This is a genomic window from Pukyongiella litopenaei (genome assembly GCF_003008555.2).
Classification (GTDB): domain Bacteria; phylum Pseudomonadota; class Alphaproteobacteria; order Rhodobacterales; family Rhodobacteraceae; genus Pukyongiella; species Pukyongiella litopenaei.
This window is the reverse complement of sequence record NZ_CP027665.1, coordinates 2,290,357-2,348,027: the sequence shown is the minus strand read 5'-3', so window position 1 is coordinate 2,348,027 and position 57,671 is coordinate 2,290,357. Positions and strand designations below refer to the sequence as shown.

Annotated in this window: 51 protein-coding genes, 4 pseudogenes and 1 other annotated feature (2 of these 56 only partly in view); of the genes and pseudogenes, 18 read left to right on the top strand and 37 right to left on the bottom strand. The window is 62.1% G+C overall.

Going from position 1 to position 57,671, the window contains the following annotated elements; all coding sequences use genetic code 11:
* The 5 genes from C6Y53_RS11685 to C6Y53_RS11665 all read left to right on the top strand — a co-directional run.
* Positions 1–1,255, top strand: partial view of an ABC transporter substrate-binding protein gene (locus C6Y53_RS11685; RefSeq protein WP_106472584.1) — the 3' portion only. 248 nt of this gene lie to the left of the window's left edge; only the last 1,255 of its 1,503 coding nucleotides appear in the window; its start codon lies beyond the left edge, outside the window; it ends in the stop codon at positions 1,253–1,255.
* 104 nt (positions 1,256–1,359) lie between these two features.
* Positions 1,360–2,280 (top strand): ABC transporter permease, encoded by a 921-nt coding sequence (locus C6Y53_RS11680; RefSeq protein WP_244614819.1) that lies wholly within the window; start codon positions 1,360–1,362, stop codon positions 2,278–2,280.
* The gene (locus C6Y53_RS11675) at positions 2,277–3,137 is read left to right on the top strand and encodes an ABC transporter permease (protein WP_106472582.1); all 861 of its coding nucleotides are present in this window, start codon (positions 2,277–2,279) and stop codon (positions 3,135–3,137) included. Before C6Y53_RS11680 ends, C6Y53_RS11675 begins: the two co-directional genes overlap by 4 nt.
* Complete coding sequence (locus C6Y53_RS11670) at positions 3,134–3,943, top strand: ATP-binding cassette domain-containing protein (protein WP_106472581.1); 810 nt, start codon at positions 3,134–3,136, stop codon at positions 3,941–3,943. The genes C6Y53_RS11675 and C6Y53_RS11670 overlap by 4 nt, the downstream gene beginning before the upstream one ends.
* Positions 3,940–4,692 carry an ABC transporter ATP-binding protein gene (locus tag C6Y53_RS11665; protein WP_106472580.1) on the top strand — a complete coding sequence of 251 codons (753 nt, stop codon included), beginning with the start codon at positions 3,940–3,942 and terminating at the stop codon, positions 4,690–4,692. The genes C6Y53_RS11670 and C6Y53_RS11665 overlap by 4 nt, the downstream gene beginning before the upstream one ends.
* 180 nt (positions 4,693–4,872) lie before the next feature.
* Here C6Y53_RS11665 and C6Y53_RS11660 read toward each other — a convergent pair whose 3' ends face one another.
* From C6Y53_RS11660 to C6Y53_RS11630, 7 genes are all read right to left on the bottom strand, one after another.
* Positions 4,873–5,355, bottom strand: a complete 483-nt coding sequence (locus tag C6Y53_RS11660) for an Lrp/AsnC family transcriptional regulator (RefSeq protein WP_106474066.1) — start codon at positions 5,353–5,355, stop codon at positions 4,873–4,875.
* A gap of 141 nt (positions 5,356–5,496) precedes the next feature.
* Entirely contained in the window at positions 5,497–6,972 is a 1,476-nt protein-coding gene (locus C6Y53_RS11655) for a leucyl aminopeptidase (protein ID WP_106472579.1), read from the bottom strand.
* A gap of 49 nt (positions 6,973–7,021) precedes the next feature.
* Positions 7,022–8,026 carry an ABC transporter ATP-binding protein gene (locus tag C6Y53_RS11650; RefSeq protein ID WP_106472578.1) on the bottom strand — a complete coding sequence of 335 codons (1,005 nt, stop codon included), beginning with the start codon at positions 8,024–8,026 and terminating at the stop codon, positions 7,022–7,024.
* Positions 8,023–9,051 (bottom strand): ABC transporter ATP-binding protein, encoded by a 1,029-nt coding sequence (locus tag C6Y53_RS11645; protein WP_106472577.1) that lies wholly within the window; start codon positions 9,049–9,051, stop codon positions 8,023–8,025. Before C6Y53_RS11645 ends, C6Y53_RS11650 begins: the two co-directional genes overlap by 4 nt.
* Positions 9,048–10,019 (bottom strand): ABC transporter permease, encoded by a 972-nt coding sequence (locus C6Y53_RS11640; protein WP_106472576.1) that lies wholly within the window; start codon positions 10,017–10,019, stop codon positions 9,048–9,050. Before C6Y53_RS11640 ends, C6Y53_RS11645 begins: the two co-directional genes overlap by 4 nt.
* Positions 10,020–10,022: 3 nt before the next feature.
* Positions 10,023–11,075: an ABC transporter permease gene (locus tag C6Y53_RS11635; RefSeq protein WP_106472575.1), complete on the bottom strand. Its 1,053-nt coding sequence runs from the start codon at positions 11,073–11,075 to the stop codon at positions 10,023–10,025.
* A 2-nt stretch (positions 11,076–11,077) separates the two neighbouring features.
* Positions 11,078–12,637 (bottom strand): ABC transporter substrate-binding protein, encoded by a 1,560-nt coding sequence (locus C6Y53_RS11630; protein WP_244614818.1) that lies wholly within the window; start codon positions 12,635–12,637, stop codon positions 11,078–11,080.
* 901 nt (positions 12,638–13,538) lie between these two features.
* Here C6Y53_RS11630 and ggt point away from each other — a divergent pair.
* A complete protein-coding gene (gene ggt, locus C6Y53_RS11625) occupies positions 13,539–15,284 on the top strand; it encodes a gamma-glutamyltransferase (RefSeq protein ID WP_106472573.1) in 1,746 nt (581 codons plus the stop codon).
* Positions 15,285–15,520: 236 nt separating this feature from the next.
* Here the strand turns inward: ggt and C6Y53_RS11620 are convergent, their stop codons facing one another.
* Positions 15,521–16,249, bottom strand: a complete 729-nt coding sequence (locus C6Y53_RS11620; protein WP_106472572.1) for a ZIP family metal transporter — start codon at positions 16,247–16,249, stop codon at positions 15,521–15,523.
* A gap of 427 nt (positions 16,250–16,676) precedes the next feature.
* Here C6Y53_RS11620 and C6Y53_RS11615 point away from each other — a divergent pair, with 427 nt between their 5' ends.
* From C6Y53_RS11615 to C6Y53_RS11600, 4 genes and pseudogenes are all read left to right on the top strand, one after another.
* Positions 16,677–16,991, top strand: a complete 315-nt coding sequence (locus tag C6Y53_RS11615; RefSeq protein WP_106472571.1) for a hypothetical protein — start codon at positions 16,677–16,679, stop codon at positions 16,989–16,991.
* Positions 16,992–17,055: 64 nt separating this feature from the next.
* Positions 17,056–17,619 carry a copper uptake system-associated protein gene (locus tag C6Y53_RS11610; RefSeq protein WP_106472570.1) on the top strand — a complete coding sequence of 188 codons (564 nt, stop codon included), beginning with the start codon at positions 17,056–17,058 and terminating at the stop codon, positions 17,617–17,619.
* A 327-nt stretch (positions 17,620–17,946) separates the two neighbouring features.
* On the top strand, positions 17,947–18,456 hold the full coding sequence (locus C6Y53_RS11605) for a TroA family protein (protein ID WP_106472569.1): 510 nt from the start codon (positions 17,947–17,949) through the stop codon (positions 18,454–18,456).
* Positions 18,453–19,345: pseudogene (locus tag C6Y53_RS11600) on the top strand (FecCD family ABC transporter permease). The gene C6Y53_RS11605 and the pseudogene C6Y53_RS11600 overlap by 4 nt, the downstream one beginning before the upstream one ends.
* A 99-nt stretch (positions 19,346–19,444) precedes the next feature.
* Here C6Y53_RS11600 and C6Y53_RS11595 read toward each other — a convergent pair.
* The 16 genes and pseudogenes from C6Y53_RS11595 to C6Y53_RS11520 all read right to left on the bottom strand — a co-directional run bounded on the left by C6Y53_RS11595 (position 19,445) and on the right by C6Y53_RS11520 (position 35,793).
* Positions 19,445–20,099, bottom strand: a pseudogene (locus C6Y53_RS11595) (integrase core domain-containing protein).
* Positions 19,691–19,809, bottom strand: a sequence feature (AL1L pseudoknot). Its footprint overlaps the pseudogene before it by 119 nt.
* Positions 20,100–20,815: 716 nt before the next feature.
* Positions 20,816–24,058, bottom strand: coding sequence for an efflux RND transporter permease subunit (locus C6Y53_RS11585; protein WP_106472568.1), 3,243 nt, complete (start codon positions 24,056–24,058; stop codon positions 20,816–20,818).
* A 1-nt stretch (position 24,059) separates the two neighbouring features.
* Positions 24,060–25,025: an efflux RND transporter periplasmic adaptor subunit gene (locus tag C6Y53_RS11580; protein WP_106472567.1), complete on the bottom strand. Its 966-nt coding sequence runs from the start codon at positions 25,023–25,025 to the stop codon at positions 24,060–24,062.
* A 26-nt stretch (positions 25,026–25,051) separates the two neighbouring features.
* Positions 25,052–25,252: a YgaP family membrane protein gene (locus C6Y53_RS11575; protein WP_106474065.1), complete on the bottom strand. Its 201-nt coding sequence runs from the start codon at positions 25,250–25,252 to the stop codon at positions 25,052–25,054.
* Between the two features lie 289 nt (positions 25,253–25,541).
* Positions 25,542–25,754: a YgaP family membrane protein gene (locus C6Y53_RS11570; RefSeq protein WP_106472566.1), complete on the bottom strand. Its 213-nt coding sequence runs from the start codon at positions 25,752–25,754 to the stop codon at positions 25,542–25,544.
* An 87-nt stretch (positions 25,755–25,841) separates the two neighbouring features.
* Positions 25,842–26,516: pseudogene (locus C6Y53_RS11565) on the bottom strand (Crp/Fnr family transcriptional regulator).
* Positions 26,517–26,847: 331 nt separating this feature from the next.
* Positions 26,848–27,816: an SLAC1 anion channel family protein gene (locus C6Y53_RS11560; protein WP_106472565.1), complete on the bottom strand. Its 969-nt coding sequence runs from the start codon at positions 27,814–27,816 to the stop codon at positions 26,848–26,850.
* A 12-nt stretch (positions 27,817–27,828) separates the two neighbouring features.
* Positions 27,829–28,026, bottom strand: coding sequence for a ferritin-like domain-containing protein (locus tag C6Y53_RS21370; RefSeq protein WP_280178367.1), 198 nt, complete (start codon positions 28,024–28,026; stop codon positions 27,829–27,831).
* On the bottom strand, positions 27,948–28,316 hold the full coding sequence (locus C6Y53_RS11555; RefSeq protein WP_280178361.1) for a ferritin-like domain-containing protein: 369 nt from the start codon (positions 28,314–28,316) through the stop codon (positions 27,948–27,950). The genes C6Y53_RS21370 and C6Y53_RS11555 overlap by 79 nt, the downstream gene beginning before the upstream one ends.
* Positions 28,317–28,369: 53 nt before the next feature.
* Positions 28,370–28,735, bottom strand: a complete 366-nt coding sequence (locus C6Y53_RS11550; protein ID WP_106472564.1) for a DUF5368 domain-containing protein — start codon at positions 28,733–28,735, stop codon at positions 28,370–28,372.
* Between the two features lie 12 nt (positions 28,736–28,747).
* Positions 28,748–30,049 carry an NAD(P)/FAD-dependent oxidoreductase gene (locus tag C6Y53_RS11545; protein ID WP_106472563.1) on the bottom strand — a complete coding sequence of 434 codons (1,302 nt, stop codon included), beginning with the start codon at positions 30,047–30,049 and terminating at the stop codon, positions 28,748–28,750.
* Positions 30,050–30,393: 344 nt separating this feature from the next.
* A pseudogene (locus C6Y53_RS11540) lies at positions 30,394–30,504 on the bottom strand (IS6 family transposase); the annotation flags it as partial.
* 161 nt (positions 30,505–30,665) lie between these two features.
* Positions 30,666–31,793 carry an ABC transporter permease gene (locus C6Y53_RS11535; protein ID WP_106472562.1) on the bottom strand — a complete coding sequence of 376 codons (1,128 nt, stop codon included), beginning with the start codon at positions 31,791–31,793 and terminating at the stop codon, positions 30,666–30,668.
* A 1-nt stretch (position 31,794) separates the two neighbouring features.
* Complete coding sequence (gene rbbA / locus C6Y53_RS11530) at positions 31,795–34,521, bottom strand: ribosome-associated ATPase/putative transporter RbbA (protein ID WP_106472561.1); 2,727 nt, start codon at positions 34,519–34,521, stop codon at positions 31,795–31,797.
* Positions 34,518–35,501 (bottom strand): HlyD family secretion protein, encoded by a 984-nt coding sequence (locus tag C6Y53_RS11525; RefSeq protein ID WP_106472560.1) that lies wholly within the window; start codon positions 35,499–35,501, stop codon positions 34,518–34,520. Before C6Y53_RS11525 ends, rbbA begins: the two co-directional genes overlap by 4 nt.
* A 31-nt stretch (positions 35,502–35,532) precedes the next feature.
* Complete coding sequence (locus C6Y53_RS11520) at positions 35,533–35,793, bottom strand: hypothetical protein (protein ID WP_149615518.1); 261 nt, start codon at positions 35,791–35,793, stop codon at positions 35,533–35,535.
* Positions 35,794–35,837: 44 nt separating this feature from the next.
* Here C6Y53_RS11520 and C6Y53_RS11515 point away from each other — a divergent pair, with 44 nt between their 5' ends.
* A complete protein-coding gene (locus C6Y53_RS11515) occupies positions 35,838–37,610 on the top strand; it encodes a PHA/PHB synthase family protein (RefSeq protein ID WP_244614817.1) in 1,773 nt (590 codons plus the stop codon).
* A gap of 424 nt (positions 37,611–38,034) precedes the next feature.
* Here C6Y53_RS11515 and C6Y53_RS11510 read toward each other — a convergent pair whose 3' ends face one another.
* The 4 genes from C6Y53_RS11510 to C6Y53_RS11495 all read right to left on the bottom strand — a co-directional run bounded on the left by C6Y53_RS11510 (position 38,035) and on the right by C6Y53_RS11495 (position 43,004).
* On the bottom strand, positions 38,035–40,131 hold the full coding sequence (locus C6Y53_RS11510) for a PQQ-dependent dehydrogenase, methanol/ethanol family (protein ID WP_106474063.1): 2,097 nt from the start codon (positions 40,129–40,131) through the stop codon (positions 38,035–38,037).
* 29 nt (positions 40,132–40,160) lie between these two features.
* A complete protein-coding gene (locus C6Y53_RS11505) occupies positions 40,161–40,472 on the bottom strand; it encodes a hypothetical protein (RefSeq protein WP_149615517.1) in 312 nt (103 codons plus the stop codon).
* Between the two features lie 62 nt (positions 40,473–40,534).
* Positions 40,535–41,941 carry an aldehyde dehydrogenase family protein gene (locus C6Y53_RS11500; RefSeq protein WP_106472559.1) on the bottom strand — a complete coding sequence of 469 codons (1,407 nt, stop codon included), beginning with the start codon at positions 41,939–41,941 and terminating at the stop codon, positions 40,535–40,537.
* A 145-nt stretch (positions 41,942–42,086) separates the two neighbouring features.
* Positions 42,087–43,004 carry a helix-turn-helix domain-containing protein gene (locus C6Y53_RS11495; RefSeq protein ID WP_106472558.1) on the bottom strand — a complete coding sequence of 306 codons (918 nt, stop codon included), beginning with the start codon at positions 43,002–43,004 and terminating at the stop codon, positions 42,087–42,089.
* Positions 43,005–43,504: 500 nt separating this feature from the next.
* Here C6Y53_RS11495 and pqqA point away from each other — a divergent pair, with 500 nt between their 5' ends.
* The 7 genes from pqqA (at position 43,505) to C6Y53_RS11455 (ending at position 48,786) form a co-directional block, all read left to right on the top strand.
* Entirely contained in the window at positions 43,505–43,612 is a 108-nt protein-coding gene (pqqA, locus tag C6Y53_RS11485) for a pyrroloquinoline quinone precursor peptide PqqA (protein ID WP_106472557.1), read from the top strand.
* 23 nt (positions 43,613–43,635) lie between these two features.
* Positions 43,636–44,523 carry a pyrroloquinoline quinone biosynthesis protein PqqB gene (gene pqqB, locus C6Y53_RS11480; protein ID WP_106472556.1) on the top strand — a complete coding sequence of 296 codons (888 nt, stop codon included), beginning with the start codon at positions 43,636–43,638 and terminating at the stop codon, positions 44,521–44,523.
* On the top strand, positions 44,520–45,248 hold the full coding sequence (pqqC, locus tag C6Y53_RS11475; protein WP_106472555.1) for a pyrroloquinoline-quinone synthase PqqC: 729 nt from the start codon (positions 44,520–44,522) through the stop codon (positions 45,246–45,248). The genes pqqB and pqqC overlap by 4 nt, the downstream gene beginning before the upstream one ends.
* Entirely contained in the window at positions 45,245–45,532 is a 288-nt protein-coding gene (gene pqqD, locus C6Y53_RS11470; protein WP_106472554.1) for a pyrroloquinoline quinone biosynthesis peptide chaperone PqqD, read from the top strand. Before pqqC ends, pqqD begins: the two co-directional genes overlap by 4 nt.
* Positions 45,529–46,647 carry a pyrroloquinoline quinone biosynthesis protein PqqE gene (pqqE, locus tag C6Y53_RS11465; protein ID WP_106472553.1) on the top strand — a complete coding sequence of 373 codons (1,119 nt, stop codon included), beginning with the start codon at positions 45,529–45,531 and terminating at the stop codon, positions 46,645–46,647. Before pqqD ends, pqqE begins: the two co-directional genes overlap by 4 nt.
* Before the next feature lie 226 nt (positions 46,648–46,873).
* Positions 46,874–48,358, top strand: coding sequence for an aldehyde dehydrogenase (gene adh / locus C6Y53_RS11460; RefSeq protein ID WP_211299525.1), 1,485 nt, complete (start codon positions 46,874–46,876; stop codon positions 48,356–48,358).
* Positions 48,359–48,438: 80 nt separating this feature from the next.
* The gene (locus C6Y53_RS11455) at positions 48,439–48,786 is read left to right on the top strand and encodes a DUF779 domain-containing protein (RefSeq protein ID WP_211299364.1); all 348 of its coding nucleotides are present in this window, start codon (positions 48,439–48,441) and stop codon (positions 48,784–48,786) included.
* Positions 48,787–48,803: 17 nt separating this feature from the next.
* Here C6Y53_RS11455 and C6Y53_RS11450 read toward each other — a convergent pair whose 3' ends face one another.
* The 9 genes from C6Y53_RS11450 to C6Y53_RS11410 all read right to left on the bottom strand — a co-directional run.
* Positions 48,804–51,023 carry a PAS-domain containing protein gene (locus C6Y53_RS11450; RefSeq protein ID WP_211299363.1) on the bottom strand — a complete coding sequence of 740 codons (2,220 nt, stop codon included), beginning with the start codon at positions 51,021–51,023 and terminating at the stop codon, positions 48,804–48,806.
* Positions 51,016–52,167, bottom strand: a complete 1,152-nt coding sequence (locus tag C6Y53_RS11445) for an FIST N-terminal domain-containing protein (RefSeq protein WP_244614816.1) — start codon at positions 52,165–52,167, stop codon at positions 51,016–51,018. Before C6Y53_RS11445 ends, C6Y53_RS11450 begins: the two co-directional genes overlap by 8 nt.
* Before the next feature lie 72 nt (positions 52,168–52,239).
* Entirely contained in the window at positions 52,240–53,049 is an 810-nt protein-coding gene (locus C6Y53_RS11440; protein ID WP_244614815.1) for a response regulator, read from the bottom strand.
* 33 nt (positions 53,050–53,082) lie between these two features.
* Entirely contained in the window at positions 53,083–54,849 is a 1,767-nt protein-coding gene (locus tag C6Y53_RS11435) for a PQQ-dependent methanol/ethanol family dehydrogenase (protein WP_106472549.1), read from the bottom strand.
* Positions 54,850–54,972: 123 nt separating this feature from the next.
* Positions 54,973–55,500, bottom strand: coding sequence for a tetratricopeptide repeat protein (locus C6Y53_RS11430; RefSeq protein WP_106472548.1), 528 nt, complete (start codon positions 55,498–55,500; stop codon positions 54,973–54,975).
* A 74-nt stretch (positions 55,501–55,574) separates the two neighbouring features.
* Entirely contained in the window at positions 55,575–56,366 is a 792-nt protein-coding gene (locus C6Y53_RS11425) for an ABC transporter permease (protein WP_106472547.1), read from the bottom strand.
* Positions 56,363–57,082 (bottom strand): ABC transporter ATP-binding protein, encoded by a 720-nt coding sequence (locus C6Y53_RS11420; RefSeq protein WP_106472546.1) that lies wholly within the window; start codon positions 57,080–57,082, stop codon positions 56,363–56,365. Before C6Y53_RS11420 ends, C6Y53_RS11425 begins: the two co-directional genes overlap by 4 nt.
* Positions 57,083–57,090: 8 nt before the next feature.
* On the bottom strand, positions 57,091–57,540 hold the full coding sequence (locus tag C6Y53_RS11415) for a hypothetical protein (RefSeq protein ID WP_106472545.1): 450 nt from the start codon (positions 57,538–57,540) through the stop codon (positions 57,091–57,093).
* 25 nt (positions 57,541–57,565) lie between these two features.
* A protein-coding gene (locus C6Y53_RS11410; RefSeq protein ID WP_106472544.1) for a YVTN family beta-propeller repeat protein crosses the window boundary here: on the bottom strand, positions 57,566–57,671 show its 3' end. Its footprint extends 863 nt past the window's final position; the window shows 106 of its 969 coding nt (coding positions 864–969); its start codon lies beyond the right edge, outside the window — the gene reads right to left on this strand; the stop codon is at positions 57,566–57,568.

Genomic DNA, 57,671 nt, shown 5'->3' with positions numbered 1-57,671 from the left:
GCTGGCCACCGGCTACGAGGCCAGCGAGGACGGGCTGACCTATGCGTTCACGCTTCGTGACGGCGTGTCCTTCCATTCCGGCGACCCGCTGACCGCCGCGGACGTGAAGTTCTCGATCGAGCGCGTCGCGTCCGAGGTCTCCAAGAGCGCGCGCAAAAAAAGCCTGTCGAACATCGTGAACATCGAGACGCCGGACGACCTGACCGTGGTCATCACCCTGTCGTCGCCGTCGATCTCCCTGCCTTACAATCTCAGCTACATCTTCGTGCAGAACGACACCCATGAGGACTTTGCCAACAGCGTCGATGGCACCGGCCCCTACGAGCTCGAAAGCTTCCGGCGCGGCGCGTCCGTCGCGTTGACGCGCAACGACGATTACTGGGGCGAAGCGCCGACAAATGGCGGCATCACCTTCAACTATTTCACCGACGCCACCGCGCTGAGCAACGCGCTGCTGACCGGCGCGGTGGATGTCGTGACCGGCGTCGAAAGCCCGGACGCGCTTGCCCAGTTCAAGAACAACCCCGATTTCATCGTGACCGAGGGCGCCTCCACCACCAAGGAAGTGTTCGCGTTCAACGACCGCATCGAGCCGTTCAGCAACGTGACGGTCCGCAAGGCGGTCAGCCGGGCCATCAACAAGAAACGCCTGCTCAATTCGGTCTGGGGCGATTACGGCACGCTCATCGGGTCCTTCGTGCCGCCGACCGACCCGTGGTTCACCGATCTTACCGGGGTGGACGCCTATGACCCGGAAAGCGCGAAGGCGATGCTGGAAGAGGCCGGCTATGCCGACGGGTTCACCATGACCATCGACACGCCCAACGTGGACCCGCACCCGCTCGTGGCGCAGGCGCTGCAGGCGGATCTCTCCGAGGTCGGCATCACCGTGGACATCAATCTGATCACGGCGAACGAATGGTACACGAAAATCTACCAGTCGCATGATTTCGATGCCACGCTCATGGCCCATGTGAACCACCGCGATATCGGGTTCTACGGCATCCCGGATTTCTACTGGGGCTACAACAACCCCGAAGTCGTCGAACTGATCGCGAGCGCCGAAACCGCCGCCTCGGAAGACGAACAGGTGGCCAAGCTGGCCGAAGCCAACAAGATCATGGCGGAAGACGCGGCGTCAGTGTGGCTTTATCTCAATCCAAAGATCATCGTGTCCTCGGCGGATGTCACCGGCTATCCGGTGAACGGGCTGAACTCCCAGTTCTTCGGCTACGACATCCGCAAAGCTGACTGAGATCGGAGGCGGCGGAGGCCGTTCGCGCCCCTCCGCCCCCGTCCCCATCCGCAGGGAGAACTGCCATTCTTCTCTATTTGCTTCGACGCGCGGTGATCCTTTGTGTGTCCCTGCTCGTCGCGTTCATGGTTCTGTTCTTCCTCCTGAGGCTTCTGCCGGGCGATCCGTCCGCATCGCTGCTTTCGGTGGGGGCCAGCCCGGAACAGATCGCCGCCGCGCGGGCGCAGGTCGGATCGGATCTTCCGCTGGGGGAACAATTCGTCAAGTTCCTCACCGACATCTTTCGCCTCGACCTCGGCACGTCCTTCGTCAGCGGCGTGCCGGTCGCGGACGAAGTCGGCGAGCGCCTGTCGGTGACGCTCCCGCTCACGCTGATGGCCTTTGCGCTGGCGATCCTGATTTCTGTGCCGCTGGGCATCTTGTCGGCGGTGAAATCAGAACGCTGGTATGCCCAGGTCCTGTCCGTCGTCTCGCAGCTCGGGATCGCGGTGCCTGCCTTCTGGCTCGGCATCCTGCTGGTGCTCGTCTTTTCGATCAACCTGCGCTGGCTGCCCTCCGGCGGCTTCCCGACGCGCGGATGGGAGGAACCGCTGGACGCCGTCACAAAACTGATCCTGCCCGTCGTCACGGTGGCGCTGATCATGTCGGCCGCGCTCATGCGCTATGTCCGGGCGGCGACCTTCGACGTTCTGGGCAGCGACTATTTGCGCACCGCGCGCGCGATGGGGGACAGCTTTGCCGGCGCCCTACGGCGGCACGGGCTACGCAACGGCGCCATTCCGGTCATTTCCATTCTCGGCATCGAGCTTGGCTCGGCCTTTCTCGGCGCGGTCGTGATCGAACGGGTGTTCACCCTTCCCGGTCTCGGGTCGATGCTGCTCCTCGCCATCGAGCAGCGCGACTATCCGAACATCCAGGGCGTGCTGCTGCTCTCGACCCTGCTGGTTCTGGTCGTCGGGTTCATCGCGGACATCCTGCAACGCCTCGTCGATCCGCGCCTGCGCAGCGAAAGGGCCAGGATATGAGCGAAACCACGACCATCGCGCCCGCACAGCGCAAGCCCGCGAAATCCAGGTCGGCCATCTTCGCGATCGGCCTGATCCTGGTCGGCCTGCATGTCGCGATCGCGCTCACGACAGTTTTCTGGACGCCCTATGGCGCGATGGAAACCGCAGGCATGCGCCTCGAAGCCCCCTCGGCGGCGCATTGGCTGGGCACGGACCGGCTGGGGCGCGATTTCCTGACCCTCGTGATGATCGGTTCGCGCATCGCGCTCATCGTCGGCATCGGCGCCGTCGGCATCGGCGCCGCCATCGGCGTCGTTCTCGGCCTTCTTGCCGCGTTCGCGACGAAGTTCCTGGACGATGTCCTGGCCGCGATGCTCGACATCCTGATCGCCTTTCCGGTGCTGCTGCTGGCGATGCTGGTCGTCGCCGCCAGCAGCGAGGCCAGCCTCTGGACCGCGACGCTTGCGCTGGGCATCGCCATGTCCGCGATCGTCGCCCGGCTGACGCGCATCCTGGTGAAACGGGTTCTTCAGAACGATTTCGTGACCGCCGCCCGCACCTCGGGATCGGCCTGGCCGTCGATCGTGCTGCGGCACATCCTGCCGAATATCTGGCCGACGCTGATCGTGAATTTCGCGCTGCAATTCGGCATCGCGATCATCGCCGAGGCCTCGCTGTCCTATCTGGGTCTCGGCGCCCCGCTGCCGAACGCCTCGTGGGGCCGGTTACTGCAGGAAGCACAGGGAACGGTCTATACGGCGCCCCTTGGCGCCATCGCGCCGGGCATCGCGCTGGTGTCGCTGGTGATCGGGGCCAACCTGCTGGCCGATGGCATGCGCGAACTGCGTGACCCGACGCGGAGTACGCAGCGATGAACGACCTCCTGACCGTCGATCACCTGAGCATCACCCACCGCGGCGAAACCCTCGTCGATGACGTGTCCTTTGCCATCCCGCCGGGCGGCCGCATGGGGCTGATCGGGGAAAGCGGTTCGGGCAAATCCCTGTCGGCGCTGGCGATTACCGGCCTCTTGCCGCCGGCCATGACCTCGACCGGGTCGGTCGTGCTGGCAGGCCGGCAGGTCGTCGGCACGCCCGACCGCAAGCTGGACAGGATGCGCGGGAACGACGTGGCGGTGGTGTTCCAGGAACCGCTGACGGCGCTGGACCCGCTGATGCGCGTGCGCGACCAGATCGCGCTCCCGCTAAAGCGCCGGTTGCGGCGCGAAGGCGCGGCGATGGACCGTGGCAGCATCGACGCGGAAATCCTTGCGCTTCTCGAACAGGTCAGGCTGCCGCATCCGGACGAGCTCATGCATGCCTATCCGCACCAAATGTCGGGCGGTCAGCGCCAGCGGATCGCCATCGCAATGGCGGCGGCCTGCCGCCCGCGCCTGCTGATCGCGGACGAACCGACCACCGCGCTGGACGTGACGACGCAGGCCGAGGTTCTCGGTCTTCTCGACAGCCTGGTGCGCGATCTCGGGATGGCGCTTCTGTTCATCAGCCACGATCTGCCCGTGGTGGCCTCGATCGTCGATGAGGTCACGGTCCTGAGGCTCGGGAAGATCGTCGAACAAGGCAGCGTGCGCTCGGTCTTCTCGTCGCCGGGGCATGACTATACGCAAAGCCTGTTGCAGGCGGCCAAGACCTTCGACGACCATCTGGGGGACAGGGCATGAGCCTGCTTGAGTTGCGGAATGTCGATTTTTCCTACAGCGCGAACCGCCAGATCCTTCACGACATCAACCTGACCGTGACAGCCGGGCGCTCGGTCGGGCTGGTCGGCGAATCCGGTTCCGGCAAATCCACGATCATCAAGCAGGTGCTCGGCCTTGCCCGGCCGACCTCGGGTGACATCCTCTTTGAAGGCGCGCCTCTCGACCTGGGCCGCCGGTCGTTCCTGCGCGGATACAGGCGTTCGGTGCAACCTGTCTACCAGGATCCCTATTCGTCGCTCGATCCGCGCCAGAAGGTCGGTTCGATCATCGCCGAACCCCTGCGCGCGCTCGGCATCCCCGGCGACCGGTCGCAGAAGGTCGCCGAGGCGCTGGCCTCGGTCGGACTGCCCGCGGACGCGGCCGACCGCTATCCGCACGCGTTTTCCGGCGGTCAGAGACAACGGATCGCCATTGCCCGTGCCATCGTGCCGGGCCCGAAACTGCTGCTGGCCGACGAGGCGGTCAGCGCGCTCGACCTGTCCACGCGCGTCCTGATCGTCGATCTGTTCAAGGAGCTTGCCGCAAGCATGACCCTGCTTTTCGTCTCCCACGACATCGGCGTCGTCGCCGCGCTCTGCGACGACATCATGATCCTGGACCGGGGTCGGATCGTGGAATCGGGTCCGACCGCAGGCATCCTGGCCAATCCGCAGCACGGCTATACCCGGAAACTCCTCGGCAGCATTCCCCGCATGCCCGCGTGGATGTGAGAGAGCCCCTCGGAAGCCATCTCCCTCGTCGAATGCCCTGCTGTCGACGCGGCACTCCATGACCAGTGCGGCCTTGGCACCATCTTGCTGTGCATTCGGGAGGACAGACTGTGACCGATGTTCCGCTTACGGATGCACCCCTTCGGGCCATCCGCGAAAGATGGCGTTTCTAGCGCCAACCTATCGCCGGGCGGGGGTATCGTTTGTGGTCGAGATCGGCAGGTTGTTGCCCGTCTTTACCCGATCCATGACCACCAGCGAGGTATAGGCGTCAATGTCTTCACGGCCATAGAAGAACTCGCGCGTGAATTCCTCGTATCCGGCCATGCTGACCGCAGATACCGTCAGCAGAAAGTCGAACGCGCCCGTCACATAATAGCCGGACAATATCTCGGGGCGGGACCTGATCTCGGCCTTGAACCGGTCGACCGTTTCCACGCTGGCCACGGCGAGGGTTACCATGACCAGCACCAGGATAGGTCGACCGACCGCTTCGGGATTGATGATCGCGACATCGGCTTCGATGAAGCCCGCATCGCGCAGCCGCGCCAGGCGCCGCTGACAGGCGGTTGGCGACAGCCCGACCGCGTCCGACAGTTCCTCTGATGTCAATCGGTTGTTTTTCTGAACTGCCAGCAGGAGCTTGGCATCAATCCGATCCATATCCAGGCATTCTTTCGTTTGCGGCCGGGTTTTCGGTTCTGGCCCGCATTCCTGATCGGTCACGGGCGCGCAGTCAAGAGTTTGATCAAATTCCTGCCCGTCGCACCGCCGGTCATGGCTCATGCCTGGATGATGTTTCCGTCACTCCTGCTCGATCCGCCGAACCACGTGGTCGAGCAAACGGACACCCCAGCCGGTCGCCCAGGTCGAGCTGATCGGCCAGTCCGGCCGGTTCTGTGCCGGTCCGAACATGTCCAGATGCGCCCATGAACGGCCATTCACGAAACGCTGGATAAAATTCGCCGCCGTGCAGCCACCGCCCGGTTCCGGGTCGATGTTTCTCACATCGGCGATTTCAGAGTCCATCTGGCGGTCGAAACCGGGGCCGAGGGGCAACCTCCAGACCAGTTCGCCCGTCCGCGTTCCGGCCTGCCCCAAGCGCGCGGCTAGATCATCGTCATTCGTGAACAGCGCCGCATAGTCTCGGCCCAGCCCAGCGATGACAGAGAAGGTCAGGGTTGCCAGGTCGATGATGAACCGCGGCGCGTAGGTGCCTTGCACATGCCAGACCAGATCGGCCAGGACCAGCCGCCCTTCATAGTCGGTATCCACGACCTCGATATGCTGCCCCGACAGGGATTTGACGACATCGCCCGGATGCTGGGCCTTGCCGTCCGGCATGTTCTCGACAAGACCGACGACACCGACCGCATTGAGCCGCGCACCGCGCCGCGCAAGCGTTCGCATCAGGCCGACCACGGCGGCGGCGCCGGCCATGTCGGCCTTCATCTCGTGAAGCCCCTCGGAATCCTTGATCGATATTCCGCCGGAATCAAAGCAGACCCCCTTGCCGACGAAGGCAAGCGGCGCGGCCGCTGGGTCCGGGGCACCGTTCCAGCGCATGATCGCCACATGCGGGTCGCGCGCCGAACCCTGCCCGACCGCCAGCAGGGCGCGAAACCCGAGGCGCTCGAGATCGGCGGCGCGCAGGATCTCGACCTCGAGCCCAGGCCCGCGCAATCCGGCGATGCGGTCGGCGAATGCCTCGGGAAACAGCACGTTGCCGGGTTCGTTCACCAGGTCGCGGGCCAGTTCGACGCCTTCGGCCAATGCCAGTTCGACCTGATGGCTCGCCTCGGCCCCCGGATCATCGGTCAGGATCGTCAGGTGCCGCCGCCCGGGCCGCGCCTGCCCGTCACCCGGCGTGCGGTATTTGTCGAACGCATAGCAGCGCAGCCGAAACCCCAGCGCAATCTCCGCAGCCGCCATCGCGCCGGGGGCGGCGATCACGACCCGTTCGGCCTGCCCTGCCGATCGCGCCGCGGCGCCGCCGAGATCGACCGCCAGCATCTCGTGATCGCCGCGTCCGGGGGTGGTGCCGACGAAAACCACACGGCGCGGCACCGTTGCGGATGCGATGAACATCGTCAGGGCTTCACCTGCTTTCCCGGTGAACCCGGCATCGCAAGCGGCCCGCGCAATATCGGCCTCATCCAGCGCGACAAGCCCGACGGCTTCACGCGGCAGCATCAGCGACCGGTCGACGAACAGAACCAGCGTCGCGCCCTCGAGGCCCGGCTCCGGTGTTGCGGCAAAGTTCACATCCAGTTTGGTCATTTGGCTGTTCCGTATGAGGTGGTCGGGTGGATTTGGCCCACGCGGGCGATCAAGGCATCAGCGGAAAGTGGCAGGCCACCTGGCTGCCGTCGCCGCGCCGTGCCAGGGGCGGCTGCTCGTCCCGGCACACGCCCCGCGCAAACGCGCATCTCTTGTGAAACTTGCAGCCGCCCCCGGCATCCCGGCTGACCTCGCCCGTCAGGATGATCCGTTGCCGGCGCTTGCCCGGGTCGATGCTCGCCACCGGGACGGATGACAGCAGCGCCTGCGTATAGGGATGCGCCGGAGAGGCAAAAAGCCGGTCCGTCGTGCCGCATTCGACGATGGAGCCCAGATACATCACCGCGACGCGGTCAGATATCTGGCGAACGACGCTGAGGTCATGCGAGACGAAGATCATGGTCATTCCGAACTGACGGCGCAGATCCGCGAACAGGTTGACGATCTGTGCCTGCACCGACACGTCGAGCGCCGAAACCGGTTCGTCCGCTATGATCAGGTCGGGTTTCAGCGCCAGCGCCCTGGCGATGCCGATGCGCTGGCGCTGGCCGCCCGACAGTTCGTGCGGCCAGCGTTGGGAAAAGGCGTCCTGCAGCCCGACGATCTCCATCAGTTCCCCGACGCGCTGCCGCCGGGCGGCGCTTTCGTCCCAGCCATGCGCCCGCAACGGTTCGGCAAGCAGATCGCCGATCCTGCGGCGGGGATTCAAGGACGAGGACGTGTCCTGGAAGATCATCTGCATACGCCGCCGGTAGGGGCTGATCTGGCGGCCCGAAAGCCTGGCAATGTCGACGCCCTGAAACAGGATCCGGCCCTCATCGACGCCGTCGAGCCGCACGATCGACCGTCCGAGGGTGGATTTTCCGGAACCGGATTCGCCGACCAGCCCCAGGGTCTCGCCCGCCCTGACATCGAGGCTCACGTCATCCAGCGCACGAACCGGGCCGGCGGGCCGCCCCCATAGCCCTGTTTTCCCGGAGGCGTATGATTTGGTCAGGTTCGCGACACGAACCATGGGTTCGCTCAGATCAGCGTGGGTCAGGTCCTGGATCATGTCTGGAAATCCACGGCAATGTCGCGGGAGGTGCCGGCACGCACCGGGCGGCGGTCACGCGGTTCGATGACGCAATATGCCTCGCGCCCGCCTGCGGAATGTCGCGGCGGGGGCTGCATGCAGGCCGACGTTCTCAGGGCGCAACGCGGTGCGAACACGCAGCCCGAGGGCCAGTTCCCCGGTTGCGGCGGCGTGCCCGGGATCGAGGGCAGACGTTCCGCGCGCGCGCCGTCAAGCGGCGGGATCGAGGCCAGCAGCCCCGCCGTATAGGGGTGCCACGGGTCCGAGAATATCTCGTCTCGCGCACCGCGTTCGACCACGCGGCCGCCATACATGATCAGAACGCGATCGGCCATTTCCGCCACGATCCCCATGTCATGGGTCACCAGGACGATGGCCAGGCCCAGATTCCTGGAAAGGCGCCCCAGCAGGTCGAGGATCTGCGCCTGGACCGTGACATCCAGCGCGGTCGTCGGTTCATCCGCGATGATCAGCGACGGATTGCACGAAAGCGCCGCAGCGATGACGACCCGTTGCCGCATCCCGCCTGACAGCTGGTGCGGGAAACAGTCGAAGGCACCGGACGGGTCCACGATGCCCACCTCATCGAGCAGCTCGATCGCCCGTCGCCGCGCCGCATCGCGCGAGATATTGCCATGCGACCGCATCTGTTCGACGATCTGGCTGCCGACGGTTCGCACCGGTGTCAGGGCCGTGGTCGGATCCTGCGGGATGAGGGCAATCTCGCGGCCGCGGATCCTGCGCAATGCCGATTGCGGCCGGTTCAGGATCTCGTCTCCCCTGAACCGCACCGACCCCTGCAGGCGAAAGACCGCCCCGTTCAGGAGCCCCAGGACCCCCATCAGCGTGATGGTCTTGCCCGACCCGGATTCGCCCACCACGCATACCGTCTCGCCCTCGCCGACGCCAAACGAAACGCGTTCGGTGACCTTGATCCCCTGTCCGTCCGGGGTCCGGAGCGAAATCGTGAGGTCCCTGACCTCGAGCAACGGTGGTGTCGTCATCGCGTCCTCACCCTAGGGTCAAGCGCCACATAGGCGACATCGACCGCGGCATTGGCGAGGACGACGAAAAACGAGGCGTAGATCACGCTCGCCATGATCATCGGCAGATCCAGGTTCTGCAGGGAATCATAGGTCAGCTTGCCCACGCCGTTCAGCCCGAACACGACCTCGGTCACCAGCGCGCCGCCACCGACGAGCACACCGAAATCGAGCCCGAAAAGCGTTGCAAAAGGCACCAGCGAACAGCGCAGCGCGTGGCGCATCATGATCCGCCATTCGGCAATGCCGCGGGCGCGGGCGGCGTGGATGAAGTCCTCCTGGTAGACGTCGATCAGGCTGGCCCTCAGGATCCGGGCATAGAACCCAATATAGGTGGTGGCCAATGTCAGCCATGGCAATATCAGGGCCCTGGCCCAGCCCGGCGGATCCTCGGTCAGCGCCACATAGCCCAACCCGGGCACCCAGGAAAACAGGACGGTATCGTGCCATCGCCCCTGCGTCACCAGGTTGACCATCTCGCCCAGCCAGAACACCGGCATCGCCAGGCCGATCAGAGACACGATCATGAGCGTCCTGTCGATGATGCCGCCGCGAAGCGCGGCAGCGGCCGCCCCCATGAGGATACTGCCGATCACCCAGAACACGGCCGCCCCAAAGACCAGCGACAGGGTTATCGGCGTGGCCTCGGCAATCGCCGGCACCACCTTCATGCCGCGATTCACGAAGGATTCGAGGTCGCGCATGACGAACAGCTTGCGCATCATGATGGCGTATTGGGTCGCCTTCGGCTGATCAAAGCCGAATTCCCTGCGGACGGCGGCCACGGTTTCGGGTGCGGCGTTGCGCCCGGCGATACGCGCCGCCGGGTCGGCCCCGGGTGTGGCGAAGAAGATGAGGAACACGAGCACGCTGATGCCGAACATGACGAACACCATCTGCGTCAACCTTTGCAGGATCATCACGAACATGGCTCAACCCCGCAGCTGCGCGCGAGGGTCGAAGGCCTGGCGCATCCCGTCCCCCAGCACATTGAGGGCGGCGATGGTGATGATCACCATGATGCCCGGCGCAATCGCGACCCACGGGCGGGTGTAGATCAGGGATTGCCCGTCGCGGATCACGGTCCCCCAGCTGGCACCGGGCGGCTGCACTCCGAGCGACAGGAACGAAAGCGCGCTTTCCGTGCCGATATTCAGGGCGATCATCATGGGCAGGAAAACCATGATCGACGTCGCGACATTGGGCAGGATGTCCAGCAGCAGTATCCGGTGGGTCGGAATGCCGAGACCGACCGCCGCCTTGACGAACTCGACCTCGCGCAGCGCCAGGACCTGCCCGCGGATCGGTCGCGCCACATAGGGAACATAGATGATGCCGACGATCAGGATCGGAACCCAGAGCGAGGTCGCCGATATCACGATCGGCCCGACATGCAGGTCGGCCGTCAACAGGACGATCGCGAGCGATATCGCGAACAGGTAGACCGGAAACGCCCAGAGAACATCGAGCAGGTGCGACACGACCCAATCGACCCACCCTCCGAAAAAGCCCGCGCATATGCCGATCGACGCGGCCAGGGTCAGGGTGACGATCGCGGCGGCGCTGGCGACGATCAGCGAGGCCTGCCCGCCGTAGAGGACACGTGACATGACATCGCGGCCCTGCATATCGGCCCCGAGAAAATAGGGGCCGGGTTTCCATGTCGGCCCGATCGGCGTGACCCCGAGGCCCAGCCCCTCGGTCGACTGCTGGATCACCTGGACGGGCACCCCATCCAGTACGACCGTCGCGCCGGATTGCGAACGGAACGGATCGCGACCGCTGATCTTGTCGGCATAGACGGGGGCCAGCAGCGTGACCGCGAGGACGATCAGCAGGGTTGCCGCCGCCGCGAGCGAGCTCCTGTCTTCGGCCAGCCAACGCAGCACCCGTCTCACCGCGCCCTCGCCGGTGGCGCATTGCGGTTGGCCCGGCAGCGGCCGCACCCGGTCGGGTGCAGCCGCGTCTTGATCGGTATCGGCCATGCCTACTGAACCCAGGCGTTCGCATAGACGATGTGGTATTGCGGCGAGAACATGTAGTTCCCCATCCGCTTGGACGCGAAGTCGACATTGGAGGGGTTGAACAGCGGCACCATCGGCACCTGTTCCATCACCTCGCGGTCGATTTCGGACCACAGGTCGTTAGCCGCCTCCGGATCGGTCGAGCCCAGCGCCATCGCCTGGTCCATCCTCGCCTGGATCTTCTCATCGCACATTCCGGAGATGTTGATCGAAGAATCCGAACCGGGGTGGAACGACCCGCAGCCGATCAACACGTTCAGGAAATTCGCCGCGGCCGGATAGTCGGCATACCATTGCGACACCGACGCCTGCACCTTGTTGTTCGTGTTCTGGATATAGGTGAAGTGGATATTGCCCGAGATCGAGTTGACGCTGGCATCATAGCCGAGATCGGTCAGCACGCTTTGCAGGTAGAGACCGATATTGCGCCCCGCGTCGCTGTCATCGACCACGACGGCAACCTTCTGGCCCTGCGTGCCGGATGCTTCGACCAGCGCCCTCGCCTTTTCCATGTCCGGGCCGGTCCAGGCCTCGCCGGGGTTCTTCGTGTGAAGACAAAAGGGCCTGTAGCCCGGAAACCCTTGCGGCAGCACCTGGCAGGTCGGCGATGCCAGCCGCGGGCCGCCGAAGAAATCGACCGGAACGTTCAGGTTCACGGCATGGGCAAAGGCCTGGCGCGCCTTGAGATTGTCGAACGGCGGGATGTTCATGTTGAGCGGCACATACCAGAACGCGGCCTGCGGATTGATATGGACCTGATCGGCGAAATTCGTGCCGATCTCCACCAGCCGGTCCGAAGGCGGGCTGTCCGTCATCATATCGGCCTGGCCATTGATGATGGCGTTGACCTGCGCCTCCTCGGTCAGGCCGAAATCGATCCGGAGCTCATCCACGAACCCGTCGGGCTGGGCATCGACACTCCATTCGACAAAGGCCGGGTTGCGTTTCAGGATCACGGATTTGTTCGGATCGTAGCTCTCGATCATGTAGGCGCCGGTGCCGGGCGTCGGCACGGTGCCCGTATCCGAGGCGGGCGTATCGGCCGGCACGATATAGGCATGGGGAACCGACAGCTTGTAGAGGAATTCGGCATCGGGTCGGGTCAGGTTGATGGTGACGGTTCCGGCACCGGGATCGACGCTCACGCCCCCCTCCAGCGTGCAGTCGCCCGGCGCGGCAAGGCAGTCCTCGGCCCCGACGATCCCGTTGTAGAACGACCCGGCGGTCGGGCTGGCAACCTTGAAGATGCGCCGCAGCGACGCCTGCACGTCCTCGACCGTCAGTTCCTTGCCATTCGAGAAATGAACGCCTTTGCGGATCTTGAACGTATAGGTCTTTCCGTCATTCGAGATGACCGGCATGTCTTCGGCCAGATCGGGCACGACCGTCGTGCTTTCGGCGCCTTCCGCCTTCTTGTAGGCGACCAGCCCGTCATAGACGCTCTGGCTCATCATCCAGAACAGCGAGTGATAGTTGATATGCGGGTCGGCAGACCCGAAGGCCGCCTTTGAAACAAAGCGCATGGAGCCGCCGCGGTGGGCCTCCATCAAGGCGTCCCGGCTCTCTCCTGCCCGCAGATCGCCCGTGCCCGCACATATGGCGGTCGCGACCATGGTTCCCACACCGATGAATAAACGCATGAATCCTCCCCGATTTTCTCTGTCGCCCCCCCGGCCTTGCGCGACACCCTCATCGGTGTTGCGCCGGGCTGGCCCCGTGATTTCGCAAGCGCCCTCGCTGCACCGGAACGCTAGCGCAAAGGCCGCGACGTTTCCCGGCGAATACAAGGCGAGATCCGGCCAATGACGCCGGTTTCCGGCGTCAGTTCGGGATGCGCGCCGGAATTGGTATCCGACCGGATGCACGGGGCCGCGACCGCGCGGCCTGCCTGATTCCGACCCATGGCGATGGCCCGTCCGGTGCCCGCGCACCGGAACCGGAGGGTCTCGGGGGCGGGCGCGGCCGGCCGGGCTGACGGATCGCCAAAGCCAGCCCCCGGTCACCGTCTCTGCAGATTCATGCCGCCGGGAAAATTGTGCGCCGATCCGAAGATGGAAGCAGCAAACCTGCGCCAGATTGCCGGAGACGCCGGTGTTTCGCACGGACTCTGCACCGGTCTTTCGATAGCATTTCCCCTGCCCGGGGGAGGGAAACCATGCCGTCCATGCCGTTCCGGCGACAGGATGGGCGCTGGCAATGATCGGTGAAGCTGCACCTGCAAGCCAACGCCCGTCCCACGCTGTTCCGCATCGGCGGCAACCGGCCCGAACACGGGGCGTTGCGCAGACCGCGATGGGTCATTACTCGGTCCCGTGTGGGGCAGATTTGCCCGCCACGGGCGTGGTCGACCACAAGCCTTGTCATCATGCGATGACATTCGTCACGGCCGCTCTGGACTTGGCCGTCTTTTGGAGAAGGGAACTGATGAGACTTTTAGCGAACCTGATAGCAACGACCGGACTGGTCGCGGCGTCCGTCATCTACCAGCCGGCCTTTGCCGCGTCCTTGGAGCCGGTGAAGGCCGATCACGGCATGGTGGTGACGGCACAGCACCTGGCGTCCGAAGTCGGCGTGGAGGTGCTGAAGAAGGGCGGAAACGCCGTCGACGCGGCCGTGGCCGTGGGCTATGCGCTCGCGGTCGTCTATCCGGAAGCCGGCAATATCGGCGGCGGCGGCTTCATGACCATCCGCATGAAGGACGGCACGTCGACATTCCTGGATTTCCGCGAACGGGCGCCGCTCGCCGCGACACAGGACATGTATCTCGACGCTGACGGGAACATCGTCGAAGACGCGAGCTGGGCGGGCTATCTCGCGGTCGGCGTGCCCGGCACGGTGGCCGGTCTCGAATATGCGCGCGAGAAATACGGCAAGCTTTCGAGCCATGACCTGATCGACCCGGCAATCGCGCTGGCCCGGGACGGGTTCGCGCTGAATGCCTATGACGTGGATTCGCTGAACTGGGGCGCCAGCGAGGTTTTTGGCGGCGACCCGGCCGCCAAGGCGATCTTCTCCAAGAGCGACGGCACCCCGTTCGTTGTCGGCGATGTGCTGGTTCAATCCGATCTCGCCGCAACGCTGACCGCGATTGCCGATCAGGGTCTCGACGGGTTCTACAAGGGCGCCACCGCCGAGAAGATCGTCAAGGCGAGCCAGGACAAGGGCGGCATCCTGAGCCTCGAGGATTTCGAGCAGTACAAGGTGCGCGAGATGGAGCCGATCGCCTGCAGCTATCGCGGCTATGACATCATCTCGTCCCCCCCTCCGAGCTCGGGCGGGTTGATCATCTGCGAGATCCTCAACGTTCTCGAAGGCTATCCGATCGGCTATCTCGGCGCGAATTCGGCCGCGACCGTGCATCTCATGGTCGAAGCGATGCGTCATGCCTTTGTCGACCGCAACAGCGCGCTGGGCGATCCCGATTTCGTCGAGAACCCGGTCGAGAAGCTGCTGGACAAGGCCTATGCCGCCGAGATCCGCGGCAGGATCGATCCCTACCGGGCCGGCGTATCGGAGGGGCTGATGCCTGAAGGCATGGGTGAATCGAACGAGACCACGCATTATTCGATCATCGACGAAGAAGGCAACGCGGTCGCGGTCACCTACACGCTCAACGGGTCATACGGTGCCGGCGTCGTCGCGGACGGAACGGGCATCCTGCTCAACAACGAGATGGACGACTTCACCTCCAAGCCCGGTTCGGCCAATGCCTATGGGCTGGTCCAGGGCGAAGCCAACGCGATCCAGCCGCGCAAGTCGCCGCTTTCGTCGATGAGCCCGACCGTGATCTCCAAGGATGGCGAACCCTTCATGGTCATCGGCAGTCCCGGCGGGCCGCGCATCATCACCATCACGCTGGAATCGATCATGAACGTGATCGACCATGGGATGGACATGCAGGAAGCCATCGACGCGCCGCGCATCCATCACCAGTGGCTGCCCGACGACATCAAGATGGAGCCGAACGGCCTGTCGCCCGACACGATCCGGCTGCTGACCGGGATGGGCTACAAGGTCGGCATCGACCCGGACTGGACGATCTGGGGGCAGGCAGCGGGCATCCTCGTTGGCGGCCGCGACCTGGCCGAGATCGAAGCCGGCGGCGGTGACGCCCGCTATTACGGCGCGATCGATAGCCGCGCGTCATCCGGCAAGGCCGTCGGTTACTAACCGACCCATGATCCGGACCTGCTGGCCCCCCGCCGATGTGACGGGCGGGCCAGCAGGCGACAGACGGGCCGCCGGTGACATCCGGTGACACATCGCGCGCGCGTGAACGCGCAGAGGCCGCGTCGACAGACCTCTGTTGTCTCAGCTTCCGCTGCCCGCCCGTGCCCGCGCAATTCTCCGGCGGCGCCGAGGTTTGCTCGCCCCGATCGGGGATTGGCGGGTGCGATGCGTCGGCTCTACAACAGATGGCTGAGGCAGAAGGCGAACAGAAAGCCGCCGGCCGCCATGATCCCGGAAAGCCCATGGATTTCCTCAAAGGCCTCCGGCACCATCGTGTCTATCAACATGACGAATATCGCGCCTGCGGCAACCGCTGTCGCCGCGCCGATCCAGGTTTCATCCAGACCACCGATGACGGCATATCCCAACAGGGACGCGACAGCACAAAGGGCCGCAATCCCACCCCAAAGCGAAAAGACATACCCGGCGGACCGGCCCTCTGCCTTCATGCCGGTCGAACTGGAAAGCCCTTCCGGGATGTTCGAAACGAAGATCGCGATGACGGTCACGAGGGCGACGCCTTCCCCGTCAAGCAGCGATATGCCAATGGCCGCGGATTCCGGAATTCCATCGAGAAGCGAGCCGATGGCGATGGCAATCGCCGCGCCTCCCGCGGCACCGGATGACTTCTTCCGGTGCTTCGCACCTGCGCTGGCCAGGATGAAATTCGCGATCGCATAGAGCGCCGCGCCCGCAACGAACCCGGCCACCGACCCCCAAAGCCCCCCGACCAGATAGGCTTCGCTCATCAGGTCGAACGACAGGGCCGACACGAGGACCCCGATGCCGAATGCCATCACGGATGAGCTGAGCATCTTCGGGAGATTTGCAAAATAGCCGACAAACGCGCCGACCAACAGCGCGCCACCGGCGACCGCCCCCCACAGGAAAGCCTGCATCAGCATGATCGCAGAGCCTTGGTGTCGGTTCTGGGCGATGCAGGCAGGGCAGCCCCCCGGGCAAAATCCGTTTGTTGCGGCAATGGCATGTCGATCCCGACTTCGTCATTTCGGCGTTTCACATTGACATGGGTGCCACGTTTCATCGGGTTGCCCCTTTTGGTCTTGGTTCTCAGGCCATCGCGTCGGACTGGCCACATTGTTCTGTCTTTCTATACATCTTCGCGACATTTCCTGCACGGTCGCGCGGTGATAATGGCGATCAGGCCCAGGGGCCGGAAGCTCTCCCGCTACGGGAGGGTTCCCAAGTAAACGGTTCGGGGCCGCCCGCGGCCTCGGAACATATCTTGAATCTTGATGCGTTTCTGGGCAAGAAAACACCATGTGCAAACGGATTCTTCACGGTATCCGCGCAGTTGGCCTCGTTGCCCTGTTGTCCGTCGCGCTTGTCGCAACGGCCTATGCACATCGCATCCCAAACGCATCCGACATCGCCATCGAAGCCTATGTCCTCGCGGGCGGTGACATTGCCAACATCTGCGGCGACCCGGGTTCCGACAACACGGTGGCCCACCCGGACTGTCCGGCCTGTCGCATCGCTGGTTCGGTGCTGCTTCCCGATGCACCGCAAAGCATGACCGATATCGACTTTGTCTTTGTCGCGACCGTTGTCGCACCACGAGAGCGCCGCGCGATTCTGACCGTCCTGGACCCCGCGCGCGGGATGAGGGCACCGCCACTGGCCTGATCGTCTTTTACCAACGCGATCGATGAAACCTGCCGCAAGGGATGCGGCAAGCCAGAGACAGACCATGAAACATGTTTTCGTTGCGGTTCTTGCCGCATCCTTCACCGCACCTGCGTTTGCAGGGAGCAAGAACACACCCATTCCCTTTGCCGCGGACGGCATGAACCACGCCACGATGGATCACGCCTCAACCGGCCATGCCCCGGCGGGTGGACCGATGTCGGTGATGGGTGGCACCGATACCGAACAGATCGAGGCGCTGCTCAAGGCCCAGTTCGACCGTCCGGACGCACCGCTGACCGTGGCGCCGGTGACCGTGCAGGGCAACGTCGCCGTTGCGGGCTGGAGCCAGGACGGAACCGGCGGCCGCGCCTTCCTGCGCCGGGACGATCATGGCTGGTTTGTCGAACTCTGCTCCGGCGCAAGCCTCGTTCTGCCCGCCACGTTCCAGTCGATGGGCCTGAGCCGCGTCGAGGCCGAACGCCTGGCCGCTGCCGTCAACGGCGCCGAAGCCGATGCCGGCGGCGGTCTGATCGACCGGCTGAACGCCTTCGAGGGCACGGTGGTGATCGGCCGCGAGGGGATGGGCCACCACGGGCATGAAGGAGCAATGCCAGATGGAAGCTGACCGCCACCGCGAGGGGGAAGAAACCCTGGATTTCGATCCGGCCGGCAGGGTGGATGCAACACTGCATTTCATCGGCCATGTCGAGACACCATGGAAGAAGGACGATTGCCCCCGCAACATCCACCAGGCACGCAGGCGCGGCGGTGGCTTTCGCGCAATTGTCGCCCCCGGGTTCCGACGCGGGCTCATGGGACTGGCGGCCGGGGATGCGCTGATCCTGCTCTACTGGATGGCGGGGGCGCGGCGGTTCGCGCCGAAGAGATCATCGGCTTTCTTGATACCCAGATCGCCGATCTGTCCGACCGGGCCGCGCGATCCACGGCGGAGGTGCCGGGCGTCTTTGTCGGCGGCATCGCCTTTCAGGGGGCGCAGGGCTTCAACGGCACCGAACCCTTCTATCCGCCTTTCGACATGATGAAACTGACGAACCTCGCCCGCGAAGGCGTGCGAGGCAAGGGGCGGCATTCAGTGGTGGCGCGCGAGCAGATCGTGGCCTGGGATCCGGCGCTCTTGTTTCTCGATCTGGGCACCGTGCGCGGGCAGAACGTGGGCGGGCTTCACGAACTCAGGGCCGATGCCGCCTATCGTGACCTGACGGCGGTGAACGAAGGCAAAGTCATGGGGCTCCTGCCCAACACGCTCTACCAGGTCGAGGCGGGCTCGGTGCTGGCCAATGCCTGGTTCATCGGCACCGTGACCCGGCCCGATACCTTTGGCGACATCGACCCCAGGACCAAGGCCAACGAGATCTACGGGTTCCTCCTAAGCGTCCCGGTGTTCGACGTTTTTGACGGCGCCTACAATCACCTCGTATTCCAGACCGTGCCGGTCGAATGAGCCTGAGCGAGACACCTGTAGGCGCGGGGTACCGCGCCTACACCGCCCGCAAATTCCTGATCGTCGGCGGGCTGACGCTGGCCCTGGTGCCGGCGCTGATGGCGGCGCTGTCACTGGGGCCCGCCGCCGTCCCGGCGTCTGACGTCATCCGCGCGCTCCTGGGTCTCGACGTGCCGCGCCAACCCGCGATCATCGTCTGGAATATCCGCCTGCCGCAGGCTCTGGCCGCCATCGTTGCGGGGGCGGGGCTGGCGGTGGCCGGGCGGCGATGCAGTCGATCCTGCGCAATCCTCTGGGATCGCCCTTCACGCTGGAGATCTCGCAGGCCGCCGCCTTTGGTGCCGCCTTTGCGGTGATGTTCCTTAACACCGGAACGAGGCAAGGCGCGAATGCCGCCTCGGTCGCCATTCAGGACCCGGCCACGACCGCGCTCTGGGCCTTTGTTTTCGCGCTCCTCGCCTCGGCGATCATCACTCTTGTCGCGCGCCTGCGCGGGGCCGCGCCCGAGGTTCTGGTCCTCACGGGCGTGGCACTGGGGGCGCTGTTCTCGGCGGGAACCGCGTTCCTGCAGTTCTTTGCCGACGATATCCAGCTTGCGGCCATCGTGTTCTGGACCTTTGGCGACACGGCGCGGGTGGATTGGTCGGAACTCGGGCTGCTCTCGGCTCTGACCGGGGTCGCCTGTGTCTATTTCCTCTGGCAAAGCTGGAACTACAACGCGCTCGACGCGGGGGACGAGACCGCGCGCGGGCTTGGTGTGCGGGTCGATGCGCTCAGGCTGGCCGGCATGATTATGGCCTCGCTTCTGACCGCGGTCTCCATCGCCTTCCCCAGCATCATCGGCTTTGTCGGGCTTGTCGTACCACATATGGTTCAGGGAATTGTATGAACAGGGAGGTGAACAGGCCCTGATGGATCTCAGCCGCCGCAAGCTGATCCTGAAGAACTGAACCGCCCCGGGTTTCCGAGAGGCTTTTTTGTTCAAGACCTACGCGGCTTTTTCAAGGGTGTTCATCTGTTCGTAGAATGTATCCTCCACTTCCTGTGGCGGCCGGTGCCCGATGGCGCTGTGTAGCCGCTCGTTGTTATACCGGCTGACCCATTGCAGGGTCTCCCATTCGACCTGGGCCATGGATTTCCAGGGGCCGAGGAAGTTGATCACCTCGGTCTTGAACAGGCCGATGACGCTCTCGGCCAGCGCGTTGTCATAGCTGTCGCCCACGCTGCCCACCGAAGTGTCGATATCTGCAGGACACGGCAGATCGGCTCGACCCCAAAGACCCCGCGATGCTTCTCGATGAAGGCGATCATTTGCGGAACAGGCGGTCGAGCTCCGCCTGGGCAAAATAAGCCGACGCCTTCTTCAGGATCTCGTTGGCCGTGCGCAGTTCCTTCACCTCGCGCTCCAGCGCCTTGAGGCGGGCCTTCTGCTCGCTGGTCAGCCCGTCGCGCTCGCCTGCATCGCGTGCCGCCTGGATGCACCAGGCGCGCAGTGTGTCGTGCGAGCAGCCAAGCTTCGGGGCGATCGCCCGATACGCCGCGTTGTCACTGGTGTAATCGGGCCGCCGTTCGCGGAATAGCCGGACGCCGCGCTCGCGGAACTCGGCCGTATATGCCGGCGTGCGCTTCTTCTTCGATTCCATAAGGATCATCCTCTGAGAGTTCTACTCTCTCGGAAACCCGGGGCGGTTCAAGGCGGGTGCCGGAGCATGTCGAAGAAGCGGTCATTGAACTGGCCATCGAAAACCCGGCCTTGGGCCAGAAACGGGCCTCGTGGGCGCTTCAGCAGAAGGGTATCATGGTGTCACGATTCTTCATCCAGTGACGCTACCCAGCCCCTTGCCCGGCCTCAAGCCAAGTTCCTTTGACAAGACCTTTCGTCTTGCTCTCGCCGGGAGACCACGGGACATCCAGTCGGTCGTGGCGGGAGGCGGCTATGAAGGTTTGCGATCCACAGGCCAAAGGGCGTAGGATCGACCAGGCGCTCGTTTTTCGGGGTTCAACCGGTTGTTCTGATCAAGTTGATCTTGAGCCAAGTCTCACCGAAAAAGACCGGCCGGTTCAGTTCATTAGCCATGGCAGGTTGGCGGCGGCGCTGCCAGACCCGGTGCCTTTCGGCCACGTCCGGACGGGCCTGCCCAGCCGTGCGCAGTTCTTTTCTGTGTCAGGCCAAGCCGACGCATTAACTGCCCAGTTGCCGAGCGGTGGACCCGAATATCGTGGACCTCGTCAAGCTCACTTTCCAGCGCTTCAAGCATCAGGCCGCCTCCGAGGCAGCACGCTGCCCTCGCTCGGGCTAACGGTTCATCCGGCAGAACTCCGGACCATGCTGCCGATGTGCCGCGTTGCTCTCCCTGCGCTACCCCCGCAGTACGCGGTAGATCACCGGGATCACCAGCACCGTCAGCAGCGTCGAACTGGCCACCCCAAACAGGAGCGATATCGCCAGCCCTTGAAAGATCGGGTCCACCAGGATCACCGCCGCGCCGATCATTGCTGCGATGCCAGTCAGCAGGATTGGCTTGAAGCGAATGGCCCCGGCCTCGATCAGCGCCTCGGTCAGCGGACGGCCGTCGCGCTGAGTATGGCGGATGAAATCGACCAGCAGGATCGAGTTGCGCACGATTATCCCTGCAAGCGCGATGAAGCCGATCATCGATGTGGCCGAGAATGGTGCCCCGAACAGCCAATGCCCGAGCATGATTCCTATGAAGGTGAGCGGCACCGGCGTCAGCACCACCAGCGGCAGCTTGAAAGAATGAAACTGTGCCACAACAAGGATATAGATCCCAAGCAGCGCCACCATGAAGGCCGTGCCCATGTCACGAAAGGTGACCCAGGTGACCTCCCATTCCCCGTCCCACAGCAGCGTGGGCGCAGATTCGTCGGCGGGCTGGCCATGCAGACTGATGACGGGGCGCGGCAGGTCGGTCCAGTTCTGCGCTTCGAGCGCATGCTGAACGGCCAGCATCCCGTAAAGTGGCGCCTCGAAATCGCCAGCTAGCTCAGCTGTCACCATCTCTGCGGCCCGGCCGTTGTGGCGGAAGATCGGCAGCGAGGCGCGCTCTTCGACCACCTCAACCACGTCACCCAATTCAACCACGCCGCGGTCGCCGGGCAGCACGTTGGCAGGGATGGGAGTGGTCAGGAAATCCTCACCCATCACCCGCTGCGCGCGGGGTCGCTCGATACGGATGGGGATCGGCGGGCGTCCCTCGCCACGGTGGGAATAGCCAACCAGCGCGCCCGAGTTCAACAGCCCGATACTGTCCAGAACATCGCCTTCCTCGACCCGGAAGAACTCCAGGTTGTCTGCCGAGATCACCGCTCGCAACCTGCGCGGTGCGGTGCCATAGGAATTGTCGATGTCGACGATAAAGGGGATGGACCGAAACGCATCCTCGACCCGCGCCGCGACTGCACGGCGCGTGACGGCGTCAGGGCCGTAGATCTCCGCCAGCAGCGTTGCCATAACGGGGGGGCCGGGCGGTGGCTCGACCACCTTCAGAACCGTGCCTGCGGGCATCGCGGCAGCGCGCAAGCGTTCGCGGATCTCCAGCGCGATTTCATGGCTGGCCCGGTCACGGTCTGACTTGGGGTGCAGGTTCACCGCCACGTCACCCATATGCGGCTGGCTACGTTGGAAGCTGTGGCGCACCAGCCCATTGAAGTCAAAGGGCGCGGCTGTGCCGGCGTGGGTCTGGACCGAAAGCACCTCCTCCATCCCCAGCAGGTTTCCCGCGACCTCTTGCGCAACCGCGTCGGTGTCCTCGACAGAGGCGCCTTCGGGCAGGTCGATCACCACGGCCAGTTCAGATTTGTTGTCGAAAGGAAGTAGCTTCACTGTCACGTCGCGGGTGTAGAACAGCGACAGTGACCCCCCGGTCAGGGCCAGAACCAGCGCCAGAAAGAGCCAGCCTCGCGCCTTGCTGGCCAACAGTGGTCGCGCCACCATCGCATAGGCGCGCCCCAGTGCCCCGCCGCCATGCGCGGCGTCGGCGTGGCCCGTCATCGGCGCACGCCCGGCGATCTTAATCATCAGCCAGGGCGTGACCATCACCGCGACGAAGAACGAGAATATCATTGCGGCCGAGGCATTTGCCGGGATGGGGCTCATGTAAGGGCCCATCATCCCCGACACGAACAGCATTGGCAGCAGCGCCGCGACCACGGTCAGCGTGGCGACGATGGTGGGGTTTCCGACCTCGGCCACGGCCTCGATCGCGGCTCTAGCGCGGGGGCGACCGTCGTTCATCGCCCAGTGGCGGGCGATGTTCTCGATCACCACGATTGCGTCATCGACCAGGATGCCGATGGAGAAAATCAACGCGAACAGCGACACCCGGTTCAGCGTGTAGCCCATGATCCAGGATGCAAACAGCGTCAGCAGGATCGTGACCGGGATCACCACCGCGACAACCAGCGCTTCGTGCCAGCCGATGGTCAGCCAGACCAGAACGATGATCGATACCGTGGCAAGACCCAGGTGGAACAACAGTTCATTGGCCTTTTCGTTGGCGGTCTCACCATAGTCGCGGGTGATTTCGACCGTGATGTCGGAGGGGATCAGGCGCCCCTGCAGTTCATCGACGCGGTGCAGGATTGCTTCTGCCACCGTCACCGCGTTCGAGCCGGCGCGTTTGGCGACGGCCAGCGTCACCGCGGGCGAGCGCAGGGGCCGACCGTCCTCTCTGCGGGTAACGGTCGCCACCATCGTGTCAGCCGTGTCGGTGGCCAGTGTCACATCGGCCACGTCGCGCAGGTAAACCGGACGCCCGTCGCGGGTCGTCAAGAGCAGGTTCCCGATGGCCTCGGGTGTGGCCAGGGTTTCGCCGGCAACCAGCATGATCTGCTCGCCCGCGTCGCGGACAGTTCCGGTAGGAAAGGCGCGGTTGGCACCCTGAACCTTGCCGGCCAACTGCTGCAGGGTCAGCCCATAGAGCGCCAGCCGTGCCGGGTCGGGTGCAATGCGGATTACCTCATCCACGGCGCCGATCAGATAGGTCAGACCGACATCGTCGATCTTGGTGATCTCGGCCTGCAACTCCCGGGCGATACGGGTCAGGTCGTTGGCGCTGATCTGCCCGGCGGAGCTTGGGGCGGGGGCCAGGGTCAGCGATACGATCGCCACGTCGTCAATCCCGCGCCCAACGATCAATGGCTCGGGGATACCCAGCGGAATCCGGTCCATGTTTGCGCGAAGCTTGTCATGGACGCGCAGTACTGCGGTGTCGGCCGAAGTCCCTGTCAGAAAGCGTGCGGTGACAAGCACCCCGTCGTCCTGAGTCTGAGAATAGACATGTTCGACCCCGTCAATGCCCTTGACGATCTGCTCCAGCGGCTCGGTGATCAGCTTGACCGCGTCGGGAGCCTTGAGCCCCGTCGCCTGCACCTGAATATCGATCATCGGCACCGAGATCTGCGGCTCTTCCTCGCGTGGCAGCGCCATCAGCGCGATCAGTCCGAAAGCCAGCGAGGCAATCAGCAGCAGTGGCGTCAGCGGCGAGTCGATGAAGGCACGGGTGAGCCCCCCCGCCAAGCCAAGGCGCGGAGCATCGCCGCGCGGGCTGTCGTCGTGCTCGCGGGGAGCGTTGTCAGTCATGTCAGGGTACCAGCACGGTATCGCCGGCATGCAGGCCGGTCAGAATCTCGACAAGGGCGGCACCGTCCAACGTCAGCACCTCGCCCGGCACTACCGCGCGCTCAACCTCGCTGTCGCCCTGACGAATGCGCACGAAGTCCAACCCGGAATGTGAGCTCAATGCCGCCTGCGGCACCAGCAGAGCCTGGCGCACCCCCACCGGGACCCGCACCAACACGCGGGCGTCGACGAAGCTGTCGTCCAGCCCCTCGAGTTCCACATCAGCGACGACGCGCCCGTTCTCGATCTGCGGGTATAGCTTGACCAGACGGCCCGGCATCACCCCGCTTTTCGAGGTGATCTGCAGTTCCGCCCCCTCGCGCAGGTCCGGAGCGTGGCGTTCGGGAATAGCCAGACGCAGGAAGAAGCCGCCACCTGCGATGGTCACTACCGGCTCGCCGGCCATGATCACCGCGTCGCGGGTGACGGGCACGGTCAACACCCGCCCGTCGACCGGGGCCAGAACCTCGCCCTCTTCGGCCTGTTGCAGGGCAACGCTGCGCTGAGCCTGCGCTGCGGCGATCTGGTTCTGTGTCACACTGACTTCGGTTTCCAGTTGTTCGAGCCGCTGCTCGGTGGAAACCCCGCGCTCGACAAGCGAACGCCCGCGGGCCAGTTCCGCCTGCGCACGGTCCAACTGCGCCCCGAGCGCGCGCAGTTGCGCGTCGATCGCCGCAATCTGGAAGCTGATCTTGCGATCATGCACCAGCGCGATCTGCGTCCCCGCCGCCACGCTATCGCCTTCACTAACCGACAGTTCGACCACCGTGCCACCGATCCGGGCCCGGGCGGGCACCAGGTTGCGGGCCTCCACGCGACCATAGACAGCTTTCCACTGCGGAATGTCACTTGGCGCAAGCAGCAGGGTCTCGGCCGCACTCACGGCCGTGGCAGCGGTGAGCATGACGGCGATCAGCAGCGAACGCATAGCGCGGGCCTCCGTTCAGCTTTGGTTCAGGCGGCGCGCCCGGACCGGAAGCCGAGCTTGCGTAGAATCTTGGCCGCGGGGCAAATGCCGGTAACAGCCGATTGCAGCAGGTTGACACCAACGAACAGCGTTAGCCAGACGAAATATGGTGACACCCAGACAGTCAGCGCGACCGAAACCAGAATCATGATACCGGCAAAGGCGCGGATGGCGTTTTCAATGGTCATGAGCATTCTCCTGCTTGGGCGCATTTTCTATCTGCGCATGTTTGAGGGGATGAATGGGACGCAATCGTCTTTCTCCAGTATTGCAGGGCACCAGGCTCTGAGCAGGCAGGAAAGAGGACCGCGGGATTGATCTGCCAGCGGAAATCGCTTGCCGGGGCGAGACCGAAGAAGCCTGCGACTATGCCCGTCACGCCTGTTTCGCGCCCGGCGACGAACATCAGCAACGTAGTGACAGCCCCAATCAGGACACCGCCGCCGAGCGAGGCCCCGGCTGTGAATGCCGTCTCGATCACCACGCCACCCGAAGGGCACGAATTCCAGTATTGTTGTAGCGTGGGCAGGTGCCGACCAACGCTGTAACCGTGAATTCGGCGGCGACAGCGAGAACCAACAAGATAAGGATGCCCACGCTGAGGGTCTCAGTGGCGAAGGCTGCATAGACGAGAACCATAGCCAAAACCAGACGCAGGCCCTTGTCGATCCTTCCCATGTTTACGGTCATTTTCTGTTCCCTTGCCGATTCGCATGGGAATCATCGCACAACCGTCATCAAGGTTTCGGTGACTTGGTCACCAACGCAATCGTTGTCTCAGGCCCCGGCTGATCGCATCAGTTGCTCGAGACCCGATCGTCCGATAAGTCGCACTTCCCCGCGCGACTGCTCGACCCAGCCACGGCGCTGGAACTCGGCCAAGATCCGGGAGACAACCTCGCGCGCGGTCCCCAACTCCGTCCCAAGGGCGGCGTGTGTGGCGCGAACCACCTGTTCACCGTCGGCTAGCTCCGGAAGGCGTGAAGCCAACCGCACGTCCATCTTCTGAAAAACGATATCATCAATGAGGGCGAACAGATCGGTGATCCGCCGCGAATAGGCGGTGAAGACAAACTGGCGAAACACTGGCGAGCGCGCCACCAGATCGTCGAATGTCGTCCGAGGGATCGCGACGGCAGTCACATCAGTCTCGGCGATGCCGTCTGCGGAATATTCCTCGAACGCGAGCATGCAGACCGCCGTGAGCACGCAGCTTTCAACGGCATGGACGCGGTAGAGGAAGACCTCCCGTCCGGTCTCGGATTTTTACTGTACGCGCACCGTGCCGTCCAGCAGCAGCAACAGATTGTCTGCGGTCTGCCTCGGTGCAAATACCGGAGTCCCCGTACTCAGCGCTACTGCCTGGCTTCCCGCGACCAGATCTTTCCGGATCTCGGCCGGCAGTTTTCTCAAACCGACAAACCGGTCGACCCAGTCGGCATCAGATTTCATTCATGGTGTCCATGCCGGCAACGGCCCACTGGCGCAATCGCTTTGTGCTGAAACGCTTGCCACCGCATGGCACGATACGCGAGATACCTTCACCTTCGGGGTCTTGGCGTCGCGCAGTTGTCCATCACCAGATACACGTCCGGACCTTCCGACAGGTTACGGTCCAACTCCTTTGGGAAGTCCAGAAACTCCGTCTCATGGTGGCGCTTGCAGCATTTCCAACGACCACGTCAGTGGCAACATCCCGCGCAGCGAAGAGCGAGGTCGTCCCGTTTAGCAGGTAAGTGTGGGTGCCTTTCGGATGACGCAGGTTTTCTGCCAAAAGCGCGGATCAGCCCTCGGGCTGACAGATTTCACGCGCCTTTGCGGCGCGGGCCGTGCGAAACAGCAGGCTCACGATGGTCACGACAAGGATCAAGAGCAGCACCTGACCGATGGCGTTATGTACCGCGGAATTTGCCTCCTCTGCGAAACGGAAGCTTGCGGTCGTCACGGCGGCAAGTGGGAAGGACAGGGCCCAAAAGGACAAAGCGAAGGGAAGTCGCAAGAGGGCCGGCAACTGGATCGCAACGAGCAGCGTAAAGAAGAAAGCCGCGTTCAGCATGATGCGGGCGGCGGCATCGATCTGGCCGCCGTTCGACTGAAGCCATGCCAGAAAGGCAACCGCCGGGGGCGCTATCAAGATCACGAGCGTCGGCCGCAACTTACCCGGCAGGGGGTCGTGAAAAATCAGCCGGTTGAAGACCAGCGTCAACAGGATGAGCCAGAATATCAGCCCGACCGAGAAGAAATACCAGCTGATCTCACCGTACCCCAGTGGTACTCCGGCCAGCGGGACGATCACGTTACCGACCGCGGGAATGAACCAGGCCGGTGAAAGCTGTCCTGATCCGAACGCGCGGTGCGAAATCCAGGAGGCGACTACGGCAAGCGACAGCACCCCCTGCGCAGCAGCGCCGATCACCCATATGATTTCGGCTGGTCCAGGGACGGCCTCACGCAGTACGGTCGCCAGAAGCAGTACGGAAATCGAGATCGCGGGAAAGAAGGCAAGGCGAACCGGGTGATTCCACTCGGCTGCTAGGGCCGCAGGATGACGCAGGGCCTTCGCTGTATAGAGCCCCCCCAGGCCAATGAAGACGGCAAGTGCCACCCAACCGGCGGCGGCAGACGCCACGGGCCAGCCCCCGGCGCGCAGCGCCAGTGTCAGGCCAAAAAGCCCCATCGGCATACCGAAGAAACTTACTGGAAAGTGCTCGATCCGATCCGGCACCTGCGATGTATCGGTCACGTTTGCCATGTCACAGCCGCCCTAGTCCTGCTCTTCATCGCCGAAGGTAATCAGCCTGGCGCTGTATGTCTTTTCGCCAAGACGCTCGATCAGATCGAGTTGCAGCTCCAGCCATGCCTTGTGACCTTCCTCGTCGAGCACTATCTTTTCGAAAAGGGTGCGCGAGCCGATATCTCCGACCTCTGCAGCATGCTTCGCCGCCTGCGTGTAGAAGGAGATTGCCTCCTTCTCATCTTCGAGATCGCTTTGACACACACCGCCGGTAGCGTTTCTGCTGCGGTGGGGACCTTGTCAAAGCCCATCTCGGGCTTCACCTTCAGGAAATACAGTCGCTCGATGAACCGGTCGGAGTGTTCCATTTCCTCGGCCATTTCCTTGCGCATCAGATCGGCAAGTTTGGTCATCCCCCAATCGTCGAGAGTGTGGGCGTGCAGTTGATACTGGTGCGCGGCGGTGAGTTCCATTTTGAGCGCGCGCTGCAGGTATTCGATGATCTTCGTGTTGGACATGCTCAATCTCCTTGTTCTTCAGAGCCGCGATGAGTTTCGGGCCCACGCCTGTCTTATCGGTTATCGATGCTGGTCCGATCGCTGCCAAGCAGCGCCTCGATGGTATAGACGAAGATCGCCATACCAACCGCGCCTGCGACCGCCACACCGAGCAATACGATCACGTCGATCGGCCCGCCGATATCCGACAGTCGTGAATGGGTCATCTTCATCACGAACCAAACGGCCGCAATCGCCCCAACCGGCATCGACAATTGGGCCAGAAGAAACTTCCTCCAACTCACCGAACGGTCGCGGATCAGCACATAGAAATAGGCCAGCGTGATTAACACCGCAGCGACCACCATGGTCCAGAACAGCCCACGACCAAAGATTTCCTCGAACACGGCGATCAAGGTCGGGAATGTCAGGTCTTTCATCACATGTCCTCCTCAGGCTTCGCCGCGCAGCATGGCGTTGTATGTGGCCTTCAACGCCACTTCCTTCATCATCCAGCTGATCCACAGTTCCTCGAGCGGGGCAATAATGCCCGGAAAGCTGGGAACGAGGTTGTTGCGGTAGTCGAATTCAACCAGCATCGCGCGGCCGACGCGGGTGATCAGCGGACAAGACGTGTAGCCGTCATAGGACTCGATCCCCTCGCGGCCGTCGATCGCGGCGACGAGGTGATCCTCGACCACCGGAACCTGCCATTTGACCGAAGCCGCGGTCTTGCCCTTTGGTACGCCGGCCACATCGCCGAGAGCGAAGACCTCGGGATAGCGCAAATGGCGCAGCGTCGCCATATCTACCTCGAGCCAACCCTGATCCGTCCATCGGTCCGGCCACGCGAGCCCGGAGGCACGGACAAACCCGGGCGCCCGCTGAGGCGGAATAACGTGGATATAGTCGTAGTCGATATCCTGGTTTCCGTCCGGCGTCGTGAAGGTGGCGCGCTTTGCGCTGGGGTCGATGGAGCGCAGGACATGGCTGTGAACGGGCTCGATACCGCGATCTTCAAACAGCATCCGCACCTTCTCGCTGACGATCGGCACGCCGAAAAGTGTATCGTTCTGCGCCGCATAGATCATTTCAACCTTGCCCGCATTGCCGGCACGGCGTGCTATATCGTCCACAAGGAAAGTGTGCTTGAGCGGAGCGCCCGCGCATTTCATCTCGGTCGCGGGTCGGGTAAAGAGGCCGCGCCCGCCTTGCTCAGTGAGCTTCTGCGCCGCCGTCCAGGTCCGAGCGGCAGCCTCGGGGCCACCATATAGAGCTCCGATACCGTTGGTGCCGATCAGGTCCTCGCTGAACCCTTCAATGGCGCCGTAGTCGAGCACGAGCCCCGGGGCGAGCACCAGCCAGTCATAGCTGATCTCAGTTCCATCCTCGGTCGAGACCGTCTTCGCCTCAGCATCCACTGCCGCTACGCGTTGTTTGACCCAATCCACGCCCCGCGGGAGCCAGTGCGCCTCGTCAGAGGTCACATAGTTTGCCGACTTCAGCCCGGTTGCAACCAGCGTCAGGCCAGGCTGGTAAAGATGCGTGGTGCGCGGGTCGATGATTGTGATCCGCGCACCATCCAACCGCCGCACTAGCCGATTGGCCAGCGCAGTTCCTGCGGCGCCGGCTCCAACGATTACTATACTGGCCGAAGTCCTTATCGGTTCCGGGGCTGCCTCGGTCCGGCTCAGCGGGACGGCCGACGCGACAGCTCCAATCGCTGCAAGCGACAGCAGTTCTCTACGTTTCATGGTTCCCCCTCCTCGCACATTAGCGGGTAGCAAACGCGTGTGATTCGAGCGTCTGCTGCCGTCCCGACACGAAACAGTCTAAGCCGGTTAGGGTTTTGGAACGGTGACTAGGTCACCAAGCCGGCGGCTCATGCTTGGATCGCCCCGAACTTGTGCTCGGGCAGGCGCCGACAGCTCCTGTTCCGACGGCGGCGCCCACACCCGACGGAGAAAATTCACCCCGCCAGAGGTTGCTTTGGCGGGGTGACTCGGGAGAATTGTTGTCCTGCTCTAGCGTTACCTGGCGCAGGCGCGAATGTCTTCGATGCTCGGCCCGTTTGGCGTACGGCCCAGATTGAACGGGGCAGATCCTCGACATTTCTCAGCGAGAGCGGGAAACGAACGTACAGCATCACCGCCAGCCGGATGATCTCCTCGCTCGTCTTGAAGTATTTGAACGGGTCACGTTTCTTCATCCAGTGACGCTACCTAGCCCCCTGCCCGGCCTCAAGCCAAGTTCCTTTGACAAGACCCTCGGACGCCCTAGTTGTCTTGTCCGTAGCAATGCGTACCGGTTCGCGGCAAATCCGCTTGGGTGCCTTGCTGGCTATTTGTTCTCCGGATCAGTCAGGTGGGTTCAGTGAACTGTGGCCATGGTCACCCTGAAGCGCTTGAGTGCAATGAAGAAAAAGACCGCGCCGAGCACGAACATGACCACCATGTCGGGCCAAACGATATCCAGCCCGGCGCCGCGATAGAGAATGGCTTGCGAAAATGCGACGAAATGCGTCGAGGGCGCCAGTAGCATGACGTTCTGAAGCCAGACCGGCATGCTCTCCATCGGCGTCGTGCTGCCGGACAGGAGATTCATGATCACCAGAACCGGGAGCGACAACAGACCAAATTGCGGCATCGACGTGGTGAAGGTGGCCAGCAGGATGCCGAGCCCCGTGACCGAGGCGAGGTAAATCACCGCCCCGGATACGAAGAGCGGGATGGACCCAGCGATCGGGACCGCAAGAACGGTTTGCACGACGATCCAGAGTGACAGGATGGCGGCGACAACGATCACGAGACCATTGGCCCAGATCTTGGCGACCATGATCTCGGACGGGGTGACCGGCATCACCAGCAAATGCTCGATCGTGCCGTGTTCGCGCTCGCGGATCAGCGCGGCGCCGGTCAATAGCACGGACAAGATGGTGATGTTGTTGATGATCTGCATCACCGACGAGAACCAGACAGAATTCAGGTTCGGGTTGAACTTGGTCCTGACAACCAGATCGATCGGCAAGGTCGTTGCGGTGTCGTCGCCGGAAACGAACTTGGCGACTTCGGAGACGATGATCTGCTGAAGATACACCGAACCGTTGCCGGCCTGCGCCATTGCAGTGGCATCCACGTTGAGTTGGACCTGAGGCTTGTGGCCGTTCAGCACATCCGCCTCGAAAGTGGGTGGAAAGGACAGGACGAACACAAACTTGCCGCTGTCCATCACGCTTTCGATCTCATCCGCCGCGATCTCCTTCGGCGGATTGAATTCGGGCGGCAGGATCGCGCCCAGAATCCGCCCCGTCAGTGCCGAACGGTCCTGATCCACATAGGCGACGGAGGCCTTCGAGACCTCAAGTTTGGCGCCGGTCGCCACCGAATAGACGGCGAAGCTGAACACATAAACGATCAGCAGGATCAGCACCGGATCGGCGCGCAGGCTGCTGAGTTCCTTGAGGCCAAGCCGAAAGACATTGGTAAGCCATTGCCACATGTCATGCCTCCTGCTTGTTCAGGGCAAGGACCGAAACGGCGATGAACAATACCGCAAAGCCTGCCAGAGCAGCGTGATTGAGCCAGAGCTCCGGCAGTCCGAGACCTTTGGTGAAGGTTCCGACACTGATCTGCTGATACCAGGACGACGGGAAGGCCAGCCCGATCAATCGGCCACCGCCCGAAAGCGAGGACACCGGCACCAGCAGGCCGGAGAAGTTGACGGCCGGAATGATCGAGATCACCGCGGCGGCAAAGGTTGCCGCAACCTGTGTGCGGGTAAATGTCGAGACCAGCACGCCAAAGCCCGTTGTCGCCAGAACGTAAAGCAATGTGCCGACAAAGAGCGCCGAGACAGAGCCTTTGATCGATACGCCGAAGACGCCATAGGAGACGATGATCAGCGAGGCAAAGCTGAGCAAGGCAATCACAGCATACGGCAACTGCTTGCCCAGAATGAACTCGGTTCGCGTCACCGGGGTCGAGCGGAAGTTGGCGATAGAACCGGTTTCCTTTTCCCGTACAACCCCCATCGCCGCCATCATCGCGGGAATCAGTACCAGCATCAGCATGATGACCGAAGGGATCATCGCAAATACGCTCTTGAACGCCTGATTGTAGCGAAACCGGGTTTCAACCGAGGCCGCGGACGGGTCGAAGGCATGGCCATAGAGCCGTTCGATTTGATCGGACATGTAGGATACTGCGAGCCCTTGCAGATAGCCTCGCGTCGTTTCCGCCCGGAACGGCATGGCACCGTCCACAGCAATGCGGACTTCGGGTTGATCACCGCGCAGCAGCGATTTTCCGAACCCCGGCGGCACCTCGACCGCGACGACAAATTCGGAGCTCTTCATTCGGGCATCAAGCTCGGTCACGCTGCCCGCTGCCGGTCTTTCAGCGAAGTAGTGTGAGCCAGAGAAGCTCTCCATGAGTTCCCGGCTTTCGACGCTCTGATCACGATCGAAAACCACATAGGGCAGATCCTGCACGTCGAATGAAATCCCATAGCCGAAGGTGAGCATCAGGATGACCGGGCCCAAGAATGCGAAGGCAAGACGCATCGGATCACGCAAAATCTCGATCGACTCGCGGCGCGCGAAGGCCCAAAGCCGGGCAACGTCGAAGAGGCGATCTGGTTTTTGCTGCCTTTCGGGCACCTTGGTTGCAGGTGTCTCGGATACGGTGCCGCCGGCATCACCTGCCGCTTCGCGCAGATATCCCACAAATGCTTCTTCCAGGTCATCGGTGCCTTTGCTATGGGCGAGTTCCGCAGGCGTTCCGATCGCCAGGACCTTTCCCGCATGCATCAGCGAAATACGGTCACATCGTTCCGCCTCGTTCATGAAATGGGTCGAGACGAAGATTGTCACGCCCTCGTCGCGCGACAGCTTGATCAGGTGTTGCCAAAACCCGTCCCGCGCGACCGGATCGACGCCAGAGGTCGGTTCGTCCAGGATCAGAACCTCGGGCGCGTGGATTACCGCGACGGCAAGCTGAAGGCGCTGACGGATCCCCAGCGGCAGGCCGTCTGGCCGTTTATCCGCGTCGTCGGCCAGATCGAAATCATGCAGCATCTGTGCGACCCGCTCTGCGCGGGTTTCGATCGGCAATTGATAGAGTTGGGCGTGAAGCTCCAGGTTCCGGCGGACAGTCAACTCCCCATAAAGGGAAAAAGCCTGCGACATGTAGCCAACACGTTGCCGGGTCGCCATGTCATCCGGATTCAGCGTCTCACCAAACAGAAGCGCCTTGCCTTCGCTGGCCTTCTGCAACCCGGTCAGCATCTTCATGGTGGTCGTCTTGCCGCAGCCGTTGGAACCCAGAAATCCGAAAATCTCGCCGGGTTCGATCTGGAACTCGACCTGATCGACGGCAGTGAAATCGCCGAAGCGGCACGTCAGACCCTGCGCCTCGATGGCAGGCGGGCCGCTGACCCGTTGGCGTGGCGGCACCTCGACGGAGCGGTGGCCTTGCCGGTCTGCCTCGGGCAACATGGCGATGAACGCCTTTTCGAGTGTCGGTTGCCCGGCAGCATTTCGAATTTCGGTCGGTGATCCCGTCGAGATCACCTGGCCCGCATTCATGGCGGCAAGCCAGTCAAAGCGCTCCGCCTCTTCCATGTAAGCGGTTGCGACGATCACGCTCATTGCCGGGCGTTCGTCGCGGATCTGGTCGATCAGATCCCAGAACTGCTGACGCGAAAGCGGATCGACGCCGGTGGTCGGTTCGTCAAGGATAACAAGGTCGGGATCATGGATCAGGGCCGAGCAAAGCGAGAGTTTCTGCTTCATCCCGCCGGACAGCTTGCCTGCGGGCCGGTCCGGGAACGGGTCAAGCCCGGTGGCGGTCAAGAGGTTGTAGATGCGCGCGCGGCGTTCGGCCTCCGGCTGGCCAAAGAGCCGACCGAAGAAATCGAGGTTTTCATAGACCGAGAGCGTCGGATAAAGGTTCCGGCCCAGACCCTGCGGCATGTAGGCGATGCGATGGTTGCATGTCTTGAGATGGTCACGTGCGGCGATATCGCCGCCCAACACGGTCGCGCAACCGGATTGCAATTTTCGCACGCCTGAGATCAATGCAAGCAGCGTGGATTTCCCAACTCCGTCGGGGCCGATCAGACCCGCCATGCAGCCCGCCGGAATCTCCAGCGAGACGTCGGAGAGCGCCGAAACTTCGCCATAGCGGTGCGTGACAGATGACAGGCTGACGACCGGCGGGGGTGTCATTGCGGCAATTTCACCTGAAGGGCATCAGGCCAATCGACGGTATCGTCGACGCGCACATAACCGACACCCGCCACGCCCGCCTTCGCCTGTTGCTGATACTCTTCCAGCAAATCCGCCGGGATGGTCAGCTTCACGCGGAACATCAACTGGTCGCGTTCGTCTGCGGTTTCCACCGATTTCGGAGTGAACTGAGCCGAGCTGGCCACGAAGGTGACCTGTGCCGGGACCACGTAGTCGGGAATAGGGTCAAGGACAATCCGCGCCTCGGCGCCGATGGCCAGCAATCCTGCGTCCCGCGCCGGAAGAAAGATTGTCATGTATATATCTGTCAGATCGGTCAGCGTTACGACCCTTCCGCCTGCACCGACAACTTCCCCTGCCTTAGCGAGGACGTATTGGACACGTCCACGGTGTGGGGCTACAAGCTCCGCATCGGCCCGGATGCTTTGCAGCCGTTCGACGGTGGCTTCCGCCGACGCAATCGTGGCCGTTGCAAGATCGATGCCAGCACGGGCTGCGGCCACACCCGCATCTGCGGTGATCAGGGTGGCTCTCCTTTGATCGACCAATTCTTGCGGCACATGCCCCTTGGCCGCGAGTTGTTCGGCGCGGGCGAATTCCGCCTGTGCGAATTCCTGTTCGGACAAGCGTTGATTCAGCAGGGCTTCGGTTTGCAGCTTCTGTTGCTCTGCCTGCGTGACGGCGGCCTGGGCTTGGCGCAACTGGGCATCGATCTCGGCCGTATCCATATGCGCCACCAAGTCGCCCGCCTCGACCCACTGGCCCTCGGAAACGCGAACCTCGGCGATCCGCCCCGGCAATTTGGCCGCCACATCGATGCGCTCGGCCTCGATCCGTCCATTCGAACTGACGATACCGGCGGGGAGTTCCGCGGATTGACGACCCAACCAAAATGCATATGCACCGCCCAATAGTACGATGAGTGCGACAGCGATTGTGCCATAGCGCTTCCAGTGCATAGGACTTCCCCTCGTTACGGTGCCCGTGAAATCAGTCGAGCTTCCCGAAGCTAACCTCGCCGCAGCGCAGCGTAAAGACTTTCAGCCCTGCGGCATTCGCATGACCAATATGCCAAACTGTCCGATGCGTCGGCAGGCTTTCGTACCTAACTTGAACCGAACAACGCTTTTCTACGCCAGTTTTCGCCGAGGCGATTTGATTGACGACAATGTTCCATGGACGGGAATCGATAGACAGGCGCAGAGCATTCAGAGGGAACACCAGCAATGGGTCATGCGATGCAGAAACCAACCAGGGTATCCGAAGAACCGAACGATGGGGCCGGGATGGGCGGAATGGGACTGACCCGGCCAAGCCCATCGGATTCGCCGCAGCCCGAAATCGGACAAGAGCCGCACCTGGATGCAGACATGCCGGAGTTTCTGGATCGCGAACTGAAGGCCGCACTGGCCAAGCTGACCAATGGCCTTTCGCCTGCGGCGTTGGCGGGGGCATACTTGGATTGGCTGGTCCATCTGGCGACATCTCCCGGCAAGCAGGTCGAATTGTCGGAAAAGGCGTTTCGAAAGTGGATGCGACTGTCACGCTATGCGGCGAACTGCGCTGTCAATAGCGGTGGAACCGGTTCGTGCGTCGAGCCATTGCCACAAGACCGCAGGTTCCGCGGGAAGGCCTGGGGGAAATGGCCCTACAACGTGATCTACCAGTCCTTCCTTCTCAATCAGCAATGGTGGCACAACGCCACCACGGGCGTACGTGGCACCATCAGGCAACACGAAAACGTCATGGAATTCGCAACCCGGCAGTTGCTCGATATGTTTTCGCCGTCGAACTATCTTCTGACCAACCCGGAAGTGCAGGAAAAGACTCTGAAAGAAGGCGGCCTTAACCTGGTTCGCGGCTTTCGGAACTGGCTCGACGATCTGGATCGCCTGCAAAACGGCAAGCCCCCGGCGGGCGCTGAATCGTTTCGCCCCGGCCACGAGGTAGCGACAACGCCAGGCAAAGTGGTCTACCGCAACCATCTGATTGAACTCATACAATACACGCCGACCACCGACGAGGTCAGACCCGAACCCATCCTGATGGTTCCGGCGTGGATCATGAAATTCTACATCCTCGATCTCTCGCCCGAAAACTCGATGGTGAAGTTCCTGGTCGATCAGGGTTACACCGTCTTCATGATCTCCTGGCGCAATCCGGGGGCCGAGGATCGCGATTTGGGGATGGATGACTACCGCAAGATGGGCGTCATGGATGCAATCGGCGCAGTACAGGGCATTGTGCCCGAAAAGAAAATTCATGGTGTAGGCTACTGCCTCGGCGGCACGTTGCTCTCGATTGCCGCAGCCGCGATCGGCCGCGACGGCGGCGATCCTTTCGCATCACTGAGCTATTTCGCCTCGCAGATCGACTTTACCGAGCCGGGTGAACTGCAGCTGTTCATCAACGAGAGCCAGCTTACATTCCTCGAAGACATGATGTGGGATCAGGGCTATCTCGACAGCTCCCAGATGTCCGGAGCGTTCCAGATGATCGGATCCGCCGATCTGGTCTGGTCGCGGATTATTCGCAGCTACCTCATGGGTGACGAACCGGCGATGTTCGACCTTCTGGCGTGGAATGCCGATGGCACGCGGATGCCATTCCGCATGCATTCGGAATACCTCCGGTCGCTTTATCTGAACAACGAACTGACCGAAGGGCGCTTCGTCGTCCAGGGACGTCCGATCTCGGTGACCGACATCCGGGTTCCGGTGTTTTCCGTTGGCACTGTAAAAGACCACGTCGCACCCTGGCACTCGGTCTACAAGATGCATCTCTATCTCGATACCGATCTGACCTTCGTCCTGACCAGCGGAGGACACAACGCCGGCATCGTGTCCGAGCCGGGTCACAAGAACCGAAGCTATCAGATTGCCACGACACGCCATGATGACCACTATATCGATCCCGAAAGCTGGGCGGCTCAGACGCCCAAGAAAGATGGCTCTTGGTGGCCGGAATGGGTGTCCTGGCTAGAAGAACGGTCAGGGGAACCGGTCTCGCCGCCCGTCATAGGTAATGCTCTGGCCGATGCACCGGGGATCTACGTTCATCAGAAATAGGCGCGTACTGCACATTGAGGGAAGAACAAATATGGGCTTGCCTGACGGAAAGTGCCATCTCGTGGTCGGTAACGACAACGCCACTCGATCTCCATCGGTTGCGCGCAGGTATTCGTGCGTGAGAGTGCGGAGCCTTCGCGAACACTTCCCCCGGCATCGGCTGCTGGCTTTCACGAGAGAGCCGCTGAAAACCTGAACCAGGGGATTCTCAAGAGGATGCGAATGAGGTTCATACATCGACGTGTGTCTTTGCGACACAACCGGGCGAACCACCCGATCTCGGGCCAGCAAAAAAAAGGACATATGAACTTACACGAAGCCGTGCGAGTTACAGCTTGGTTCGACTAGCAGTTGTTAAGAGGACTATTTCAAAAATGATGAGGCTGATGGCGTCGCACCATCAGCCTCGCAAGCCAGATTGGCGTTATTGGCCAGCGGCACCTATGGCGTCGGCCGTGCCTTGAATGAAGGCAATGAGTTGTTTGACTTCTCGGTCGTTTAGATGGCCATCAAATCGAGGCATGCCGTTATGCACGCCGGCGCCTTCTAGTATCCAATCGCCGGCGTTGGCGATCACATCAGCATTTGAATAGCCGAGGTTCGGAATAGCTCCTCCGTTGTTGACACCCGGCACCCCGTGGCAGAATAGACAGTTGGACACATAAACTGCCAAACCATCGGCAACGTCATCCGGGTTGTACGCTACGCCTGTCAGCAGTTCAGTACGTTCTGAAGTCCCAAAGTCCGGCATCTCTGCCGTGCCGCCCACGCGAAAGGTAAAGACCCGTCCTGGCCCGACACGTTCGGTCGCCCGCTGCATCAGCCCGTAAACGCCGCCCCATCCAACGGCGATTGTCACATATTGAACGCCATCGCGCTCCCATGTCATGGGTGCCGCGACAACACCAGAGGTCACAGGCACCTGCCAAAGCGTGTCACCATTGGTTGCGTCATACGCAATAAAGCGTCCATCTGCGGTGCCTTGAAAAACAAGGTTACCCGCTGTTGTAAGCGTGCCACCATTCCAGGGGGAAACGTATTCCGCGCGCCACACCTCTTTCTGCGCCACTGGATCCCAGGCGAGCAGATGGCCAAAGGGCGTCGCTTCTGGTGCGATCGCGTTGAACAGATACCCGAGATTCCAGCCCATGCCCGACATGGTCGACAATGGTTTGTGGCTGTTCAACTCCCAATTCGGGTCCGTCGATTGGACGAGCGGGACACCTTGCGCCGGGATATAGACCAATCCGGTGTCAGGGTTATAGCTCATCGGATGCCAGTTATGCGCGCCGTAGGCTGACGGCACTGTCTCGAACGGTTCCTCCTTTGAACGCGCTGCCGGGTTTTCAATCGGACGACCATTTTCGCCATATGCACTTGCCCAGGTCGTTTCAACGAAAGGCTCGGCCGAGATGAATTCCCCATTCGCACGGTCGATTACATAGAAGAACCCGTTCTTCGGGGCCTGCATCAGGACCTGGCGCATCTCCCCCTCAATTTCGAGGTCAGCCAGAATGATGTGTTGGGTGGAGGTATAGTCCCACGTATCGCCCGGCGTGTTTTGATAGTGCCAGACGTAGTCACCCGTGTCCGGATTGAGTGCGACGATGGAGGCGAGGAACAGGTTGTCGCCCCCTGCAGGCGAGCGCAGATGCCGGTTCCAGGGCGAGCCGTTGCCGACGCCGATATAGAGGAGGTTTAGCTCTTCGTCATAAGCCATCGCGTCCCAGACGGTGCCGCCACCGCCAGCTTCCCAGTACTTCGCGGACGGATCCCAGGTTTCAGCCGCCATGCGCATGGCATCGTTCTCGAACGGCTTTTCCGGATTTCCGGGGACGGTATACCAGCGCCAGTCCAGTTCACCTGTTTCGGCATCGTAAGCTGAAACATAGCCACGCACGCCATACTCGGCGCCGCCATTGCCGATGATCACCTTGCCGTTGATGATCCGTGGCGCGCCGGTGCTGGTATAGCTTAACTCACGGTTTTCAATCGTGTCGGCTTTCCAGACCTGCACACCTGTAGCCGCGTCAATCGCATGCAAATAGCCGTCGTAGGCGGCGACATAGACCTTGCCATCGTAGACGGCGACGCCGCGATTCACGACGTCGCAACAGCCTTTGCTGGCAAACTCTGGCGGCACCTCGGGATCATAGACCCAAAGCTGTTCTCCGGTCACCGCATCAAGCGCATGTACGATGGACCAAGACGCGCTGACGAACATAACGCCATCCACAACGATAGGGGTTGCCTCCACGCCACGGCGACTCTCCAGCCCGTAGGACCAGGCCAAGCCAAGTTCACCCACATTGTCCGTGGTGATACCGTTCAATTGCGAATACCGCGTTTCCGCGTAATTGAGGCCATAGTTCAACCAGTTGCGGTCATGGGTATCGTTTTCGACAATTGCTTGCGTGTCGATCGCGCCAACGGCTGCACGGATTTCGTCAGGCGTAATCACCCGCTCTGACATCGCTTGCGTTGCGCACAGTGCAATGGCTGCACCAAATACATATTTCATCAGTTCCTCCCGTTTGTTGGATTGCATTGCTAGGCGGTCTCTTCCTCCGCTTGAGTCAACACCATCTCTGTCTCTTGGCACATGACAAACTTTTGAGGTTTGACCGTGACGGTCATCGGCAGAACGTCCTTGAACATCACATGGGTTGACACATTGAAATGGGCGATCCGTTCCTTGCAGAAACCGCGAACATCGTCTGCAGTCAGCGTGTTGCCTGACGGAATGATCCATGCACCGAGAGTTTCGCCAAGTTTCTTATCGGATATCGTCAACTCCAACAGGGGAGAGTCGGTCCGCCCAGAAACATGAGATGCTCCGTTGATCGGAAATCGGTTTTGCATGTCGCTCCTCCCCGCCATGCAACCCGGGCAAGTTTGGTCAGCACGCCCGCATGGTATCGAAGTCAGGCTGACCTCGCCACGTTGATGACCTGAATCTGCGTGTACTCGGCCAACCCCTCGGTAGATTGTTCGACTCCGAGACCGGAGCCCTTGAACCCGGCCATCGGGATATGTGGACCGATATTGAGTTGCTGGTTCACCCAGACGGAACCCGATTCAATGCGTCCAGCGATATCGGTGGCCATGGCGACATCCTTGGAATGCACCGAACCGCCCAGACCATAGTCGCTGTCATTCGCGCGCGCGACTACGTCGTCGATGTTGGCAAATGAGATCACCGGCAGGATTGGGCCAAACTGTTCTTCGTCAACAATCTTGTCGCCATCCCGCACGTCTCGCACAATGGTCGGTCTGATGAAGTAACCATCCCTGTCGGCGACGTCGCCACCGGCAATCACCGTGCCGCTGGCTTTGGCATCATCCAGAAATCCTTTTATCTTTTCGTATTGTGCCCTGTTCTGGATCGGGCCAATGGTCGTGCCTTGCTCCAGGCCGTTCCCGACGATGGCCTGATCCGCGATTCTTTTCAGCGCATCGCAGAACTCGTCATATATTGTCTCATGCACATAGGCGCGCTTGACCGCCAGGCAGACCTGACCCGCGTTGAGGAACGCACCACCGTAAACCTTTTCTGCGGCGGCCTGCACATCCACATCCGGCATAACGATTGCGGGATCGTTCCCTCCCATCTCCAACGTGACACGTTTCATCGTGTTTGCGGCAGAGGCCATGATCCGCTTGCCGGTCTCGGACGAACCGGTGAAGCCGATTTTCGAGATGCCAGGATGCGCGGTCATCGCCGGTCCAAGGTCATTGTTGTCGGTGATGATGTTCACCAGGCCCGCCGGGAAAATATCTTTGCAGATCTCGGCAAGGCGAAGTGCTGTAACAGGCGTCGTGGGCGCAGGTTTCAGCACAATGGCGTTCCCGGCCATCAATGCCGGGCCTATCTTCCAAACGCAAAGCAGCAGCGGGAAATTCCAGGCAATGATCCCACCAACCACGCCGAGTGGTTTGTGACGCGTCTCAATAAAGAAGTCATCGTCATCCTGGATGACGCGATCCGGCAGTTCCAGCGTGGCCGTATGGGTCAGATACCCAACACTCCATTGCACCTCGCCGGTGGCTTCGGGCAAGGGTTTACCCTGTTCCAGGGTAATCAGTCGCGCCAGTTCAGCTTCGTTTTCGGCGAGCGCTGCGGAAAGAGCCTCAAGCTTTGTCCGCCGCTCGGCCATTGAGGTTACTGCCCAGGCCTTCTGTGCCGCCGCTGCGGCGGCAACGGCCTCATCCAGTAGTGTTTCCGTCGCGCGGGGGACTCGCGCGAAGACCTCCTCAGTCGCAGGGTTCAAGACATCCACCCATTGGCCCGATTCTACCATCTGACCGTTGATCAACATCTTCTTGTCCATTTTCTATCTCCCTTGGAATTCCCACGCTCAGAGGGGGGACACCATCGTTGCCTCTCCACCTGTCGGGCTGAGAATTCGGAAATAGATCAACAGAGTCTTGGCGTACCGCGCCATATAATTTGCGTATAGCGCCATTTAAATGTTTTTATATCATATGCTTATGCGTTTTTCTGAAGAATTCGCGGGGGGATGTCTGATAGGCTTCGCGGAACATGCGGTTGAAATGAGACGGGTCGGAGAAGCCCGACATATATGCCAGATCCGTGATGCCGATCTCGTAGCCTTGCCGCTTGAGCCGGCGTCCGGCAGCTACGAAATGGTGCAGGCGGCGCGTCTTCAGCACTTCGGTGAAACTGGTCCCGGACCCATAGAAGTCACGCTGCAATTGGCGCCGGGAACGGCCAACGCGAACGGCGAGGTCATCGATAGAAAAGTCCTGATCCTGCAGATGCTGATCGATGATCTGCGATATGTACCGCATGCGGCCACCTCTATTCCGGAACTGACCGATATTGACAGAGGCAGGGTCCGGTCCGAACACCATTGCCACGAAATCGAAGAAATCATCGGGACAAAACTGGTCTACGTCGACCCCGTCCGACTGATCGGAAATCAGGTTTGTCAGGCTCGCATGAAGCGGATTGCGTGTGGTAACCTTGATGCCGGTGGCCGGGGTGTGTTCACGCCCAGCCAGAAACAGAGTACGCGGCATATGAACCGAAGTGAATTGGGACACGTTCCCGCCAAAGATCAATTCTGCCGGGCGGGTTGAGTCCAGCAACAGGAAATCACCCTTCTGCAACACAACATCGCAGTCACAGTGTCGAACGGCCATTTCCCCTTCAGCCTGATGCAGCAGAAAAAAGTGTTCAGCATCGTCCCGGCGAATGCCCTGTCGTGTGCGCTCGATCCTATCCACCGCGCATCGGATCAATGCTTTATCCAGCCCCTGAACCTGCCGCAGATCAAACTGCTCCGTCCGGGCACGGACCGCCGCCGGTTTCGCGTAGTAGTGGCCACAGCTCTCCCGAAGTCTGCCACGCCATTCCTCAAAGTTCAGCATGTTGTCCTCCCAAACTTATGCTGTCTCCGACAGTTCAATCCGTCTGATCGTACCTGAAATCTTTTTGGAAGGACTGTCAAAAGTTCAATCTCGCACGGATATTTCTACGGAGGGTGTGAACCGCGCCGGGTTTGCCGGAGGCTCCAAATCCTGAGTAGGATTGAGCATCATGCGCAAGACGACGAACAAGCATTTCCTCGAAGATCGGTTGCGCGCCGCAGACGCTGAACGAGTGGATCAGGAAGGCAGGGGTCGATCGCGGTGAACGCGGCGGAAGCACGACCGAGATGGCTGAGAAGCTATGCCAGCGCATGACCGGCACCAATCTGAACATCAACCTGTGACACTGGTCGTGCGATAGCTGTGTACTGACTGAGTTCAACGACGAAAACCGCCTGGATTGGATACAGTGACCCCACTTACGACCAAAGCACCATTTCCTTCTGATCGGCAGATAGGCTAGGCTGGTCGTCAGGGACCATCGAACAGTGGAGGATGAAATGGCCTGGCATGCACCCGAGCTTCGCGAAATCAACTGCGGCATGGAAATCAACATGTATTCGCCATCCGAGGACGAAGGACGCGAATACGAGCACGATCTGTTCTGATCCCCGGCTAGGAAAGTACCGCAATGCGGTTCCTCGTCCTGGGCGCAGCAGCCGGGGGCGGCCTTCCGCAATGGAATTGCGGTTGCACGAATTGCGTTGATGCGCGGCGGGGCGCGATCCCGCCCTCGTCGCAATCATCGCTTGCCGTGTCCATGTCGGACGGCAACTGGAGCATCCTGAACGCCTCGCCCGATATCCGGGCGCAGTTGGCGGCCAATCCGCAGATGCACCCATGCGCCCTGCGCCACACGCCCATCCGGTCGGTGCTGTTGACCAATGGTGATATCGACCATATCGCAGGGCTGCTCAGCTTGCGTGAACAGACTCCGTTCGAGCTTCTGGCCACGACGGAAATCCACGACATACTGGTGCAGAACCCAGTTTTTAGGGCGCTGTCACGCGACAAGGTGGTGCGGCGGGCTATCGTTCCGGACGCGGATTTCGCGTTGCAGGATGGGCTGACAGCGCGGTTGTTCCCGGTGCCCGGCAAGGTACCGCTGTTCATGGAGGGCGAAACCGTGCAGACCGACCTGATCGGCGGACAGACCGTGGGCGTCCGCCTGACCGGCGGCGGTCGGACTGCCTGTTACATCCCCGGCTGCGCGGATGTCACCGATGCGCTGTTGCGGGAACTGGCCGATGTCGATCTGCTGTTCTTCGACGGCACGGTCTGGGATGACGATGAAATGATCCGTTCCGGGACCGGCGCGAAGACCGGGCGCCGCATGGGCCATGTTCCGATCAGCGGCGAAGACGGGTCGGTGGCCCGGTTGGCCGGGGTCGCGGCGCGCAAGGTGTTCATACACATCAACAACACCAACCCGATCCTGCAACCCGGCAGCCCGGAACGCGCCGAGGTGCTGGCGGCTGGCTGGCAGGTGGCGCAGGACGGGATGGAGATCACCGCATGAGCAGGCTGACACTGGAAACCCGGCTGCGGGCGATCGGGGCGGAACGCTATCACGACCGGCACCCGTTCCATCACATGCTCCACGGGGGCGACTGCAACCCGGACCAGGTGCGTGCCTGGGTGATCAACCGCTGGGCCTATCAGGCAGCGATTCCGATGAAGGACGCGGCGTTTCTGTCGCGCTGCGACGACCCGGACATGCGCCGCGCCTGGCGGTCGCGGATCGAGGACCACGACGGCGGCGTTGACGAGGGCGGCGGCATCCGACGCTGGCTGAAACTGGCTGAAGCGGTCGGGCTTGACCCTGAGTATGTGGCAAGCGGGGGCGGCGTTCTTCCCGCGACGCGTTTCGCCGTCGATGCCTATATACGATACGTCCGCGATGCGCCTTTGTTGCAGGCGGTTGCATCATCACTCACGGAACTTTTCGCCCCCAAGATTCACGAGCAGCGCATCGCGGGCCTTTTCAAACATTACGATTTCGCCAACCCGGACTCGATGTCCTATTTCCAGCACCGGCTGAACGAGGCGCCGAAGGACGTGGCCTATGGGCTGGCCTGGGTGCTCGACCATGCGGATACGCCCGAGAAGGAGGACCAGGCAGCCGCGGCGCTGCGTTTCAAGACCGATGTTCTCTGGGCGCAGCTCGATGCGCTCTATTCGGCCTACGTCACGCCGGGCAGTATCCCGCCGGGCGCCTGGCAACCAGGGGAAGGCATGGCATGAAACTGGAACTTGCCGCGTCCGACCGCCCATATTTGCCGCGCGGCGTGCGGCTGCATCGCGACAAGGTGCGCGGCGGCATGGTATTGCTGGTGCCGGAAAAGGCGGTGCGGCTGGACGAGATCGGCGTTGCCATTCTGGAACGCGTCGACGGCAGAGCCAGTTTCCGGGAAATCGTCGAGCATCTGGCACAGGTCTATCGCGCTCCGGTCGGGCTGATTACCGAAGACGTGCAGCGTTTCCTGACCGGGCTGCGCGGGCGGATGTATCTGGAGGTGCACGAATGACCCCATCCCCGCCCATCGCGATGCTGGCCGAATTGACCCATCGCTGCCCGCTGTCCTGCCCCTATTGTTCGAACCCGGTCGAATTGCTGCGCAAGGAGACAGAGCTTGATACCATGACCTGGGCCGATGCGTTCAGGCAGGCCGCAGACCTGGGCGTGCTGCAACTGCACCTGTCAGGCGGCGAACCCGCGTCGCGCAGCGATCTGGTCGATCTGGCGGCGGCGGCGACCGGAGCCGGGCTCTACACCAACCTGATCACGTCGGGTATCGGGTTGACACCAAAGCGGCTGGATGCGCTGGAGGAGGCAGGGATCGATCATATTCAGCTGTCGCTGCAGGGAACCAATGCGGAACTGGCCGATCGGGTCGGTGGCTACAGGGGCGGCTTCGACCGCAAGATGAAGGTAGCGGCAGAGATCAAGGCGCGCGGCATCCCGCTGACGCTGAACGCGGTGATGCACCGGCACAATCTCGACGATCTCGACCGGACCATCGACATGGCTGTGGAGCTGGGCGCGCGGCGGTTGGAGGTCGCCTGCGTGCAGTTCCACGGCTGGGCGCTGGAAAATGTCGCCATGCTGCTGCCAACCCGCGCCCAAACCGAACGGGCGAAACGAACCGTGGCGCAGGCGCGCAAGGAATATCGCGGCGTGCTGGCCTTCGATTTCGTGCCACCGGACTACTACGCCGATTACCCCAAACCTTGCATGGGCGGCTGGGGCAGCGCCGGGCTGAACGTCACGCCGGACGGCACGGTCCTGCCCTGCCATGCGGCGCAGACCATCCCGCATCTGCGTTTCGCCAATCTGCGCGACGCGGCGCTGCGCGACATCTGGTATGACGACCCCGCCTTCAACGCCTATCGCGGCACTGATTGGCTGCCCGAACCCTGCCAGAGCTGCGACCGACGCGACGTGGATTTCGGCGGCTGCCGATGCCAGGCGATGCAACTGGCAGGCGATGCGGGCGTGACCGATCCGGTATGCCGCAAGTCGCCTCAACACGGACAAGTCGAACGACTCCTACATGTGCAGGACCGTACCGATATGACCGGCGAATTCCGCTATCGGGTTTTGGATCGCGCGCCGCACCAAGCGTCGGAAAGCGTCACATAAACCATTATAATACAATATGTTGGCCGTGTTCTGCGATGACATCAGAACGCTGCGACTAAAGTGCAATTTCGCGACACGGACAAAACCCCGACTATCCGACCACGGAATCGCGGTGCTGGTCCGACCCGGCTGGCGCTTTAGCAAAATCTCCGAGAGGGAAGCTATGAACGTTCAAAATCAACTCAACCTCAGCGCAGCGCTGGACACCTCCCATCTGGGCGTCGGAATGCCATTCAAGGCGCGCTATGGCAATTTCATCAACGGTGAATTCGTCGAACCGAAATCGGGTCGGTATTTCGAGAATACCACGCCGATCACCGGCGAAGTGGTCTGCGAGGTTGCCCGCTCCGACGCCAAAGATGTCGAGGCAGCACTGGATGCGGCCCATGCGGCGTTCCCGGCCTGGGGCAGGACGTCGTTGGCGGAACGGTCCAACATGCTGATGAAAATCGCAGACGTGATTGAAGCCAATACCAAACTGCTGGCGGCCGCGGAAACCATCGATAACGGCAAGCCAATCCGCGAATCCATTGCCGCCGACATCACGCTGGCGGTCGATCATTTCCGCTATTTCGGCGGTGTGATCCGGGCCGAAGAAGGTTCGGTCGCTGAGATCGACGCCAACACTTACGCCTATCACATCAACGAACCGCTGGGCGTGGTCGGGCAGATCATCCCGTGGAACTTCCCGCTGCTGATGGCCACCTGGAAGATCGCCCCGGCGCTGGCGGCGGGCAACTGCATCGTTCTGAAACCGGCCGAGCAGACCCCGGCATCGATCATGGTGCTGATGGAGCTGATCGGCGACCTGATCCCGCCGGGCGTGCTGAACGTGGTGAACGGTTTCGGCCTGGAGGCGGGCAAGCCGCTGGCCTCATCCAACCGGATCGCCAAGATCGCGTTCACCGGCGAAACCACCACCGGACGGCTGATCATGCAATACGCCAGCCAGAACATCATTCCGGTGACGCTGGAACTTGGCGGCAAGTCGCCCAACATCTTCTTCGAAGACATCATGGCCGCCGATGATGCCTATTTCGACAAGACACTCGAAGGCTTCACCATGTTCGCGCTGAACCAGGGCGAGGTTTGCACCTGCCCCAGCCGTGCGCTGATCCAGGAATCGATCTATGACGCCTTCATCGAACGCGCCATCGAACGGGTCGGCAAGGTGCGGCAGGGCAACCCGCTGTCGATGGACACGATGATCGGTGCTCAGGCCTCGACCGAGCAGATGGAGAAGATTTCGTCCTATCTGCAGCTGGGCCGGGACGAAGGCGCGGACGTGCTGATCGGCGGCGATATCGCGGCTTTGAACGGCGGGCTGGAAAACGGCAATTTCATCCAGCCCACCGTGTTCCGGGGCCACAACAAGATGCGCATCTTCCAGGAAGAGATCTTTGGCCCGGTGCTGTCGGTCACCACCTTCAAGGACGAGGCCGAGGCGCTGGAGATCGCCAATGACACGCTTTACGGTCTTGGCGCCGGGGTCTGGACCCGCGACGGCAGCCGCGCCTTCCGCATGGGCCGTGCGATCCAGGCCGGCCGGGTCTGGACCAACTGCTACCACGCCTACCCGGCCCATGCGGCCTTTGGCGGCTACAAACAGTCGGGCATCGGCCGCGAGAACCACAAGATGATGCTGGACCACTACCGGCAGACCAAGAACCTGTTGGTCAGCTACGACGCGAACGCACTCGGCTTTTTCTGAACTCTCCCCGACTGGCCGGCTCCGGGAGGTTCCGTGACCTTTCCGGCGCCGGCCGCTTTTTTCGAACCCCAGGTGCGATGATGACCGAAGCCCATATCATGACCGTCACCGCCACCAATGCAGCGCTGGAACTTGTCGCGCAACTCAAGACCCTGCATGGCGCCGAATTGCTGTTCCACCAGTCCGGCGGATGCTGCGACGGCAGCGCGCCGATGTGCTTCGCGGCGGACGACTATATCGTCGGTGACAATGACGTGCTGGTGGGCAGCATCGGCGGGTTGCCCTTCTACATGAACGCGGACCAGTATGAACGCTGGCGGCATACCGATCTGATCATCGACGCCGTCTCTGGCATCGGTGGCATGTTCTCGCTGGAAAACGGCAGCGGGATGCGGTTCCTGACCCGCTCGGACGTGTGCATGTCTTAGTACATGTCCGGGAGGTGCTAGGCCGGTCGTTGCAGCGTGTTCAGATAGGTGCGCAGGCGCACCGGCTGTAGCGGCTTGTAGAGCAGCAGCACGTCTTCCTGCTCGGCTCGGGCGATCAGCCGTTCGGACCTGTTGGCGGTGATCAGAACCGCGGGGATCGGTCCATTTACCCGTCGCAGGCTGCGGATCGCCTGCAGTCCGCTTTCGCCTTCGTCCAGATGGTAATCGGCCAGGATCACGTCGGGCAAGATGCCGAGTTCCTGAACCAGCTCGTCCGCCTCGGCCAGGTTGGTCGCCTCGATCGGGCTGGCACCCCAGGAATCGAGCAGCGTCATCATACCCAGTCGCACCTCTGCCTCGTTTTCGATGACCAGGGGGATCATGCCGTCCAGCGACGTGGCGACGGTCGTCACCCGAATCCCCTGCGGAGCGCGGGAGACGGGGCCCGGTGTGCGGAAAGGAACATGCACGGCAAACCGCGTGCCCACGCCTTCCCGGCTTTCCATCGTCAACCTGTGGCCCAGCAGGTCACAGGCGCGGCGCACGATGGTCAGGCCCAGCCCCATGCCCGGCGCAGCGTCCTGGCGTTCGATACGCTGGAATTCGTGGAACACGCGTTCCTGCTGATCCGTCGGGATGCCGGGGCCGGTGTCATGCACCTCAATCAGCAGTTCCGATCCCCTGCGCCGCGCACCCACCAGCACCTTGCCCGACTCGGTATAGGCAATGGCGTTCGAGGCCAGGTTCTGGATGATCCGCCTGAGATACGAGGCGTCGCTTTCCACGTCGAGCCCGCAATCGACCACGTGAAACCGCAGGCCCTTCCGGGCGGCGAAGGCTTGGAATTCTTCGCGCAGGGGGGCCAGCAGGCGGTTCAGCGGAAAGACCGAAACGGTGGCCGACGTGCCGGCGTCGAGCTTGGAGATCTCCAGAAGCGCGCCCAATATGGTTTCGACGCTGTCGAAGGCGCTCTTTACCCGCGCAGTAACATCTGTCTGCATCTCGTTCATCTCGGTTTCTTCGAGCGTCGAGAGGAACAGTTTCGCGGCGTTCAGCGGTTGCAGCAGGTCATGGCTGGCGGCGGCCAGGAAACGCGACTTGGACGTATTCGCCCGCTCGGCCGCATCCCGGGCCTGCTGCATTTCGGCTGTGCGTGCCTTGACCCGCTGTTCGAGCGTTTCGTTGACCTCGTGCAGTGCCGCGGTGATCGCGCGCTCCTTTGTCACGTCGGTCAGGCAGATGACGACACCACCATCGGGTGTCCGGTCGGTGAACACGTCGAGGATGGAACCGTCATTGCGCTGAATCTCGACACACAGCGGTTCGCGGTTGCGCCGGTCGGCCACCCAATCGACCACCGTCTGCGGCTCGTCCAGTGACCGGAAAATATGCGCGGTGGTGAAATGGTCGACGAACCGGTGAAACCCGGTGCCGGTGCGCATCAGTTCCATCGGCGGTGACATCAGTGCGAAAAACTGGTCGTTCCAGGCGGCCAGCCGGTCATCAGCGTCGAAGATGCAGATCCCCTGATTTATGTGATCCAGTGTCGCCCGGATCAGCCGGGCCTGATCGTCCAGCAGCTTGTCGCGCTGTTGCCGCTCCAACTGCACCATGTCGGTCACTTCGGTCTGCAGGATCGCGGTACCGCCGTCCGGTGTGCGTTGCTGGCTGACCTGAATCCAGCGGTCGCCCTTCAATTCGACCACGAAATCGCTGTGAAACTGCCGCAGGCGATGCAGTCGGTCGCGGCGCCAGTCCTCGGGGATGGCGCCGCCGGAAAGCACCAATTCCGAACTTTGCGAAACCAGCCGGATGTAGTCCTCGAGCAGCAGGCCCGGCGTGATATGACCCACCACATCTGGCAGCATCCGGGCAAAGCGCCGGTTGGACATGATCAGCCTGTCATCCGGCGCGAAAAGCGCGAAACCTTCCCTGACCGCCTCCAGTGCGTTGGAAAGATCTGCGCGCGCGGTTTCCGCCTCGGCCTTGGCCTCGGCCAGCCGTGCGCGGGACTGGTTCAACAGCGTCACCGCCTCTTCCAGGTCGCGGGTGCGCGCCTTGACCTGCGCTTCGAGCGCCACGGCGGTCTGGAAATGGGCGTAGCTGTTGAAACTGTCCTCGCCGCTGGCCTCGACCCTTCGCATCAGCACCTCAACGATGCGCTGCAGCTTGTCGAGCTGGCGTTGCTGGGGCTCGTTGGGGTGCAGGATTGGAACCGGCGGCGGGCTTTCAGGCATCGGCATCCTCCGGCGCGTAGATAGCGACGCCTGTGAAGGTCTGATTCACATGCAGCATGTTGAACTGTTCGCCATAGGTGTGGAACCCGACGACCCGGTTCTTCGCGAGGATCGACGAGATCCGCCGCCGCGCCTGGGTCTGGTCGATCTCGAGCTTGCGCAGGATGCATTCGCAGGCGACGATCGTGTCAGGATTTCCATGTGTATCCACAAGTTCATCCATTGCCCGTTGCAGATGGGTCACGATATCTTCGGGTTCGGCAACGGTCAGCACCAGTCCTTCGTCGATCGCGCTGAAAAACCGCAGATCGCCGTTGTCCTCGATCTTCTGGATGGCGCGGACGTGATACTGTCCGCCGACCTTGACCATGACCGGATTTGCCGCGAAGACGAAGGGCGATAATTGCCCCGGATCCTTGCCCACCATGCGGGCATATTCAGCGGCTGCGGGTTCGGCGTTGATCTCGCGGACCAAGCGGCGTTCCGGATCGGCGCTGGTCACCACCATGCGGGTGTCGGTCGGGCCGAAATGGTCGAAACGGAACACCTTGATCCGGCAGCGCGTGCGCAGGATCGCCAAGACTGAGGCACGTTTGTGAAACGCTCCCCCGGCGAACAATGCGGTTTCGTGAAAGCTCAGCCCGTCCCCGGCCGAGCCGCCGAACAGAGGCACCATACCAAGCGCCGGGTAGATCGTCGCCACGATCCGATCTTCGTTCCGGGCCATCCCGTCATTCAGCATGAAGGCGAATTCACCCTGCCAGTCGGGCGCGATACGGGCAACTTCGCTGAGCTGGTCCAGCACCGCCTTGGCAATACCGGCACCGTCTTGCTTGTCCGTATCGGTCAGCAATTGCACCGAGGCGCAAAAATGCGAGGCAGGGAAGCCCACCGCCACAATTGTGTCGTCGGCAATGCCGTCGGGTGTGATTTCCCCGGCCGTGGTACAGCCGATCACCGGCACATCGGGAAATGTCGCGTTGATCGCGCTGGCCAGCAGACCCGAAAGATGGCACGGCGCGACAAAAATCGTCACCAGCGCGAACTTCTCCCATCCAAGCTGATCGCGCAATTCGCGCAACGCCTCTGCCGGGTCGCGAGACGACGTGACCGCGCGCCGGACGATACGCCCAAAATCCGGCAAGCCAGGCTGCTGGGCTTTTCCCGTGGACACCGCGCGTTCCGTTCCCGTGATCCCCGTCCGGTTGACCATATCCTAGTTCAGGATCGTTTCGAACTTCGCCTTCTGCGCCACCAGCGCCGCCTGCGTGCGGCTGTGCACCCCCAGCTTGCGCAGGATTGCGGTCATATGCGCCTTGACGGTAGTTTCGGCAATCGTCAGTTCAAACGCAATCTGCTTGTTCAGCTTGCCTTCGCAGATCAGGCGCAAGATGCAGGCCTGCTGCGGCGTCAATGTTGCCAGCCGGGCCGCCGCGTCGTCATCATCGATCCCGTCTTCGACTTCGGGCGCGATATAGTCCACGGGCGTAAAGGTTTCCCCGGCCTGGATCACCCGGAAGGCTTCGGTGATGGTTTCCTTGGGCGAATCCTTGGGGATGAACCCTGCTGCGCCTTCGCGCAACACGGACAGGATCATCTGATTTTCTGACAACGACGACACCACGATCACCGGGGTTTCAGGCACCGCCATCTTCAGACGCACCAACCCGTCCAGCCCGTCCACATCCGGAAGGTTCAGGTCGAGCAGCACCACATCAGGCACGACCCCCGTTTTCAGCACGTCAAGCGCATTGTGAAGGTTGTTGGTCATGGTGACATTCTGCACTGCCAGCCCGTTGCGCAGAATCATCGACAGCGCCTCGCAGAACAGCGGATGGTCGTCGATGACCAGAACCTCTCGAAGCGGGGCGTTCGCTGCATCGTCGGTCGCTGACATCTTCGTCATCTCCACGTTGTCGATTTTCCTCCAGCCTAGCACAGATCGGTGGGCGGCTCCCTTCGACCAAAGGCGTAAACGTGTATTACCCCATCCGCTATTGCCGCAGAAACGCACAGGCACGCGCACGAAAGCGCGTGCCCGGTCGCCGCCTGCCGCAGTTCAGTTGTTTTCCGCCATCTGGCGCGGCAGCTTGAAGGTCCACAGCGTACCTCCCTGGTTCAGGAAGCTCACCTGCTTAGCCACCTCGCCGCCCCAAAGCGGCACTGCGCCCCCCCAGCCTGAGATGACCGAAACATACTGTTCTCCATCCTGTTCCCAGGTAACCGGCTGGCCGACGATGCCCGAACCGGTCTGGAAGCTCCACAACTCCTCTCCGGTCTCGTCATCAAAGGCGATGAAGCGACCTTCAGGGGTGCCGGTGAACACCAGTCCGCCGGCAGTGGTCATCACGCCGCCCCAGAGCGGCGCGGGGTTCTGGAATTCCCATTTGATCTCGCCAGTCAGCGGGTCGATTGCCTTGAGCGACCCGATATAATCCTCGAACAGTGGCTTGATGGTGAAACCCGCACCAAGATAGGCAGCACCCGCCTTGTAGGTGATCGGTTCGTTCCAGATATCCATGCCCCATTCGTTAGAGGGCACATAGAATAGGCCGGTCTTTTGGCTGAAGGCCATCGGCATCCAGTTCTTACCGCCGAGGAAGGACGGCACGGCAAAGATGGTTTCGCCCTTGTTCCCGCCGGCGGCTTCAGTTGGATCGCCGGGCCGGTTGGCTTCGTTGTAAATCGGGCGACCGGTGTCATCGATGCCTTCGGCCCAACTGATGTCCTTCACGAAGGGATGCGCGGCCACGAAAGATCCGTCCTCACGGTTCAGAACATAGAAGAACCCGTTGCGGTCGGCGGTGGCATAGTACTTGTTGCCGTCAGTTCCGGTAAAGGCCACCACCTCGTTTACGCCATCGAAATCCCACCCCTCGCGAGGCGTGGTCTGGAAATGCCACTTGATTTCACCGGTGGCTGGGTCCAGTCCGATACGGCTGGCGGCATAGAGGTTGTCACCGGAATTGCCATCGGTCGGCACGCCGGCATTACGCAGATGACTGTTCCACGGTGCCGGGTTGCCAGCGCCAAAAACCAGCGTGTCGGTATCCGCGTCATAGGAGCCGCCCAGCCAGGTCGCCCCGCCGCCGGTTTTCCACATGTCGCCTGGCCAGGTCGCGTTCAGCACCCCGGTCATCGTCGATTCCTCGCCGTTGAGCGTGCCCATGTGCCCCTCGATTACCGGCCGGGTCCAGACGATGTCGCCCGTATCGGCGTCGCGCGCCTGCACTTCGCCCACAATCCCGAATTCGCCGCCGGAATTGCCGTTGATCACCAGCCCGTTCACGATCAGGGGGGCGGCGGTATAAGAGTAGCCCGCCTTATAATCGCCGATCTTGTCACGCCAAACCACGTCTCCGGTCTTGAGATCGAGCGCCACCATACGCGCATCCAGCGTGCCGAAATAAATCTTGTCACCATAGATGGCCGCGCCTCGGTTGACCACGTCGCAGCAGGGCAGGATGCCTTCAGGCAGGCGCGCATCATACTGCCAGATCTCCTTGCCCGTCTTCAGATCTATCGCATAAAGTCGCGAATATGATCCGGTGATATACATCACCCCATCATAGATCAGCGGTTGGGTTTCCTGGCCACGCTGTTTCTCACCGCCCAGCGAAAACGCCCATGCGGCCACCAGATTCTGTACGTTGTCGCGGTTGAGCGTATCGAGCGGGCTGAAACGTTGCAGATGCCGCCCCATCCCGTTGGTGACGATCTGCGTGGTGATCGTCTGGTCGTTTCTGAGATCGTCTTCCGTCACCTGCGCCTGCGCGGCGCCCGCCGCAATCAGGCTAGCCGTGGCGGTTATCATGAACCGGTTCATCTTCGTCCTCCCTTGATCCAACCGAGCCGAACGAAATCCGCCGCGAAATGGGATCATCGGCCGGCTATAGTATCGGGTCCGGAACGCGGCGGCGATATTGCACATAGGTCGTAGTTGGCCGGATCAGAATAGCGGCGCGTATTTCCAGTTATCCGCATCCGGCGTCACTTCGTCAGGGTCATAGCCCGATGCCTGCATCCGCCGCGCAATTGGCAAACCGGTCGCAGCGGCGGCGTCTATCAGCCGTCGCCCCTGTGCCACGTCGCGCCTCACCCCGTGGCCCCGGATCATGTTGAGACCGAGGTTGAACTGCCCAACCGGGTCGCCTGCTTGGGCCGCGCGCCGGTCCCATTCTGCCGCCGCTTCGGGATTGTATTCGCCGCCCAGCCCATTGTTGTCCAGCTGGCTCATCCATGTCATCGCACCGGTGTATCCGGCTTCGGCGCAGGCTTCGAACACTTCGCGCGCCATGACGTGGCGGCCGCTCTTGGTGATGAAATAGCCTGTCATGCAGGTCGGCATGTCGGTTTCACCGTTGCGGATGTTGTCTATCATCCGGCCGATGGTCATTTCCTCGGGGTTGAGCGTTCCGCCCGGATCCGCGAGGGCCGGGGTTGCCACAAGCGCCGCTACGGCGAGACGTTTCAGCATGATGCGACCTCCTGTCCGTCGCAGTCTAGCATGGTGCCCGTTCCCTTGCATCCATTCCGTGGTCGCGGGACCGGTCAGCCTCGCTGGCGCAACATGCCCTTGGCCGGGTCATAGCCCCACAGGGCCAGCGCCATAAAGACGAACCCGGCCAGCAGGGTCCAGAGCAGCGCGGCACCGTTGAACTGGGCATAGAGCGCGAAGCGAATCAATTCGACCGCGTAGGTGAATGGGTTGGCGGCGCAGATGTCACGCAGCAGGACCGAGCTCTCGGCCATCTTCCACAGCGGATAGAGCGCCGAGGACAGGAAGAACATCGGGAAGATGACGAAATTCATCACGCCGGCGAAATTCTCCAGCTGCCTGACCACCGATGACAGCAGTAGCCCCAGCGCACCGAGCATCAGCCCCGCCACCACAAGCGCGGGAAATACAAAGAGATACCCCGCTACCGGCATAGCGATTCCGAATGCCGCCGCTATGGCAAGGAACACATAGGCCTGCACGATCGAGATCAGCGTGCTGGCGATCAGCCGACAGGTCAGCAGCCACCAGCGTGGCAGCGGGCTGGTCAGCAACAGCCGGATTGACCCCATTTCACGGTCATAGACCAGCGACAGTGACGATTGCATGCCATTGAACAGCAGGATCATGCCACACAGTCCCGGCACGATGTAGGTCTCGTAGGTGATATAGGTCTGGTAGGGCGGCGTGATCGACAGACCCAACGCCGCGCGGAATCCGGCGGCAAAAACCAGCAGCCAGACCAGTGGCCGCACCAACGCGGCGATGAACCGCCCACGCTGCCGGACAAACCGCAGCAATTCGCGCGTGACGATGGCGCGCAAGGCGATGAAGGCGACGGTCATGGTGCCGCGTCGGTCATGCCGAGAAATACCTCGGACAGAGGCCGGTCGCCGGTAAGGTCGCTTGCGATCCCGTCCGACAGCACCTGCCCCTTGTGCAGGATGACCAGCCGGTCGTCAGGGCGCACCTCATCGGTCAGATGGGTCGCCCAAAGCACCGTCAGCCCGGCATCGCGGGCCAGCGCGTGGGCATGTTCGGTGATCGCCGCACGCGACGCGGCATCAAGCCCTACGGTCGGCTCATCCAGCAGCAGAACGCGCGGGTCGTGGACCAGGGCGCGGGCGATTTCCGTCCGACGCCGGTGGCCGCCATTGAGATCGCGGGCGCGTTCACCGGCGCGTTCAGCCATGCCCAGCCTTTCGAGCGCGGCCATCGCCCGTCGGTCTGCGTCGCGCCCGCCAATGCCGTGCAGGGCGGCAAAATAGATCAAGTTGCGCCGCACCGTCAGGTCAAGGTCAAGCGTCGGCTGCTGGAACACAACCCCGATCTGGCCAAGCGCCCGGCCCCGGTCAGCTTGAAGGTCGAACCCGCCGATCCCGATACGCCCGCCATCCGCGACCAGTAGCCGGGTCAGCAGAGCGAACAATGTCGATTTTCCCGCACCGTTCGGTCCCAGCAGCGCGCAAAACGCGCCCGGTGCCACATCGAAACCCGCCGAGTCCAGCGCCTGCTTGCGGCCATAAGAATAGGACAGGTTTTCGATGCACAGCCCGGTCATCTACCCGGTCATTCGATGGTGATCGCCAATCTCTGTGTATCACCGGTCGATCCCGGCACCCAGAGCGCGTAGCTGCCAGGCTTGATCGCGATGAATCCGATCTCCATCACTCCCGCCTCATCGAACTCGACGCTGTCCAGCCCCAGCGGGCGCACTTCCAGCCCTTCGATCACGATCTCGTCGATCCATATGGAACGGAAGAATTCCGGGCCCACCAGCGCCAGTTCCTGGCTGCCGTCGGCCTCGATCTCGATCTCGTAGTAGGTGCCCGATTTCAGGGTCAACGGCGCATCGGCCAGCGGCATCCCGGCGGAAAGCGTGATCGGCGGCAGGTCCGCCTTGTTGGTGGCCGACAACAACCCAGCCAGGCCGAGCCTGTTATCATCGTCGTCGTCATCCGCCAGCGCGCCGAACGGCAGCAGGATCAGCGACAAGCCAAGGGCAATAAGGGTTTTCATGGTAATACTCCCGTCAGTTTTGGGGTCACGGCCGCATCGCCGCGCCCCAGGGGAAACGGCCGACCTTGATGGATTTGATGGCTTCGCGCCGGGCGACGTCGATCACGGTCACGTCCCCCGATACGCCGTTG

Coding starts and splice junctions, on each gene's coding strand:
- C6Y53_RS11660 (WP_106474066.1), bottom strand. CDS start 5,355: ATGGATCGGATTGATGCCAAGCTCCTGCTGGCAGTTCAGAAAAACAAC.
- C6Y53_RS11545 (WP_106472563.1), bottom strand. CDS start 30,049: ATGAAACGTAGAGAACTGCTGTCGCTTGCAGCGATTGGAGCTGTCGCG.
- pqqD (WP_106472554.1), top strand. CDS start 45,245: ATGAAACTGGAACTTGCCGCGTCCGACCGCCCATATTTGCCGCGCGGC.
- C6Y53_RS11620 (WP_106472572.1), bottom strand. CDS start 16,249: ATGCTGATGCAGGCTTTCCTGTGGGGGGCGGTCGCCGGTGGCGCGCTG.
- pqqE (WP_106472553.1), top strand. CDS start 45,529: ATGACCCCATCCCCGCCCATCGCGATGCTGGCCGAATTGACCCATCGC.
- C6Y53_RS11425 (WP_106472547.1), bottom strand. CDS start 56,366: ATGACCGTCGCCTTCATCGCCTTGCGCGCCATCGTCACGCGCGAATTG.
- rbbA (WP_106472561.1), bottom strand. CDS start 34,521: ATGACACCCCCGCCGGTCGTCAGCCTGTCATCTGTCACGCACCGCTAT.
- C6Y53_RS11645 (WP_106472577.1), bottom strand. CDS start 9,051: ATGACGACACCACCGTTGCTCGAGGTCAGGGACCTCACGATTTCGCTC.
- C6Y53_RS11610 (WP_106472570.1), top strand. CDS start 17,056: ATGAAACATGTTTTCGTTGCGGTTCTTGCCGCATCCTTCACCGCACCT.
- C6Y53_RS11430 (WP_106472548.1), bottom strand. CDS start 55,500: ATGCTGAAACGTCTCGCCGTAGCGGCGCTTGTGGCAACCCCGGCCCTC.
- C6Y53_RS11415 (WP_106472545.1), bottom strand. CDS start 57,540: ATGAAAACCCTTATTGCCCTTGGCTTGTCGCTGATCCTGCTGCCGTTC.
- C6Y53_RS11580 (WP_106472567.1), bottom strand. CDS start 25,025: ATGCGTTCGCTGCTGATCGCCGTCATGCTCACCGCTGCCACGGCCGTG.
- C6Y53_RS11495 (WP_106472558.1), bottom strand. CDS start 43,004: ATGCTGAACTTTGAGGAATGGCGTGGCAGACTTCGGGAGAGCTGTGGC.
- C6Y53_RS11505 (WP_149615517.1), bottom strand. CDS start 40,472: ATGCAAAACCGATTTCCGATCAACGGAGCATCTCATGTTTCTGGGCGG.
- C6Y53_RS11640 (WP_106472576.1), bottom strand. CDS start 10,019: ATGTTCGTGATGATCCTGCAAAGGTTGACGCAGATGGTGTTCGTCATG.
- C6Y53_RS11650 (WP_106472578.1), bottom strand. CDS start 8,026: ATGATCCAGGACCTGACCCACGCTGATCTGAGCGAACCCATGGTTCGT.
- C6Y53_RS11525 (WP_106472560.1), bottom strand. CDS start 35,501: ATGCACTGGAAGCGCTATGGCACAATCGCTGTCGCACTCATCGTACTA.
- C6Y53_RS11555 (WP_280178361.1), bottom strand. CDS start 28,316: ATGTCCAACACGAAGATCATCGAATACCTGCAGCGCGCGCTCAAAATG.
- adh (WP_211299525.1), top strand. CDS start 46,874: ATGCCATTCAAGGCGCGCTATGGCAATTTCATCAACGGTGAATTCGTC.
- C6Y53_RS11585 (WP_106472568.1), bottom strand. CDS start 24,058: ATGACTGACAACGCTCCCCGCGAGCACGACGACAGCCCGCGCGGCGAT.
- C6Y53_RS11675 (WP_106472582.1), top strand. CDS start 2,277: ATGAGCGAAACCACGACCATCGCGCCCGCACAGCGCAAGCCCGCGAAA.
- C6Y53_RS11570 (WP_106472566.1), bottom strand. CDS start 25,754: ATGACCGTAAACATGGGAAGGATCGACAAGGGCCTGCGTCTGGTTTTG.
- C6Y53_RS11670 (WP_106472581.1), top strand. CDS start 3,134: ATGAACGACCTCCTGACCGTCGATCACCTGAGCATCACCCACCGCGGC.
- C6Y53_RS11665 (WP_106472580.1), top strand. CDS start 3,940: ATGAGCCTGCTTGAGTTGCGGAATGTCGATTTTTCCTACAGCGCGAAC.
- C6Y53_RS11635 (WP_106472575.1), bottom strand. CDS start 11,075: ATGGCCGATACCGATCAAGACGCGGCTGCACCCGACCGGGTGCGGCCG.
- C6Y53_RS11560 (WP_106472565.1), bottom strand. CDS start 27,816: ATGGCAAACGTGACCGATACATCGCAGGTGCCGGATCGGATCGAGCAC.
- C6Y53_RS11655 (WP_106472579.1), bottom strand. CDS start 6,972: ATGACCAAACTGGATGTGAACTTTGCCGCAACACCGGAGCCGGGCCTC.
- pqqC (WP_106472555.1), top strand. CDS start 44,520: ATGAGCAGGCTGACACTGGAAACCCGGCTGCGGGCGATCGGGGCGGAA.
- pqqB (WP_106472556.1), top strand. CDS start 43,636: ATGCGGTTCCTCGTCCTGGGCGCAGCAGCCGGGGGCGGCCTTCCGCAA.
- C6Y53_RS11575 (WP_106474065.1), bottom strand. CDS start 25,252: ATGACCATTGAAAACGCCATCCGCGCCTTTGCCGGTATCATGATTCTG.
- C6Y53_RS11630 (WP_244614818.1), bottom strand. CDS start 12,637: ATGCGCTTTGTTTCAAAGGCGGCCTTCGGGTCTGCCGACCCGCATATC.
- C6Y53_RS11420 (WP_106472546.1), bottom strand. CDS start 57,082: ATGACCGGGCTGTGCATCGAAAACCTGTCCTATTCTTATGGCCGCAAG.
- ggt (WP_106472573.1), top strand. CDS start 13,539: ATGAGACTTTTAGCGAACCTGATAGCAACGACCGGACTGGTCGCGGCG.
- C6Y53_RS11535 (WP_106472562.1), bottom strand. CDS start 31,793: ATGTGGCAATGGCTTACCAATGTCTTTCGGCTTGGCCTCAAGGAACTC.
- pqqA (WP_106472557.1), top strand. CDS start 43,505: ATGGCCTGGCATGCACCCGAGCTTCGCGAAATCAACTGCGGCATGGAA.
- C6Y53_RS11455 (WP_211299364.1), top strand. CDS start 48,439: ATGACCGAAGCCCATATCATGACCGTCACCGCCACCAATGCAGCGCTG.
- C6Y53_RS11500 (WP_106472559.1), bottom strand. CDS start 41,941: ATGGACAAGAAGATGTTGATCAACGGTCAGATGGTAGAATCGGGCCAA.
- C6Y53_RS11450 (WP_211299363.1), bottom strand. CDS start 51,023: ATGCCTGAAAGCCCGCCGCCGGTTCCAATCCTGCACCCCAACGAGCCC.
- C6Y53_RS11510 (WP_106474063.1), bottom strand. CDS start 40,131: ATGAAATATGTATTTGGTGCAGCCATTGCACTGTGCGCAACGCAAGCG.
- C6Y53_RS11515 (WP_244614817.1), top strand. CDS start 35,838: ATGGGACTGACCCGGCCAAGCCCATCGGATTCGCCGCAGCCCGAAATC.
- C6Y53_RS11435 (WP_106472549.1), bottom strand. CDS start 54,849: ATGAACCGGTTCATGATAACCGCCACGGCTAGCCTGATTGCGGCGGGC.
- C6Y53_RS11550 (WP_106472564.1), bottom strand. CDS start 28,735: ATGAAAGACCTGACATTCCCGACCTTGATCGCCGTGTTCGAGGAAATC.